This window comes from Vibrio sp. S234-5 (genome assembly GCF_000960595.1).
Lineage (GTDB): Bacteria > Pseudomonadota > Gammaproteobacteria > Enterobacterales > Vibrionaceae > Vibrio.
In genome coordinates, this window is sequence record NZ_JZAM01000360.1 from 1 (window position 1) to 57,671 (window position 57,671).

Annotated in this window: 48 protein-coding genes, 1 pseudogene and 1 riboswitch; of the genes and pseudogenes, 14 read left to right on the forward strand and 35 right to left on the reverse strand. The window is 48.6% G+C overall.

Features of this window, described 5'->3' with window-relative positions; translation table 11 throughout:
- Window positions 1–126: pseudogene (locus UF06_RS19030) on the forward strand (IS3 family transposase); the annotation flags it as partial.
- A 178-nt stretch (window positions 127–304) separates the two neighbouring features.
- Here UF06_RS19030 and UF06_RS28215 read toward each other — a convergent pair.
- The 6 genes from UF06_RS28215 to UF06_RS19055 form a co-directional block, all read right to left on the reverse strand.
- Window positions 305–436, reverse strand: coding sequence for a hypothetical protein (locus UF06_RS28215; protein WP_264299425.1), 132 nt, complete (start codon window positions 434–436; stop codon window positions 305–307).
- Between the two features lie 238 nt (window positions 437–674).
- Window positions 675–2,123: a decarboxylating NADP(+)-dependent phosphogluconate dehydrogenase gene (gnd, locus tag UF06_RS19035; RefSeq protein ID WP_045571834.1), complete on the reverse strand. Its 1,449-nt coding sequence runs from the start codon at window positions 2,121–2,123 to the stop codon at window positions 675–677.
- 36 nt (window positions 2,124–2,159) lie between these two features.
- Window positions 2,160–2,876, reverse strand: coding sequence for a 6-phosphogluconolactonase (gene pgl / locus UF06_RS19040; RefSeq protein WP_045571835.1), 717 nt, complete (start codon window positions 2,874–2,876; stop codon window positions 2,160–2,162).
- Window positions 2,873–4,375, reverse strand: a complete 1,503-nt coding sequence (gene zwf / locus UF06_RS19045) for a glucose-6-phosphate dehydrogenase (protein ID WP_045571836.1) — start codon at window positions 4,373–4,375, stop codon at window positions 2,873–2,875. The genes pgl and zwf overlap by 4 nt, the downstream gene beginning before the upstream one ends.
- Before the next feature lie 393 nt (window positions 4,376–4,768).
- Window positions 4,769–5,455 (reverse strand): response regulator, encoded by a 687-nt coding sequence (locus UF06_RS19050; protein WP_045571837.1) that lies wholly within the window; start codon window positions 5,453–5,455, stop codon window positions 4,769–4,771.
- Window positions 5,452–7,071, reverse strand: a complete 1,620-nt coding sequence (locus tag UF06_RS19055) for a sensor histidine kinase (RefSeq protein ID WP_045571838.1) — start codon at window positions 7,069–7,071, stop codon at window positions 5,452–5,454. Before UF06_RS19055 ends, UF06_RS19050 begins: the two co-directional genes overlap by 4 nt.
- A 343-nt stretch (window positions 7,072–7,414) precedes the next feature.
- Here UF06_RS19055 and UF06_RS19060 point away from each other — a divergent pair, with 343 nt between their 5' ends.
- The 5 genes from UF06_RS19060 to UF06_RS19080 all read left to right on the forward strand — a co-directional run bounded on the left by UF06_RS19060 (window position 7,415) and on the right by UF06_RS19080 (window position 12,461).
- Window positions 7,415–7,642: a hypothetical protein gene (locus tag UF06_RS19060; protein WP_045571839.1), complete on the forward strand. Its 228-nt coding sequence runs from the start codon at window positions 7,415–7,417 to the stop codon at window positions 7,640–7,642.
- A gap of 136 nt (window positions 7,643–7,778) precedes the next feature.
- Window positions 7,779–9,197: a TolC family protein gene (locus UF06_RS19065; protein ID WP_045571840.1), complete on the forward strand. Its 1,419-nt coding sequence runs from the start codon at window positions 7,779–7,781 to the stop codon at window positions 9,195–9,197.
- A complete protein-coding gene (locus UF06_RS19070) occupies window positions 9,194–10,168 on the forward strand; it encodes an efflux RND transporter periplasmic adaptor subunit (protein ID WP_045571841.1) in 975 nt (324 codons plus the stop codon). The genes UF06_RS19065 and UF06_RS19070 overlap by 4 nt, the downstream gene beginning before the upstream one ends.
- A gap of 11 nt (window positions 10,169–10,179) precedes the next feature.
- A complete protein-coding gene (locus tag UF06_RS19075; protein WP_045572041.1) occupies window positions 10,180–11,337 on the forward strand; it encodes an ABC transporter permease in 1,158 nt (385 codons plus the stop codon).
- The gene (locus UF06_RS19080) at window positions 11,334–12,461 is read left to right on the forward strand and encodes an ABC transporter permease (protein ID WP_045571842.1); all 1,128 of its coding nucleotides are present in this window, start codon (window positions 11,334–11,336) and stop codon (window positions 12,459–12,461) included. Before UF06_RS19075 ends, UF06_RS19080 begins: the two co-directional genes overlap by 4 nt.
- Window positions 12,462–12,517: 56 nt before the next feature.
- Here UF06_RS19080 and UF06_RS19085 read toward each other — a convergent pair whose 3' ends face one another.
- A complete protein-coding gene (locus tag UF06_RS19085) occupies window positions 12,518–13,255 on the reverse strand; it encodes a chromosome partitioning protein ParA (protein WP_045571843.1) in 738 nt (245 codons plus the stop codon).
- 30 nt (window positions 13,256–13,285) lie between these two features.
- Window positions 13,286–13,444, reverse strand: coding sequence for a hypothetical protein (locus UF06_RS26975; RefSeq protein WP_039429357.1), 159 nt, complete (start codon window positions 13,442–13,444; stop codon window positions 13,286–13,288).
- Window positions 13,445–13,774: 330 nt separating this feature from the next.
- Window positions 13,775–13,874, forward strand: a riboswitch (glycine riboswitch).
- A 135-nt stretch (window positions 13,875–14,009) separates the two neighbouring features.
- Here UF06_RS26975 and UF06_RS19095 point away from each other — a divergent pair.
- Window positions 14,010–15,386, forward strand: coding sequence for a sodium:alanine symporter family protein (locus UF06_RS19095; RefSeq protein WP_045571844.1), 1,377 nt, complete (start codon window positions 14,010–14,012; stop codon window positions 15,384–15,386).
- A 64-nt stretch (window positions 15,387–15,450) separates the two neighbouring features.
- Here UF06_RS19095 and UF06_RS19100 read toward each other — a convergent pair whose 3' ends face one another.
- Together UF06_RS19100 and UF06_RS19105 are read right to left on the reverse strand one after the other, a co-directional pair.
- The gene (locus UF06_RS19100; protein ID WP_242402039.1) at window positions 15,451–16,020 is read right to left on the reverse strand and encodes a threonine transporter RhtB; all 570 of its coding nucleotides are present in this window, start codon (window positions 16,018–16,020) and stop codon (window positions 15,451–15,453) included.
- The gene (locus tag UF06_RS19105; RefSeq protein WP_045572043.1) at window positions 16,017–16,652 is read right to left on the reverse strand and encodes a LysE family translocator; all 636 of its coding nucleotides are present in this window, start codon (window positions 16,650–16,652) and stop codon (window positions 16,017–16,019) included. The genes UF06_RS19100 and UF06_RS19105 overlap by 4 nt, the downstream gene beginning before the upstream one ends.
- A gap of 238 nt (window positions 16,653–16,890) precedes the next feature.
- Between UF06_RS19105 and UF06_RS19110 the strand changes: the two genes are divergently transcribed.
- Window positions 16,891–18,366, forward strand: a complete 1,476-nt coding sequence (locus UF06_RS19110; RefSeq protein WP_045571845.1) for a carboxypeptidase M32 — start codon at window positions 16,891–16,893, stop codon at window positions 18,364–18,366.
- Window positions 18,367–18,446: 80 nt separating this feature from the next.
- Here UF06_RS19110 and UF06_RS19115 read toward each other — a convergent pair whose 3' ends face one another.
- Entirely contained in the window at window positions 18,447–19,265 is an 819-nt protein-coding gene (locus UF06_RS19115; protein ID WP_082069780.1) for a PhzF family phenazine biosynthesis protein, read from the reverse strand.
- Window positions 19,266–19,513: 248 nt separating this feature from the next.
- Between UF06_RS19115 and UF06_RS19120 the strand changes: the two genes are divergently transcribed.
- Both UF06_RS19120 and UF06_RS23220 read left to right on the forward strand, forming a co-directional pair.
- The gene (locus tag UF06_RS19120) at window positions 19,514–20,461 is read left to right on the forward strand and encodes an integron integrase (RefSeq protein ID WP_045571846.1); all 948 of its coding nucleotides are present in this window, start codon (window positions 19,514–19,516) and stop codon (window positions 20,459–20,461) included.
- 906 nt (window positions 20,462–21,367) lie between these two features.
- The gene (locus UF06_RS23220; RefSeq protein WP_052702584.1) at window positions 21,368–21,979 is read left to right on the forward strand and encodes a Rha family transcriptional regulator; all 612 of its coding nucleotides are present in this window, start codon (window positions 21,368–21,370) and stop codon (window positions 21,977–21,979) included.
- A 70-nt stretch (window positions 21,980–22,049) separates the two neighbouring features.
- Here the strand turns inward: UF06_RS23220 and UF06_RS19130 are convergent, their stop codons facing one another.
- The 5 genes from UF06_RS19130 to UF06_RS28475 form a co-directional block, all read right to left on the reverse strand.
- Window positions 22,050–22,508 (reverse strand): helix-turn-helix domain-containing protein, encoded by a 459-nt coding sequence (locus UF06_RS19130; protein ID WP_045571847.1) that lies wholly within the window; start codon window positions 22,506–22,508, stop codon window positions 22,050–22,052.
- 12 nt (window positions 22,509–22,520) lie between these two features.
- Window positions 22,521–22,868: a DUF4258 domain-containing protein gene (locus UF06_RS19135; RefSeq protein WP_045571848.1), complete on the reverse strand. Its 348-nt coding sequence runs from the start codon at window positions 22,866–22,868 to the stop codon at window positions 22,521–22,523.
- A gap of 293 nt (window positions 22,869–23,161) precedes the next feature.
- Window positions 23,162–28,885: an LPD38 domain-containing protein gene (locus UF06_RS27110; RefSeq protein WP_052702585.1), complete on the reverse strand. Its 5,724-nt coding sequence runs from the start codon at window positions 28,883–28,885 to the stop codon at window positions 23,162–23,164.
- 97 nt (window positions 28,886–28,982) lie between these two features.
- Complete coding sequence (locus UF06_RS19150) at window positions 28,983–29,579, reverse strand: BRO family protein (RefSeq protein WP_052702586.1); 597 nt, start codon at window positions 29,577–29,579, stop codon at window positions 28,983–28,985.
- A 141-nt stretch (window positions 29,580–29,720) separates the two neighbouring features.
- Window positions 29,721–30,017, reverse strand: a complete 297-nt coding sequence (locus tag UF06_RS28475) for an Arc family DNA-binding protein (RefSeq protein ID WP_082069781.1) — start codon at window positions 30,015–30,017, stop codon at window positions 29,721–29,723.
- Between UF06_RS28475 and UF06_RS19160 the strand changes: the two genes are divergently transcribed.
- From UF06_RS19160 to UF06_RS19175, 4 genes are all read left to right on the forward strand, one after another.
- Complete coding sequence (locus UF06_RS19160) at window positions 30,016–30,435, forward strand: Arc family DNA-binding protein (RefSeq protein WP_171816762.1); 420 nt, start codon at window positions 30,016–30,018, stop codon at window positions 30,433–30,435. The genes UF06_RS28475 and UF06_RS19160 overlap by 2 nt on opposite strands.
- 152 nt (window positions 30,436–30,587) lie before the next feature.
- Window positions 30,588–32,519, forward strand: coding sequence for a PKD domain-containing protein (locus UF06_RS19165; RefSeq protein ID WP_052702587.1), 1,932 nt, complete (start codon window positions 30,588–30,590; stop codon window positions 32,517–32,519).
- A 166-nt stretch (window positions 32,520–32,685) separates the two neighbouring features.
- Window positions 32,686–32,946, forward strand: a complete 261-nt coding sequence (locus tag UF06_RS19170; protein ID WP_045571851.1) for an AbrB/MazE/SpoVT family DNA-binding domain-containing protein — start codon at window positions 32,686–32,688, stop codon at window positions 32,944–32,946.
- Window positions 32,939–33,280 (forward strand): type II toxin-antitoxin system PemK/MazF family toxin, encoded by a 342-nt coding sequence (locus UF06_RS19175; protein WP_045571852.1) that lies wholly within the window; start codon window positions 32,939–32,941, stop codon window positions 33,278–33,280. Before UF06_RS19170 ends, UF06_RS19175 begins: the two co-directional genes overlap by 8 nt.
- 26 nt (window positions 33,281–33,306) lie before the next feature.
- Here UF06_RS19175 and UF06_RS19180 read toward each other — a convergent pair whose 3' ends face one another.
- The 19 genes from UF06_RS19180 to UF06_RS19275 form a co-directional block, all read right to left on the reverse strand.
- Entirely contained in the window at window positions 33,307–34,884 is a 1,578-nt protein-coding gene (locus UF06_RS19180; protein WP_045571853.1) for a hypothetical protein, read from the reverse strand.
- Window positions 34,884–35,144 (reverse strand): hypothetical protein, encoded by a 261-nt coding sequence (locus UF06_RS19185; RefSeq protein ID WP_045571854.1) that lies wholly within the window; start codon window positions 35,142–35,144, stop codon window positions 34,884–34,886. The genes UF06_RS19180 and UF06_RS19185 overlap by 1 nt, the downstream gene beginning before the upstream one ends.
- 3 nt (window positions 35,145–35,147) lie before the next feature.
- Window positions 35,148–35,468 carry a hypothetical protein gene (locus tag UF06_RS19190; RefSeq protein WP_045572050.1) on the reverse strand — a complete coding sequence of 107 codons (321 nt, stop codon included), beginning with the start codon at window positions 35,466–35,468 and terminating at the stop codon, window positions 35,148–35,150.
- A gap of 146 nt (window positions 35,469–35,614) precedes the next feature.
- Window positions 35,615–36,280: a hypothetical protein gene (locus UF06_RS19195; protein WP_045571855.1), complete on the reverse strand. Its 666-nt coding sequence runs from the start codon at window positions 36,278–36,280 to the stop codon at window positions 35,615–35,617.
- Window positions 36,280–36,513 carry a hypothetical protein gene (locus tag UF06_RS28055; protein WP_242402040.1) on the reverse strand — a complete coding sequence of 78 codons (234 nt, stop codon included), beginning with the start codon at window positions 36,511–36,513 and terminating at the stop codon, window positions 36,280–36,282. The genes UF06_RS19195 and UF06_RS28055 overlap by 1 nt, the downstream gene beginning before the upstream one ends.
- Window positions 36,514–36,748: 235 nt before the next feature.
- Window positions 36,749–41,458, reverse strand: coding sequence for a DUF1983 domain-containing protein (locus tag UF06_RS23230; RefSeq protein ID WP_052702588.1), 4,710 nt, complete (start codon window positions 41,456–41,458; stop codon window positions 36,749–36,751).
- Window positions 41,458–43,062, reverse strand: a complete 1,605-nt coding sequence (locus UF06_RS19210; RefSeq protein ID WP_045571857.1) for a hypothetical protein — start codon at window positions 43,060–43,062, stop codon at window positions 41,458–41,460. Before UF06_RS19210 ends, UF06_RS23230 begins: the two co-directional genes overlap by 1 nt.
- Window positions 43,063–43,130: 68 nt before the next feature.
- Window positions 43,131–43,928 (reverse strand): hypothetical protein, encoded by a 798-nt coding sequence (locus UF06_RS19215; protein WP_045571858.1) that lies wholly within the window; start codon window positions 43,926–43,928, stop codon window positions 43,131–43,133.
- The gene (locus UF06_RS19220; RefSeq protein ID WP_045571859.1) at window positions 43,925–47,185 is read right to left on the reverse strand and encodes a hypothetical protein; all 3,261 of its coding nucleotides are present in this window, start codon (window positions 47,183–47,185) and stop codon (window positions 43,925–43,927) included. The genes UF06_RS19215 and UF06_RS19220 overlap by 4 nt, the downstream gene beginning before the upstream one ends.
- Window positions 47,185–47,814 (reverse strand): DUF6682 family protein, encoded by a 630-nt coding sequence (locus UF06_RS19225; protein WP_045571860.1) that lies wholly within the window; start codon window positions 47,812–47,814, stop codon window positions 47,185–47,187. The genes UF06_RS19220 and UF06_RS19225 overlap by 1 nt, the downstream gene beginning before the upstream one ends.
- Window positions 47,814–48,410, reverse strand: coding sequence for a hypothetical protein (locus UF06_RS19230; protein ID WP_045571861.1), 597 nt, complete (start codon window positions 48,408–48,410; stop codon window positions 47,814–47,816). The genes UF06_RS19225 and UF06_RS19230 overlap by 1 nt, the downstream gene beginning before the upstream one ends.
- A 3-nt stretch (window positions 48,411–48,413) precedes the next feature.
- Window positions 48,414–48,839 (reverse strand): hypothetical protein, encoded by a 426-nt coding sequence (locus tag UF06_RS19235; protein WP_045571862.1) that lies wholly within the window; start codon window positions 48,837–48,839, stop codon window positions 48,414–48,416.
- Between the two features lie 56 nt (window positions 48,840–48,895).
- Window positions 48,896–49,276, reverse strand: coding sequence for a hypothetical protein (locus UF06_RS19240; protein ID WP_045571863.1), 381 nt, complete (start codon window positions 49,274–49,276; stop codon window positions 48,896–48,898).
- A 35-nt stretch (window positions 49,277–49,311) separates the two neighbouring features.
- On the reverse strand, window positions 49,312–50,532 hold the full coding sequence (locus tag UF06_RS19245) for a N4-gp56 family major capsid protein (protein WP_045571864.1): 1,221 nt from the start codon (window positions 50,530–50,532) through the stop codon (window positions 49,312–49,314).
- Between the two features lie 65 nt (window positions 50,533–50,597).
- A complete protein-coding gene (locus UF06_RS19250) occupies window positions 50,598–51,605 on the reverse strand; it encodes a hypothetical protein (protein WP_045571865.1) in 1,008 nt (335 codons plus the stop codon).
- Window positions 51,606–51,864: 259 nt separating this feature from the next.
- On the reverse strand, window positions 51,865–52,455 hold the full coding sequence (locus UF06_RS19260; RefSeq protein ID WP_045571867.1) for a Gp49 family protein: 591 nt from the start codon (window positions 52,453–52,455) through the stop codon (window positions 51,865–51,867).
- Window positions 52,456–52,555: 100 nt separating this feature from the next.
- Window positions 52,556–54,628 carry a hypothetical protein gene (locus UF06_RS19265; RefSeq protein ID WP_045571868.1) on the reverse strand — a complete coding sequence of 691 codons (2,073 nt, stop codon included), beginning with the start codon at window positions 54,626–54,628 and terminating at the stop codon, window positions 52,556–52,558.
- Window positions 54,628–56,304, reverse strand: coding sequence for a terminase (locus tag UF06_RS19270; RefSeq protein ID WP_045571869.1), 1,677 nt, complete (start codon window positions 56,302–56,304; stop codon window positions 54,628–54,630). Before UF06_RS19270 ends, UF06_RS19265 begins: the two co-directional genes overlap by 1 nt.
- On the reverse strand, window positions 56,301–57,188 hold the full coding sequence (locus tag UF06_RS19275; protein ID WP_045571870.1) for a hypothetical protein: 888 nt from the start codon (window positions 57,186–57,188) through the stop codon (window positions 56,301–56,303). The genes UF06_RS19270 and UF06_RS19275 overlap by 4 nt, the downstream gene beginning before the upstream one ends.
- Between the last annotated feature and the right edge of the window lie 483 nt (window positions 57,189–57,671).

The window sequence follows — 57,671 nt, forward strand, 5'->3', positions numbered from 1 at the left end:
CCACGTGAAGCCGAGCTTGAAATCGGCAACTACATGGTGTTTTATAATGAAGAGCGTAACCATCAAGGACTCAATAACCTCACTCCTGATGAGGCCTACTTCGGTAGGCAAAGATACGCAGCATGAGTTGGGTCAACCACTTAAGAAATGAGCTTATGTGTCCAACCGTTGGGGTCCACTTCTTACTAATCTTTGGGCTATGAAGACTAACAAGATTGTGGCTTTATCAAAGGCCTAGCTTGGGTGCTAGACCTTTGTCAGCAGAGTGAGTGCATCTATGCACTCTTTGCAATGGAACCTAGCGTTACAAGCCGCCTTCCTGCTGGGCCTGTTTGACTAATGCCTGACGTTGAGCTTCCTGATCTGATACCAATTGATTTTCTATTTCTTGTTCAACCTCTTGTGGAACAAAAACAAAGTATTTATTAATAGTCATCTTAAGAACCTCGAACTGTTAAATTCACCTTCCCGGTAGCTAATTGTTAATACCACATGAAAAACCATTGATCCCTGTGGCAGCATAAAAATAGTGGATGCCCAATACACCGTCATCCTCCATGGAATAAAATTTATAGGATGAGATGAAGGGCGTAGAATTTTTGTTCAACTCTGCTTAGATACGAAAACAAAGAGATGCCACTAAGGCATCTCTTTTAGCGTATTACAGATCTGGATTATACGTCGTAAGTGGTTGACGCAGTATCACCACCTGTACCTGTCCAGTTGGTGTGGAAGAACTCACCACGTGCACGATCAGTACGCTCATACGTGTGCGCGCCGAAGTAGTCACGTTGTGCCTGCAGCAGGTTCGCTGGCAGACGAGCAGTGGTATAACCGTCTAGGAAGGTCAGAGCAGATGTGGTACATGGCATTGGAATCCCCGCTTCCAGAGATTTCGCTGCCACTTTACGCCATGCTGCTAGGCTACCCGTCAGGATGTTTTTGAAGTAATCGTCAGAACCCAGGAATGCTAGGTCTGGGTTCGCTTCGAACGCGTCACGGATGTTGCCCAAGAATGCAGAACGGATGATACAACCACCGCGCCACATCAGCGCTACGTTGCCGTAGTTCAGATCCCAGCCGTTTTCGTTTGACGCTTCACGCATCAGCATAAAGCCTTGTGCGTAAGAGATGATTTTTGAAGCCAGCAGCGCTTGACGCAGTTCATCAACCCACTCTTGTTTGTCACCTTCAACCGGAGTGATGGTTTTGCCAAACAGTTTTTCCGCTTCAACACGCTGCTCTTTCAGTGCAGACAGGCAGCGAGCAAAGACAGATTCAGAGATCAGCGTCAGTGGAATACCCAGGTCCAGTGCGTTGATACCTGTCCATTTACCAGTACCTTTTTGACCTGCCGTGTCGAGGATCTTCTCAACCAGCGCTTCACCGTCTTCATCTTTGTAGCCAAGGATGTCAGCCGTGATTTCTACTAGGTAGCTGTTCAGCTCAGTTTCGTTCCAGTCAGCGAACACTGCCTGCATTTCGTCAGCAGTCATGCCCAGGCCATCTTTCATGAACTGGTAAGCTTCAGTGATCAACTGCATGTCGCCGTATTCGATACCGTTGTGAACCATTTTCACGAAGTGGCCAGCACCGTCGTTACCAACCCAGTCACAGCAAGGCTCGCCAGCATCCGTTTTTGCCGAGATCGCTTGGAAGATAGGTTTCACAGCTGCCCAAGCTTCTGGAGCGCCACCTGGCATGATAGACGGTCCGAAACGAGCGCCTTCTTCACCGCCTGATACACCAGTACCGATGAAGTGGATGCCTTTTTCGCGCAGTGCTGCAACGCGGCGGTTAGTGTCTGGGTAGTTGGTGTTACCACCGTCGATGATGATGTCGCCTTTGTCCAACAGAGGAACCAGTTGATCGATGAACGCGTCAACCACCGCGCCAGCACGAACCATCAGCATCACTTTACGTGGTGCTTCCAGTTTGTCCACCAGCTCTTGCAGCGTGTAAGCACCAACGATGTTGGTACCTTTGGCCGGGCCTTCTAGGAACTCGTCAACTTTTGCCGCAGTACGGTTGTGCGCCACCACTTTAAAACCGTGGTCATTCATGTTGAGGATAAGGTTTTGACCCATAACTGCTAGGCCAATTACACCGATATCACCTTTCATTTTTTCTCTCCAATAAATTTTACTTGGCTATCGCGATTACACGATTTTCGCCGCTGCGTCTAAATCTAAATACCATTCCGTTAGCCCCTGATGAGACTGAATCTTGGCTGCCGGATATGGAAGAATTTCTGCGGGTGAGCGGTTAATCTCATCCACGATATCTGCTTTACCAGCGCCCAAAACGAGGTAACTGATACGTTTCGCTGCCTCAACCACGCGTGCACTTTTGGATACACGAATCTGACCCGATTCAGGATGGCTTGCTAAAATGGCGAGTTTTTCTTCGTCGTAGTTTGTTTGACCAGGAAAGAGCGAAGCGGTGTGGCCATCGGCGCCAACACCGAGCAAGACCCAATCAAACACGGGGGTACCATTTTCGGTCGGGATCAACGCCAGCATTTCTCTCGCGAAACGTTCCGCTTCCATTTGAGGCTCATCTTCACCACAAATACGGTGGATGTTCTCGGCTGGCAAAGCAACTTGGCTAAACAAAAGCGCATTGGCTTCGCCGTAGTTGCTTTGTGCATCATCCGGCGCTACACATCGCTCGTCCCCCCACCAAAAGTGCAGATTCTGCCATTGGATTGCCGTTGCATACGCATCGGACGCTAATAGCTTGAACAACATTTTGGGCGTGCTGCCACCTGAAAGAGAAATATGAACAGGTCGGCCCATTTCGCTAAACGCTTTCATATCGTTCGCGAGGCTTTCAACTACCTGCTCTGCGGTATTAAAAATCTTATGATTGATCATAGTTCGCAGTAATCCGTGTCAGTTAGGTTTTTGCATGGGAAGCGCCATGCGCGATCATCGCGCTGGAGCAGATCATCCGATTCTTTTGGACCCCAAGTGCCACAGGCGTAGCCAAACAAGGCTTGCGGATCTTGTTTGAAATCAAGGATCGGCTGGACATATTTCCAACACGCTTCCACTGCATCACTACGCGCAAACAGTGTCGCGTCGCCATTGAGCGCATCTAATAGTAGACGTTCATACGCGGTCAACATTTGGGTTTCTTGAAGTGAAGTGTAATGGAAATTCATTTTCACTTCTTTGGCATGGAAACCGGCACCTGGCTGCTTCAAGCCAAAACTCATCTGGATGCCTTCATCGGGCTGAATACGAATGATCAGCTTGTTTTCAGGTGCATTTTGCCCAAACACAGGATGCGGTGTGCGTTTAAAGTGGATGACCACTTCTGTGACGCGCGTTGGTAGACGTTTACCGGTACGCACATAAAAAGGCACACCATTCCAACGCCAGTTGTTGATATAAGCTTTGAGGCCAACATAAGTTTCGGTACGCGAATCTTCGGCAACACCGTGCTCTTCTCGGTAACCGGGAAGGTGTTGTCCACGCACATCGGACGCGGTGTACTGACCTAGCACAAGGTTGTTACGCAGATCGTGCTCATCCAACGGTTTGAGGCATTGCAGTACTTTTACCACTTCATCACGCATAGAGTCCGCGTTGATCTGCGCAGGTGGTTCCATGCCGACCATTGCCAACACTTGCAGAAGATGATTTTGGAACATATCGCGCACCGCACCAGAACCATCGTAGTAACCGCCACGTTCTTCGACGCCAAGAAACTCTGCGCCAGTGATTTCTACGTAATCGATGAAATTGCGATTCCATAGCGGTTCAAACATCGCGTTGGAGAAACGAAACACCAGTAAGTTCTGCACCGTTTCTTTGCCCAGATAATGGTCAATACGGTAGATTTGATGCTCTTGGAAACACTCGTGAATGTCTTTATCCAGCTGTTTGGCAGAGGCCAGATCGTAACCAAAAGGTTTTTCGATGATCAGTCGCTTCCAGCCATCGTCTTCGTTGTTCAAACGATGGTGAGCTAGGCTCGCTGGAATCACACTGTAAAGGCTCGGTGGCGTTGCCATGTAGAACAAGGTATTGCGCTGTTCAAACTGATACTGCAGCGCCAACTCGTTCAAGCGAGTCACTAACTTGGCATAATCTGCAGTATCTGAGGTATTGATTGCTTGATAATGCAAATGGTTAATGAAGGCATCCAGCGCTGCTGGCTCTGTTTTTTCCATTTCCTGAAGCGAATTCTTGAGCTTTTCGCGGTAGGACTCATCACTGTACTCTGTGCGGCTGACACCCAGAATAGCGAAGTTTTCTGGAAGCTGCTTACTTGCATAGAGGTGGTATAAGGCAGGAATCAACTTGCGGTAGGTCAAGTCACCCGAAGCACCAAAAATCACGATGCTACTGTTTTCTGGTATTACCATCATCTTTCCCTTAAAAACGAGGTACTTATTTGTGCCTGGATACGGCTTAAAGGATGAGCCAACCATATCAATGACACTAAAAAATCGATAGTTGATCTTACCTATATCAGCGATAGGCAAAACCTAGAGTGTGTGGGTTGGTAATAAGAATGATTTGCCCGACACGGGGGCGTATTGTCTACGACTCTTTGACATACATCAATAGTTGAAAGTGCAATCGTTTAAATAATGACGCGATTTCAAGATAACTATTTGTATCAGAAGTGATATTTGATTTTTTACTGATTAGACCAGTTAGCCCTGTTTTTTGTGGCTGCATCACGCTATTTTTGCGCAAATTTCGCCACAAAATCGCCCACCATCTGTGCTCGCAATGGGACAAATCGAGCGATTTTATCTCAGCACTTTTTTATAACAACGCTCTGGCCGACCCACTGTGCCGTAGCTGAGATCGGCTTGCAGCTCGCCCGCAGCAATCAAATATTCCAAGTAGCGCCTCGCGGTGGTGCGGCTGGCACCCATCTTCTCCCCCGCTTCATCGGCAGTATACGTTTCTTCTTGCTGAAAGAGTGCGCGTATTTTATCGAGCGTGACACCATCAATTCCTTTGGGCAAATGGCCTGCTTTTTCCTGTCCACTGCCTGACTGTAACATCTTGTCCACCAGCCCTTGATTGAGATCCGCAGATACATGACCAAGTTGCTCTAGCTGCGCGCGATATTTGTTGAGCGCGGCTTCAAGGCGCACAAACATCACGGGTTTGAGCAAATAATCGACCACCCCACCACGCATCGCCGTTTGCAGCGTTTCTACATCGCGCGCGGCGGTGATCAGAATCACATCACAATGGCGGTTACTGCCACGGATTTGGTTTAAAATATTCAGCCCACTGCCATCGGGCAGATAGACATCGAGCAAAACCAAGTCCGGTTCCAACAGTGTCAACTGCAGTTGCGCTTCCGCCGATGTCGTGGCGATGGCTATCACCTCAAAACCATTCAACTGCTGCAAATAGTTATGATGTAATTGCGCAATTGCTAGGTCATCTTCAATGATCATCACTCGGCTATTGGTACTCATTGCTGCTCTTCCTTGGGAATGTAAACGGTCATTCGTGTTCCGTGTAACTTATTTGGGCTCATTTCAATGTGGCCACCGTAACGCTGGGCTAATTGGCTGACTAAATAAAGCCCGACACCACGGTTGGCTTTTGCTTTGCTTGACACCCCTTTTTCGACCAGTTGCTGTGGTAAATAACCTTCGGGTAGCCCGCAACCTTGATCGATCACTTCCAAGATGATTTCAGTGCCGTAATCGCTCACTGAGACTTCAATATTCCTTCTCGATTTGGCAAACGGTTGTTGATGAGCAATACCACTCATGGTGGCGTCAAAGGCATTATCAATCAAATTGCCTAATATGGTGGTAATGTCTTCCGCGTTGACCCCGTCCGGTAGTGGCTCCAAGCGAGTGCCCTCTTCCACAATGAGTTCAAGGCCAAGTTCTCTTGCACGTTCCGTTTTACCAAGCAGCATACCCGCGACCAACGGATCTTTAATCGTGTCACGCAAAAATTCAATGAGAGCTTGATAATGTTCCGTTTCCTTACCAATCAGTTGCTGCACCGCGTCCAGCTCCCCCATTTGCACCAAACCGCTAATGGTATTGAGTTTATTGCGATGTTCATGCGTCTGAGAGCGCAGTAGATCCGCGTACTCCTTGGTTTGCGATAGCTGCTCTGTCAGTTCACTGATCTCATCGCGCAGACGAAAACTCGATACCGCGCCAACGACCTTTCCATCAACCAAAACGGGCGTGCGGTTAGCGATCAAATGTTTGTGATTCAGATAGAGCTCAATATCGTGATCTTCTTGTCCGGTCTCCAGCACCCGATAGAGATCGCTGCTTGGCAAAGAATCGGCCAGAGGGCGGTTGAGTGCCAAGGCGGGATCAAGCCCCAAAATCTGCGCTGCACTGCGGTTAATCGAACGCAGCACACCGTTGGCATCAATACTGAGAATCCCCTCTTTGATGGTGCTCATAGTCACATCCAACTCGCTGTATAAACGGCCAATCTCCTCCGGTTCAAAACCCAAGATCGCTTTTTGGAACTTACGCGCAGCGTAATTGGACACCAGTGCGTTAGCGGCAACCACTAAAACCGTCATCGCGATCAAAAACCAGATAAATGGCTCGATGCGATCTTGCAACCTTTCAAGCAGATAGCCGACGGAAACGACGCCGATCACTTTTCCTTGCGCATTAAACACGGCGGCTTTGCCACGCACCGAATAGCCAAGCGAGCCTTTTGCTGTGGAGATATAAGCTTCACCCTCTTTGAGCGCTCGCTCGTTGTCGCCACCGCTCATTGGCAAACCTAGGCGAGAATCGAGCGGATGGATGAGACGCAAACCTTGCTCATCGCCAACAACAATAAAAGCGGCTCCAAGTGCACCGGTAAGTTCACGAAAGCGGGTTTGATGGGTCACGTTATCGCGCTGTTCTATCAGCTCAATAACGATAGAAGAGTTGGCCAAAAATCGTGCAACGCCTAACGCTTTTTGTCCCATTTCCTCCTCTTGGGAGTGTTTAAGATAGGCAAAACCAGCGGCGACCAGAATCAGCAGTTCAATCAACCCTGACAACGTCATAATCACCAACATTCGCTGCCGAAAACTGACACTCTGCCACTTCATCTCACTCTCCAATCACTATCTCTTTCGCGGTAAGTTAACACTTAATTAACACTCAAGTGCAGAGTAGCGTTTGGAACTGTGAGACAGGAATGGAAAATACCGACAGATTTTTGAGCATGCTTTTGCGTCTGTTTCACTCAAACTAAAACTACATAAAAATAAATAATCAACAAGTTACATATAAAGTTTGATTTTAGTTGATCTAGATCATCTCAATTTTAGGAATTTTTGAGGATTTTTTAACCAACAGAACGTATACTTTTTCGAGTCTAGAGTGACAATCTACCTAACATAACGACAATAATAAGCACAAGGTGGTATCAATTGATAAGGAACGATCAATATGGAAAGAGATACCTTTGGAATTTGCCTTAACAAGGCAATGCTGTCGAAGAACATGCATTCAACCTTTACACACGTCAGAGCTTACGAGAAAAACGGTCATACAGAGAGTGACCTTCGCGTTCTTCTCGCTTTCCCTCAAATGAGCGGGCGCGATCTTCTGCAAACCATGCAAGGCTCCAAGCAGCTTGAATGGCGAGCCGAGTTTTTCTGCCCTTCATTAAAATAGTCAGCTCATTCTTCATGAGGAAGCACAGCCGACGCGCTGTGCTTTTTTATTTCCTCCCACTTAATCAACGTTGTGCTTAACAGAAAACGACAATTCCTATATATTAGAGTCATTGCTCTATTTTGATGCGACTATCATGAAACGAACTCATCAGTTACTAATGATTGGGCTGCTTTCAAGCTCCATATCATTGGCTTGTCAGGCCGCGCCGATCACTTTTCAGCAAGCCTGGCAACTGTTACAAGACAATAACCACTCGCTCGCAGCGCAGCGAGCTAACGTGGCCAGCCAAGAACACATGCAAAGTGCCACCCGCAGTTTGGACTGGCCTTCCGTGAGCATCGGTGCCAATTACACCCGCCTTGATACTGATGTCACGCTCAGTGGCGAGCAGTTAATGTCCAATACCACAATGCCCGCGCTCAACGCGTCAACAGGACCAATACTGCAAGCGCTTCTGCCAGTATTAAGCGGGATAGAAACCACCATCGCAGAAAAAGATCTCTTTAGCTCATCTATCCGCGCTATTTGGCCCATTTTCACTGGCGGGCGCATTAGCGCAGCACAAGCGGCGGCGCAAGGCAAAACCGAAGAAGCGCGCAGTCAGTTGAAAATGGAAACGCAGGCGCGCTACGAAGACCTCAGCAAGTACTACTTCTCCGTGGTACTCGCCAAAGAGGTTTTGCAAACGCGCCAAGCGGTCGAACAAGGGCTGACTCAACACCGCGATTTCGCCATTAAACTGGAAAAACAAGGGCAGATCGCCCATGTCGAGCGTTTACAAGCCGAAGCCTCGTTGGATAAAGCCAAGGTAGAAACGCGCAAAGCGCAAAGTAACCTTGAGATCGCGCAGTCAGCGCTAAGCAAAATTTTGGCTCAGTCAAGCTTGGTCGAACCTGCCGAAGGGTTGTTTATCAACCATCACTTGCCCCCTCTCTCTGCGTTCACTGAGCAGACTCTCGCCACTTACCCGGGCCTTGCATTATTGGACGCCAAAGAGCAGCAAGCCAGCGCGCTCATCAAAGCAGAAAAGGGCAAATACTATCCGCAAGTGTACCTCTATGGCGACTACAGTCTGTATGAAGATGATTCACTCGCCAGCGAAATGAAACCGGACTGGTTGGTCGGTGTTGGGGTAAATGTCCCGTTGATTGACACATCTGGGCGCAGCGAAAAAGTCAAAGCCGCCAGCAGCATGGTCTCGCAAGTACACTCACTCAAAGCGCAAGCGCGAGAAGATCTGTCGGTGCTGGTACAAAAAACCTATCTTGAAGCACAGCAAGCGGTGGATGAAGTGATCGGTTTAGAATCGAGTATTCGCCTTGCCAAAGAGAACCTCGATTTGCGGGAAAAAGCCTTTAATCAAGGGCTTTCGAACTCACTTGAAGTAGTCGATGCACAGTTATACTTGGCCAGTATTGAAACGCAGCAATCCGCCGCTCGCTTTCGCTATCTCATCTCACTCAATAAGCTGCTGGCACTGAGCAGTGAAATGAATAGCTTTGCTCAATACCAATCTAGCGCCTACGCACCCACTCAAAAGGAATCACTATGAAATCGCTCAAACCTATTCTGCTTTCTCTCTGCGCTGTGGGTGCGGTGAGCTGGATCGGCTACCAGTTTTACCAAGCATACCAGCCAAAGCCGGTGCGTTTACAGGGAATGATTGAAGCGCAGCAATACAGTATCTCCTCCAAAGTGCCAGGGCGCATTGACCAAGTTTTGGTCCGCAAAGGCGATAGCGTGAGCAAAGGGCAATTGGTGTTTACCTTGCATAGCCCAGAAATTGAGGCAAAACTCGAGCAAGCCAAAGCGGGAGAAAAAGCCGCGGGAGCACTGGCGCAAGAAGCAGAAAAAGGAGCTCGCACACAGCAAATTCAAGCAGCCAAAGATCAGTGGCTTAAAGCGAAAGCCGCCGCTGATTTGATGGAGAAGACTTACCAGCGCGTCAATAACCTATACAAGGATGGCGTGGTCGCTGAACAAAAGCGTGACGAAGCGATGACCCAATGGCAAGCCGCCAAGTACACGGAAAGCGCCGCATTCCAAATGTATGAACTCGCCAAAGAAGGCGCGCGCGATGAGACCAAACTCGCGGCGGCAGAAAAGGCGCGCATGGCGGCAGGAGCCGTTGCGGAAGTCGAAGCTTACGCGAGTGATACCCGTATTGAGAGTTGGTTTGACGGTGAAGTGTCTCAGGTTTTGCTACAAAGTGGCGAGTTAGCGCCTCAAGGCTTCCCTGTCGTGACGGTGATTGATACCCATGACGCTTGGGCCGTGCTTAACGTGAGAGAAGATTTGTTAAAACACTTTCAAAAAGGTGAGACCTTCAGCGCTTATTTGCCTGCTCTGGATAAAAAAGTGCAATTTCGCGTTACCCACATTGCAGTGATGGGCGATTTTGCCACTTGGCGGGCGACCGATGCCTCGCAAGGTTTCGACTTACGCACTTTTGAAGTCGAAGCTCGTCCTGTGGAGCCCATTTCTGCTCTGCGCATGGGCATGAGTTTAGTGGTTGAGCTGTAATTGGCCTTATGATGAAAGCTATCTACGCGCAACTGCATGTGCTGCGGCACGACAAATGGCTTTTGTCGTGCTTGACTTGGATCCCGCTGCTAATTGCCTTAATGATTTGGGGCGTATTTTCTGCCGGGATCGCTCGTGATTTGCCAATTGGCATTGTTGATCAGTCACACAGCACCTTATCACGCAAACTGGTGCAGATGCTGGATGCTTCGCCCACACTCAGCACAGAGAGAGCATACTCTGATGTTGCCGCCGCCAAAGACGCCCTGATTAGTGGTGAGATATACGCTTACGTGATCATCCCCGACCATTTTGATCGCGATATTTATCTCAAGCAGCCTCCGCAGATTTCTGCCTTTTACAACAGTCAATACATACTGACTGGCCGCTTAGTCAACTCTGCCATTGTGCAAACGCAAGGGCACTTTAACGCCGCGTTAGAAACGGTCAAAAGCCTCAGTCATGGTAACCAAACCACTGCGAGCGCCATGGGGAGCGCCGTGACCATTACCACGCAAATCTCGCCGCTGTTCAACCAAAATACCAACTACGCACAATTCTTGGTTTCAGCGGTGGTGCCCGCTATCTGGCAAATTATGATGGTGGTGTGCACGATTTTAATTCTGGCGGCAAATTTACGAGTCTATGCGCGCTCCCCTGAAAAACTGGGGTTCTGGCTCGGAGACAACATTCTATTTACCCTTTTCCGTACTCTGAGCTGCTATGTGCCTATTTTTATGCTGCATGGTTTGGCTTTTCTGTGCTGGTTCTACTTCATCCTTGACTGGCCTTTTCACGGCCACTTTTTGCCCATTGTGATTGCGCAGCTTTTCACCGTATTAGCATGCATGATCATGGGCGCTTTCTTTTTTTCTATGACGCTTGATGCTGCCCGTGCGATGAGTTTTGCCGGCGCATTTACCGCGCCCAGTTTTGCCTTTATGGGCATTACCTTCCCGGTTACCGACATGAGCGCGCCCGCGCAGTTTTGGCGTGGATTATTACCGGTGAGTCATTACATCGAAGTACAAGTGTCTCAAGCCAGCTATGGGGCTGAGTTCTATCAAGCATTGCAAGCTCTTGCGCCGATGGTGGGTTATCTGCTTCCTGCCCTGCTCACTCTCCTTTTGATGAAAAAGCACCTTAACAAAGCGGAGGGAAAATCATGAGCTGGCTTGATCTACTCAAAGCAGAGTTGAAAGCGCTACTAACCAATCCGGTGGTAACCCTGACTGTGTTCGGTGGTGTGCTGTTTTACTCGTTTCTCTATCCACTGCCCTACGCGCAGCAAACGCCACGAGAGCAGGCGATTTCAGTCGTCAACCTTGACAAGAGCCCAACCAGCTGGAAGCTCGAACGCATGGTGGACGCGACTTCTCAAGTGGAAATCGTACGCCGCGATGGCACGCTGGCTGAGGCCAAAGCGGCTTTTCTCGCTGGCAAGGTGAGCGGCATTTTGTTGATCCCGGAGCATTTCTACAAAGACCTGTTGCTGGGTAAAAGTCCGACACTGTCCTATGCAGGCGATGCCTCCTACTTTCTAGTGTATGGCACCGTGGTGGAAGGGCTGGCACAAACTGGTGGTACGCTGGCAGCTCAGGTCAAGGTCTCGAAACTGCTGATAGACGGTGTACCGCTCGCTTTCGCGGCCGATCAGTACAGCGCGGTGAAGCTCAACCTCAAGCCGACCTTTAACCCAACCATGGGCTACGTCGACTATGTGGTGCCTGCGGTGTTTGTCTTAATCCTGCAACAGACTTTGATCATGGCAGCGGGGCTTATCGTCGGTACACAAAAACATGGCCAAGGTTATTGGTCACTTGTGCCGCGCTGGAAGTTGCTCAGCGTGAGAACCGTGGTACTGGTGGCTATCTATTATCTGCTCAGCGCCTACTATTTCGGTGCCAGTTTTACTATGCATGGCATCAACACGCTTGCCAGCATCTCAACACTGCTCAGCTTGCTGTTGCCGTTTCTGCTTGCCTCTTGCCTACTTGGCTATTGGCTGGGTGATTTGCTTCCGCGCCGTGAACTGGTCACACTGGTGGTGCTTATCAGCTCCATGCCGCTGATTTTTCTGGCTGGTTTCATCTGGCCTGTCGAGATGATCCCAGCGCCGCTTCTATGGCTCGCCCAATTGAGTCCGAGCACTAGTGCAATAAAAGGCTTCCTTGCTCTCAATCAAATGGGGGCTAGCTGGCAACAAGTCAGCCTTCAGTGGAGCAGTTTGTGGGGGTTGGTGCTGTTTTGGCTTTGTGCCTGCTTGCTATTGTGGCGCCGCCAACGGCTGTGATTGCTAAGAGGTAAACAAAACAACAAGGGCTCAAAATTGAGCCCTTGTTGTTGTCGTTACAATCCCATCTCTTGGGTAATGGATTTAATCTGCTTCAAGTCCATTTTGTACACTTCGATCAGTTGATCCACTTGGCTTAAGCGCGAACTGGCTTCGTCTTGGTTATCGCATGCATCGGATTTAGCGTCCCAAGATTTACCGGAAAGATACACTTCACACGCTTTCTTCAATGTTTCCAACTTCGGAACCAACACTTCTCGCTCTTTTTGCAGCGCGTCCAGCTCTTGAGAAATCTCCATTTCACGACGGAAAAGTTCTCGCGAGCGCTCAAACATATTGTTTTGCATATCGGCCTGACGGCTGAGCTTATCGTTCTCGTTTTGCGTGGTTTCAATCTGCGCTTTTTGCGATTTGATCTGCCCTTCCAAGGTGATGTTCAGTTTTTCCATTTCGGTGAGCTGATTTTGCAGCTTTTCAAGCTCTGCCTGATGCTCTTTTTGTCGTAAGGCGATTTCTGCTTCGAGTTTCTTGTCCACCTCAGAGTCCAAACTCGCTTCGCGCGATTTAACACTCGCTACCAACTGAGTTTTGTCAGTCGCTAGACTTTGGTACTGCTGCTGCAGCCCTTGATAGGTTTCTTGCCACTTTTGTGCCGTAAAGTGAGCGCCGATCAAACCGCCAAACGCCATGCCTAATACGGCAGCAATCGCAATATACACGAATGTACGTTTGTCTCGTTCCTCGATGACGACCACATCATCTTGTTCATCAGTTTGATTATTTGGCGAAGTCACAACATCTCACTCCAATCTCGATTAATAGAATTATCTAAACAGCTCTGTAGCCACCAAAACCAAGGTATAAATGGCGAAGAGACCGAGTAAGGTCACCACCACCCCTTTTTGGATTTTTTCGTTCGTGCGGTATCTCAGCAAGAAATACGCCAGCACAATTAACACCGCAATCACAATCAGCCGAATCATGACCTCTCCTTGAGTCATCAACTTATGTGACTAAACGGTAGCATTCTATGCCATTTGGCGTCCAGATTAAGTCAAGGTTCGGTAGTTTTTTCTGGCGATTGAGCAATAAATATTCGATCGAAAAATATGGGGATGACATCACAAAATTATTTGGTTAGGATTCGGGTACAGATTATCTGGCATACCCAGATAATTGTTCCGATGAAGACTACAGGAGAGTGGTAATTAACCAATTATTAACATTTGGTTAGTCATACCCGCCGAAGAAGTAAATCTTTCAGGTGCAATCATCTTTCAAGAAATTGGATCGATGATGCGAGGACTGTAGTTGGAGGAACCTCTGGAGAGAACCGTTAAATCGGTCGCCGAAGGAGCAAGCCCTGCCCATGTGCAAGGTGAAACTCTCAGGCAAAAGGACAGAGGAGTGGAAAGTAACATCCCAATGATGTGAGCATTTTGCGGATCTCGCTATCTAGCAAAATCTCGCTGCTACTTGGCTATTTAAAAGATCGCTGATCTTGCCTTTCCCTCTTCTCCTTATTAGTTGTTTTATTAAGGGGAAATCATGAACGACCTGCAATCTTTGCTACAAACTATCGATAACTTTGTCTGGGGACCACCACTGCTGATCCTGCTGGTTGGTACGGGCATCTACTTCACCTTTACTCTTGGCTTAATACAGTTCAAACATTTACCGACCGCTTTAGCGATGGTCTTTAGTAAAGAGAAATCCACCGACAAACAGGGTGATGTGTCCAGTTTTGCTGCGCTGTGCACCGCACTTTCCGCCACCATTGGTACCGGTAATATCGTCGGTGTCGCCACGGCCATTAAACTCGGTGGCCCGGGTGCGCTGTTTTGGATGTGGCTTGCTGCCTTATTCGGCATGGCAACCAAATACGCGGAATGCTTACTGGCGGTGAAATATCGCAAAGTAGATGAAAAAGGACAGATGATCGGCGGTCCTATGTACTACTTGCAATACGGTGTCGGCTCAAAAGCGTTGGCAATTTTGTTTGCTGTGTTCGCTCTTGGCGTTGCGTGTTTCGGTATCGGTACCTTCCCGCAGGTAAATGCCATCCTTGATGCGAGCGAAATTTCTCTGGGTGTGTCACGAGAAATAGCCGCGTCGGTGCTCACTCTGCTGGTAGCGTTCGTCACTTTAGGCGGCATCAAATCAATTGCAAGCGTGGCAGGCAAAGTGGTTCCTGCGATGGCGCTGTTTTATGTTCTGGCTTGTCTGAGCGTCATCATCATGAATGGCGATCAACTGCTCAGCGCGCTTGAGCTGGTGCTGACTTCAGCGTTTAGCTCAACGGCGGCAACTGGTGGCTTCCTTGGCGCAAGTATCATGTTAGCTATCCAATCGGGTATAGCGCGCGGTGTGTTCTCCAACGAATCGGGCCTAGGCAGTGCGCCTATGGCGGCCGCGGCGGCCAAAACCGACTCTTGTGTAAAACAGGGGTTGATCTCCATGACTGGCACCTTCTTCGACACCATCGTTATCTGTACCATGACGGGGCTGGCACTCATCCTTACGGGCGCTTGGCAAAGTGATTTCTCTGGCGCGGCGATGACAACCCATGCGTTTGCCGTTGGGCTCAATGCGGAAACTCTGGGGCCCATTCTGGTTTCAATCGGCCTGATGTTTTTTGCCTTTACCACTATCTTGGGCTGGAACTACTACGGCGAGCGCTGTGTGGTCTTTTTGCTCGGCACCAAGGCGGTATTGCCCTACAAGGTGATTTTCTTAGCGCTGGTCGCCTCTGGCGCGTTTATGCAACTCGACATGATTTGGATTTTAGCTGACATCGTGAACGGTTTGATGGCCATTCCCAATTTGATCGGCTTGATCGCGCTACGCCACGTGGTCATCGAAGAGACCAAGCTCTTTTTTCAGTCCGCATCGCGCAATGACGAGTTGGACACGGTAAACGCATAACCAACAGCAAAAAGCCCACGATCTCACGTGGGCTTTTTAACATTCCATTACGCTCAAAACCGCTTTAATCTCTCAGCCACTGATGGGGCACTTGAGCACCTTGCTTTTTGAAGAACTCTGGATGCTGCTGCTGGAACTGATCTACCTTTATATCCTTGATAGGCCAGTCAACAAACGCTTCGGTAATAAAGGTTTCATCAATACCAAACTCCAATGTTTGTGGCCTTGGCGTAACGTATCGAAAGATTGAACTCTGGCCGGATTTTTCACAGACCATCGGAATATGGGAAAGAGATTGGTTGTTCACCGCTGCCGTTACCCACTGCTGCGTACTGGCCTCACACGCTCCCTCCTTCACCACATCGATCTCAAACTTATTATCAATCGTGGTTGAGAGATACACCACCAGAGCATCATTAAGATAGACTCGGCGCAAAACCAACTGCTTAGTATCTTGCGTACGAGTCACCTGAATGCCATTAGCAAAAGGTTGAAAATAGGACCAGTGCCAATGCCAGTCTATTCCTCGTGGAGCATAAGTAAGCTGTGGTAACGTTATCCACGCTACTACGCCACCTAAAACCGCAATCAACAAAAGTTGCAAACCAATCAAACGATAGATAACGCGAGTCACACGGGTTTCTCAATCAGCAATTTGATACCCAGAACCACCAAAACCGTTCCTGTTGCCCCTTCCATCCATTTCATGAAGCTGGCATTTTTGAGCAAATTTTTCGCCGAGTTCAACGCCCCTGCTAGTCCGCATTGCCACACCATCGCAATCACAAAATGAATCGCCGCCATAGTCATGGATTGCAGCAGCGGAGAGCCTTCTGGGTTAACAAACTGAGGCAAAAACGCCAAATAAAACACCGCCGTTTTCGGATTAAGCACGTTGGAAAGAAACCCTTCCCTGAGCGAACGCTTGGCACTGTATGACTGGTGAGCCATTTCCGCGACCGTCATGCCAGCGCCACTTTCCATCAGCGCTCTTAAGCTACTGAGTCCCAGCCAAATAAGATAGGCAGCACCAATCATTTTTACCATCTGAAAAAGCTCGGCAGACTGTGTAAGGATGGCAGAAATGCCAATCGCAGAGAAAAGAGCGTGCACAAAAAGACCAAAGCAGATACCCAGACTGGTCATACAGCCATCTTTAAGCCCTGCGCGACTGGTATTACGGATCACCAGTGCGGTATCTAACCCGGGAGTCAATGTCAGTATGGTGATGGCGAGCAGAAACGCTTCGAAGTTTAGAATGTCCATATTGTTGAATAAAAATGTGAAACAGGCGTTGATCAATACTCTGATTTTTTCATTTGCGCAAGCCGCTTTCACATTAGCGATAACAATCGCAACCGCTTGTATACAATCGTTCTCATTTGTGGAGAATAATAGGCTTGGTTTTTGTTTACCCTTGGTTAACAAAACGAATGAAGTAAAGAGGAACCCTGCACTTAAAAACAGGTGTTTACGGAAAGAACAATAAATAATGAGTAGTCACATGAACGCATTTCAACAACTGGTCGAACATTCAAAGAAAGTGGCCAATTTTCAACATCTCTCCTCCATCATTGGCTGGGACCAAGCCGCGGTGATGCCGTCAGGCGGTGCTGAAGCTCGTTCCAACGCAATGGCTGAACTTGAAGTACACATCCACTCGCTCATGACACAGCCGCACCTCGCTGATTTGTTTGACCAAGCACAAGAGCTTCCGCTCTCAGCAGAAGAACAAGCCGTGCTGCGCGAGATGAAACGCACTTGGCAGCAAGACAACCTGCTACCGGAAGCGCTGGTTAAAGCTCAATCACTTGCAGGTTCAAAATGCGAGCACGCTTGGCGCAGCCAACGTAAAAACAACGATTGGGCGGGCTTTGAGAAAAACTGGGCTGAAGTGGTTAAGCTTTCCCAAGAAGAGGCGCAAATTCGTGCTGACGCCAATGGCACATCTCCCTACGATGCTATGCTCGATCTCTATGAACCCGGCACGAGCTCTGCGTCACTCGATGCGCTTTTTGCCGATGTAAAAACTTGGCTTCCTTCGCTCATCGATAACGTTATCGAAAAGCAGAAATCACGTTCAATACTGTTGCCCAATAGCCACTATCCGGCTGAAAAGCAGAAAGCACTTGGTTTAGAGGTGATGAAGCTGCTGCAATTTGACTTCGAACACGGCCGTTTGGATGAGAGCGCCCACCCATTTTGTGGTGGAGTACCGAGCGATGTGCGCATTACTACCCGTTATAACGAAAGCGAATTTGTACAGTCCTTAATGGGCATTGTTCACGAAACGGGTCATGCACGTTATGAGCAAGGCTTACCTCAAGCCTTCGCAGGCACACCTGCTGGTGAAGCGCGCTCTATGGGCATCCACGAGTCTCAGTCCCTGTTTTTCGAAATGCAGCTTGGCCGCAGCGAAACGTTTGTGGAACACTTATCGCGTCTCGCCTCACATCATTTCCAAGGTGCGGAGTTTGCCAAAGACAACCTGTCAAAAATCTACACCCACGTTGAAAAAGGCTTTATTCGGGTTGATGCGGATGAGCTCACCTACCCCGCTCACGTTATTTTACGCTACGAAATTGAGCGCGATCTGATGAACGGTGTCATCAAACACACCGACGTACCTGAGCTGTGGCATGAAAAAATGCAAGCTTACCTTGGCCTTTCTACTGCTGGCAATTTCACCAATGGCTGCATGCAAGACATTCACTGGACCGATGGCAGCTTTGGCTATTTCCCAAGTTACACATTAGGCGCGATGTATGCGGCGCAATTTATGGCAGCAATGAGAAAGACGGTAGATGTGGACAGCGTGGTTCGTTCTGGCGACTTAACGCCAATCTTCCACTGGTTGTCGAGCAATATCTGGAGCAAAGGCAGTCTTTTAACCACCGACGAACTGGTCAAGGCGGCAACGGGCGAGACATTAAATTCCGAGCACTTTAAGAGTCATTTGGTTTCTCGCTATCTCGGATAAACAAACTTGTAAATTACCATCCTCTGAAGAATAACGTGCTCTCCTTCAGAGGATGGCAACTATGACCTACGCCAGTGTTTCTATTCATCCTCAGGCGATAACTTCACCATCATGCGCCCACGTAGAGTGGTAACCGCTTGTCCAGACAAGCGCACCATTTCTGGATCAATGAGTTCCACATCAACAAGGCCACCTCTTGGAGAAGCTTGATAGGCTTTCATTCGTGTTTTTGCTAACTTGCGCGACCAGTAAACACCAAGCGCACAATGGGCAGATCCCGTCACCGGATCTTCATTCACCCCAACCCAAGGTGCAAAGTAGCGAGAAATAAAATCTATGTCGTCGTCTGCTCTCGCGCTCACCACAATACCTCGGCCTTTAAGTGTTAAGAGCCGGCTAAAGTCGGGGGTTAGTTCCGTCACTTTCGACGCCTCGTCTAAAATCAGCAGCTGCTTAGAGTCAAAAGTTGCAAAATCGAGCACCTCCGAAGCATCAATGCCGAGAGCCTCAAGAAAATCGTCGCGAAGCTCAGTTCCCATCTCCAGCATTGGGGTAGGTAACGACAGGTGAATCGCATCACGATCAAGCTCGGCTGTTAAGATGCCTGACAAAGTATGAAACTCAATCGTCTCGCCCTGAGCATACTGCCCCTGCTCTTTGAGAATATGCGCAGTGGCGAGCGTGCCGTGACCGCACAATCGAACCTCAATCTCTGGCGTAAACCAGCGAAGATTCATCGTATCCAACGATAAAAATGCCGTTTCTGATACCGCCATTTCACGAGCAATAGCCAACATCAGCGACTCATCCAACGCCTGCGCGGTAATGCAGACTCCGGCAGGATTTCCCTTAAACAGTTCACTAGTAAACGCATCGACCTGATAAATATCTACTTCCACTTAAAATCCCTTATTACATTGCTCCCATCAGCGAGCTTTCGCTAAATTTCATTCTCCAGGTGAAATCCCGTAAGGCACCTTCCTGAAGCTTTTCGACATGCAGCTGTTTCTGCTGCAACAACATTGTCTGAGAAGGTTTACTTTTTACAGCATCGATTACAACTTCATCAATTGATCAGAAAACATCTTGCTGGTTAGGATAAGCACCAATACTGTTTATACAAACAGTTAAATGGATACCGTACGCAATGAAATCTCAGTTCTTTCTTAGCCTGCAAGAGTTTATGCATGCCAAGTACTATGCCAATAAAACAATAAAAAGCTATCTGTTCTGGATCAAACGTTATATCGTCTTTCATCAGATGCAACATCCTTCTCGCTTGAATGACGAACAGGTAGAGCAATTTTTAACTCACTTGGCAGTCAAAGAAAAAGTCGCGGCCAAAACACAAGCGCTTGCTCTCAATGCGATTCAATTTTTATACCGTGATTACTTTCGCACACCTCTAAATCAGGATTTGAAATTTAAGCGATCCTTGGTCGATAAAAAACTGCCCGTAGTACTGACCAAAGATGAAATGCGCCGCTTCATGCAGTTCATTGACCCCAAATACAAACTGCACGTAATGCTCCTCTATGGCTCAGGATTGAGAGTCATGGAGTGTGTAAGGCTCAGAGTTCAAGATATTGATTATGACTACGGCGCGATCCGTATTTGGCAAGGTAAAGGCGGAAAAAATCGAACGGTGACATTGGCTAAGGAGCTCCACCCGTTGCTCAAAGAGCAAGAAGCACTGGCACGACGATATTATCAGAAAGATATGATCACACCCGGTTATGCGGGCGTGTGGATGATGAACGCGCTACAGAAAAAACACCCAGGCGCTGAGTTTGAGTTCAACTGGCACTACCTGTTTCCATCAACCAAGCTTTCCATCGATCCTGAAACAGGCTTACAACGCCGGCAACATATCAACGAAGCCGCTTTACAGCGTGCGGTGCGAAGAACTGCTGCCGACGCTGGCATCACAAAGAGCATCACTTGCCACACCTTGCGGCACAGTTTTGCAACTCACTTACTTGAATCAGGCGCTGACATTCGTACCGTGCAAGAGCAGTTAGGACACTCAGATGTCAAAACGACGCAGCTTCACTCACTTAGAACAATTAATAATGCAAGTTACTGTAAATATTGAGCTTTCATTCTTAACTGTTCAATTAACCCACCAAAACAACTGTATATACATACATATTTTAGAGCCAAAATTACCCCATTTTTGGCCCATATCGAATATTCGTGCCCCATTTCTGGCCCATTTTAAGTTGCCCAACTTCATGTTGAGCTAAAGTGTTACTCTATAACAAGGATGACCAACTAAGGCCAAGAAGAATACGGGCAGTACTTTTCATTGCGTCCTTCAATGATTATGAGTTCTTAATTTTGTTTATCCTATAGTAAACATGAGTTATTTCTATACATTTGGCCAGTAAACCGACGACGAGATCGCCGCAACCTCAACATTCACATTTGCATTTTTTTTCAAACCAGCATATATTTCGTTTCGAGGCGTCAGAACCTCATAACATAAGCGGATCACACCAACCCCGTAAGCGTTGGCTTTTTTGTGCCTGTCGTTTGAGCACAAACCCCACCATAAGTCTATCTACAGAATTATGTTGGGAGGGCGACGAATACAATACCCTTCGGGGAAATAAGTCCGCGGTTTCTTATGTGCCGTTCTGAACCTCCCAGCACCTTAATTTCAGAAAAAATCATAAGGATATCCAGCATGTCTACACAGCTTACCTTTCAAGGCGTTTGCCTTAACCTATTGACAAAGCGCCTAGTTCGGGGCTAACCTTTAAGGGCACTGGCAAAATCCAGTGCCGGACTCCTACTCCGAATATTCAAAAGGCGCATGTCGCCAACTTCACGTTGGTTTTTTTATGCGTAAAATCCGCACATCTAAATTATGGTGAGCTGGATGAGGCTAGCTTCGGCTGGGCCGTTTCCTTTTGAGCGGTAGTAGGATCCTTGTCCAGTTCACCACCTCAAATCCTACTGTTAGTGGTGAACTCCAAACGATCAAAAGGAGCTTCACATGACCACATTAATCAGTCCAATTGCATCAGCAAAAACATCCGATCTGGTATTTGTTTCTCAGACAAATGAATTAGTTACAGATTCTTTTCATGTTGCTAAGTATTTTGGCAAGCTTCATAAAAATGTTTTGCAAAAGCTACAGCAGCTAGAGTGCTCGCCAGAATTCACAAAGCTAAATTTTCAGCTTTGCCATAAAAACAATGAGTTACAGAACGGAAAGCTTCAACCTTTCTACCAAATGACCAAAGACGGCTTTATGTTCTTGGTGATGGGTTTTACAGGCAAACGCGCCGCAGAAATCAAAGAGCGCTACATCAACGCCTTCAACGAAATGGAGCAGAAACTGGCAAACAACCAGAAGAAGCTACCAGAACCACAAACCCCAGTACCTTCAATGACACGAGTGATGCTTGTTATCGAGAACGGCCAAACTGTGGAAGCAAAACACATTCCTAATGATGCCTTCGTTGTCAGTAAAAGCAGGATTGCCAACCTCATAGCAGAGCCGGGCATATTCACCATGCAAGAAATGGCGCAAATCTCAGAGGCGGTGAACAAACAAATAGTCGAGATTGCTGTAAGCGCCAGCCGATCTATTGCAAAGCACTAATACACTTCGCTTGTTTTCTTCAGAACGAAAAGCCCTCCAGATGGAGGGCTTTAGTGCGATGCTTTAAGAATTAAGCAATTTGCAGTGACTCTGTACGATGCCACTTACCATCGCCACATTCTTGAAGTACGAGGTTTTGCTGTGAATTATCAATATCAGCATCAGCAAGAGCTTCAAGCATCAATGCGATATGACTTTCTTTGTTGATAGACTCTCTATATATAGCTCTAAGCAGTACATCTTGCGGACGCGAAATAGGCGTTTCGCCTTTTTCCCACCTTGCAATTGTCTGTCTATCACAAAATAGTAGAGTTCCAAGAGCAGATTGAGACAAATTAAGCTCTTTCCGCAGAAATTTAAATTGTTCTTTAGATAACCATGCACTTTGCTCACATATTGCGTTAGCAATTGCTTGATGGATACCTTCAAAGTCATCAAAGCTGACGAACTTTTCGCCATCTTCTTCTTCAATTGTGTATCCATTCTCAAGATAGACGTTATCTAAGCCACACTCGGTATAATGGTACATAGTGAGTTCTCTTCAAGTTACGTAGACCGTGATAGTCTTAGCCGAAGGGTCAATGTCAACAGCATTGAGCCGGAGAATTACCGTTATGGATTCACCTGCACTGACACCTCTAAGCTGGCAAGTATAATCACCTTGCTTAGCTTCTTCGTTTGGCCCTTCGACCATAGCTGTTCTTGGGCTCTTCAACACATTAAAAATATCTCGCGTTGAAATGCGTCTCTCCAGCATTCTTTCTTTTGTATGCTGACCTATCCTAATCTTTGATGGATGTGAGGTAGCCAGTTCATTAATAAGTTTCAATGCAGTTTTAGACGTTAATGGGCGCTCTAAAACTGGTGAGATTTTTTTACTATTTGGCATATAGACCATTCCTAAATATGCCGTGTTTTCTTCTTATGTCACGGCAATGGTAAGTAAGTTGGGTTGGGTAGCATAGTTCATACACATTTCCTTCAATTCAATCTCGGTATTTTCAATTACTATTTCAATTACTATTTCAATTACTATTTTCAACTACAAGCATGTGCCATCGTTCCAAGTTCAAAAAAACACTTTCTCCGAGAACACTGTATCAGCATGATACAATCGTGCACGACTGTCAAGCATGTATCATGATGATACCAGTAAACTTACTTAAACTGCCGAATGATAACTCAATCAAAATAAGGATTTACCCTCTTAACCGCCGCTGCAACGATGGCGTTTCTCTGCTCAATTTTACGGTCGATACGCTTTCGCTTTTCTTCTGCAGTCAGTTCTTTTGAACGCATAATGAGATCGATTTGGCTATTTAGCTGCCTAACCTGTTTTTGAGTTTCCTTCAGTGGCTTCCTTGCATTGAGAATTTTCCCTCGATCTTCCATCAATTCCCTAGCCCGCTCAAAACGGCCGTCCTTTCTGTACTCGTTCACCGTTCGATACAACTCTTCTGCTTCTCGCATCATCTTATACATATCATCGAGATACTTTGTTGAGCGAGCACGATCACTTCCTTGATAAACGGATTTAATCACGAGCAAATCCTGAGCTTTTAGGGCAGGTTTTGCACCGTAATCCCCCATCTGTCTCGCTACATAATCACTCATCCATAAAGCGTAGCTACCTACCGTTCCTAAATATCCATTGAAAATGTGTTCCAGTTTTTTCGGTGACATTCCGGTAAGCTCACCAATCTCGCGCATGGTGATCGACGTCCGCTCGTTATACCTCGCCTCTGGCATCATGCTCAAATCGGCCATATTCTCAATGGGCTGACCTCTGAACATGGAATAATTAAAGTATGCTTCAACCAGTGGGTTTACTACCTGAGGAACAGGGTTAAGCGCGAATGTGCTCACTAGGTTTCGACCAAATGCATTGCGCAAATCTTCCATGCTATCTTCATAGAATGCTGCATTGACTATGCGCTCAGGGAAAGTGCCAAATAGCACACCAATTTCGAACGGCTTGGGAACGCGCCAATGTTGATCGCCAAACCAGAAATGCCAGTTCATGTCCTTGTCCCAATCAGGCAGCTCTTGGTAGCGCTCATCGTTACCGTTGATAAGTACGAGAGCAACGGACGCTGCCGCAATCATACCTCCGCGCTGTGCAATCTGGACTGAGTTCGCTTTGGCCTCTCTGGCCAGTTTGCCTAGGCCCTGCAACCGCGCGTTAAAAAACGGCAGCACATCACCTAAGAACATGGCAACTTTGCTATTCCCATGCAAAGAGAAATCCATCAAGTCTTTTGCTTCAAATACCGCTTGAGCTTTTGTTTTGCCTGCTTTAATTGCGGCTTCATAAACGGCCTCACGGCTAGCATTTTCAAGTCCTTCTCCGAACTCAATGTATTTATCCCAGCCCTTACTCAACGCTCCCATCAACTGAGATTTATCGGTGATCAACGAGTTTTGGTATTTGCGAATGTCAGCCTCACTCAACCCTTTGCGTTTTAGGGCTTTCCTTACGCTGTCTGCCATCGCCTGCGGGTCATTTCCGTTGACATAGCCGCCAAGAAATGAAGCCCCAGAGAACATCATATCTAAGGTTCCACCCTCTTTTTTAAGGGTCTTCCCTACCCCCCTGAACGAATCAACAATTGGCGTGAAGCCATCTTTGCTGATGGCCCAAGAGGATAGCGAGTCTCGCAGGAAGTTCCTGAGCATAAAATCAGGTGACACCGTCACTGTTGAGGTTAACAACCTTTTTGCACCTCTAGCCACCTTCATGAATGGATGATTGGTCCTCTCCATGTCGATTTGAGTCATCGCTCTGAAAAGATCGGCATCTGCAACTTTAACCAAGTAGTCCTCTCCCTCTACTTTTACGTGCACAGCATCTGCCGCTTTAAACTGCATCAAGTTCGGCTTCGGTACCACTTCGATAAGATCGGTGTCAGCAAGGTTATAAACCACTTTCTGCATTGCCATATTCTTCATTGAGGCATCAACCAACTTACCTGTGTTAATGAAGATGTTTTCCAGAATGTCGTTTACGTTCTTATCAGAACCCTTGAGCTTTTTGATTTGAGCACTTTGGTTTGCAATCCCTCGCCCTTTCCATGGGCCGATAACGGAATCCAGACCTTTTTCATTGGCTTTATCATCTTGTCGATAGAAAGGAACGTACCACTCACTTTCCCATTCATTGCGGCTGTCTTTATCAATCAATCCCGCGTCTTGAGCTAAATCGAGCAACGCCTTGTTCATAGCATTGTATTTTGCTTTCGCCCGCTTGAACTCATCTTGCTTACCCTCACCGAGCAGGAGTAGTTCATTGATTTCATCCTCACTGAGAAGGTTCTCCCTACCCTGTGTTTTTAACTGCTTCGCTCGATTACCTGCCATCCATGCAAGCCAATTGTGTAAATCCTTGCCTAATTCATCAAAAATACCGAGCAGACTATCTGCCTCTCCGGTATTGTCTCGTTTCTGAATGATGCCATCTTTCCATTCTGGGATCCCGTAGAGCATCACGGCTTGCATAACCGATGACGATCCCGCGGCCAAACGCGCAGCTACATAACCACTATCTTCCGCGTTAGTAATTCCCGCCTTATCTTCCGCGTACTTAATAGGGGCTAACCCATCAAACCAGCCAGTATTGACGCGCTTCATTCTCTCTTGAAAGAGTTCAAACCACTCCGCTTTGCTTTTGCCTACCAGTTCCTTGGTGAATTCTTTCGCAAGTTCTGCTTTGGATTTTTTTGGGCCAAGGCCAAGTTTTTCAGCGAGTTCAGGGGTCAACGTTTGCTCTTTGACTTTTCTGGAGAACTTAAGATCTTCACCTTTGGTATTGTTCGAAACGCCTTTGACGGCTTTGTCCTCTATGGATACACTTTTATTGGCTTCCGCAACTCTGCTAGTATTGTTATCGGGTTCTAGGGGAAGTAGGCGCGGCCCTGAATCGTTGCCACCGGAAGCGATAACCTCTTCTTTACTCGGCTGTTCATTTTTTGAAAATAAAGTCTGAGAAAGTTTTGTCTCAACATTCTGCGCCTCTGGGCGAGTTCGGTCTTTCCATTGATTAACAGATTTAATGCGGTCGCTCAGCGTTTGTACAATGTTGTACATTTCTGCCTTAGTCATATCACTATGGTTCATTAAACCAACGCGACGCAAGGCGTGAGCTATCAATTCAACAATACTATCAAACCAACGCTTAATTGCTGGACGCTCAATTTCCGCAGCGTGAGCAAGCACCTCTTCGACTTGGTATAGTGGCTCAAAACCTTTGTAATTTCTTTCAACGGTATCCCACAGCTCTTTGAGATATGGTGAATTTTTACCACGTGCGATACGCTCCATGATCTTCATGTATTCCATATCGCCAACCACCGCGCGAAGCCCGTGATGTACCAGTACTTCATGACGAAGTTTATGACGCAGATCTTTGGGGCTTTCGATGTTGTCAGCAACGACCACCGCAAGCCGTTTGGCATCACTGTAAAGCGCGCCAACCAACGCCCCTTCGAACCTTGCCCCCATGATTGCCTCTGCCTCTGCTTGAGTTTTTACCACTTTGATATCCACACCCGCGCCGCCTTTGTAGGTTTTTAACCATTGATCGGCGGCTAGCTCCGCTTCTTTTATGGCCATTCCTTTGGCTGGCACATGAGATAAAACACTTTCTCGACTAAATGAAATGGCTTTTTCTCTAACTCCAAATTCTTCCTGCAATTGCTGGTGAGCTTGTCGGTTTATTGACTCAGGCGTATCACTGTTGAGCTGTTGATACTGTTCAAATGGTAACTGTGCCAAGGCAAGGTCGTAGTTGCTTTCATACTCGGTTTCAAGATCACTCATCGCCTTAGCGTAACCAGGCGAGCTCTCTTTTAAGCCCTTCGCTTTCGCCATCTTCTTTAAATGTTGTTTTTTTGAGGCTCTGAGTATTTCCGGCAGTTCTACTTTTTGCTCTACGGCTGGCAGGTTCTCCACATCGGATTGTAGGCTTTGCTGTAATTGAGGCTCGGTTGGTTCCAATGGTTCTGGCGGTACTGCTAGGTTTGCGTTTTCTGACTCACTTTTACCTTTTGGTTGAAGCGGTTTCGTTAATTCAGGCGTAGTCGTTTCCTCAGCATAACTATAAGCGGGCTCTCCATTTTCAATCTGATCGCCTGCTGAGGAGGCTACTGCATTCTCTCCAGCCTCCTTAGCTTGAAAAGTGGGCACATCCTCTTGCGGCAAAGCGACTTCGATTGACGAAAGGTCTGACCCTTTAGGTTCTTGCTCAGGCTGAATAGATGCCGGTTGAGGAATATCTTGGCTCATTTCATTTGGGGATTGACTGGATGCCAATGCCCGAAATTCCTTAAGCAACTCTATTTTTTCTGTCGTTGTTGTATTTTTGCTTTTAAGGGCCTTAATGATCTGATGGCTCCGATTGGGATCGGCTTGCTCGGCGGCATACATCATGGCTTTAAACTGTTCAGTAATGCCATCAGCCTGAGGCTCACTTGCTACCGTCTCTTGCGCGTTGAGAACTTGATTGCCATCATCGGGTTGTGGAACCTTTACCTCTGGTTGCTGTATCGATGGATCCTGAGACAACGGCTGGCTTACTGGCGCATCTTCATCACCACGCAGTTGCGCGCCTAAGTCAGACATCACAGGGGCGATCTCTTCAGGGATTGGAGTAGCGCCTTCTGGCATAGTTTCAGAGGCATTATTTTGGGCTTCGTTAGATGAACTTCCACGCAACTGAGAAGCAAGCTCGTTAACCACTTCGCTTTGATCGTCGGGGATAGGCATTTGTTCAGGAGCCAAATCAGAGCTCTCGTTTGCATAGTGCTTGCCTCGGTAACCACCAATAGCACCCGGTACGCCACCAACGATTGCGCCGATGGTTCCCCCCTCTGCCGCCGCCGATTTCACCCCGCTCCAAGGGTCTATATTTGTGCCAGCGACATCATTGAGAATCTGATTTTGTGAGTAAGTTTGAGTGCCGGACTCCAGTGCTTCTGTGCTTGCCTCCGTTGCCGCCCCTTTCAGTGCGCCGCCAGTGATAGATTTGCCTAGTGTGCCGGTGATTGCATTGAACAGAACCTTATCACCCAAGGCGCTCGCTGCGCTTGCTGCAATCGCTTTTGGATCACTGCTCATTTGCAAACTTGCATGGTTCGCGGTTTCTTCTTTGGCTAAATCGAATAGCTCGGTGGCACTTAAGTTTTGATTTTCTGGATGATCGGAAACTCGCATTAGTGCATCGCGAAAGAAATCAGAATTTTCGTAGAGCCAAGCAGAATCCATATTCATCACGGCGTCACGCGCATCCATACTCGCGCCGCCAAGTGAGGCACCAAACCCAGCACCAGCCGCACCAGTAGCAGCGATACGTTTAATCGCCTTATCAGCCACCGCCTGCGCAACTTCTTCCGTTAGCCCTTTTTTCATCATCGACTTGGTTATCGTACCGCGTAGAAGCGTTTTTGCTCCTGCCCCAGCGACACCACCACCTGCAAAAGTCGCAGCCCATGATCCTATAGCGTTTGCTGCCTTTATAGCCCAAACATCAATATCACCTGCGCCATTTCCCAGCCCCATCCCAAAAGGACCGTTACCATCTTCGGTGTACAGCTCTCTCGTCATGGCTTCTTGGGCGTCAGGAGTCATGTTTTCTTGTAGGTAATCCGCACCTGAGGTTGCTACATCACGCAAGCTTTCGCCAACGCCCAAGTAATTCTCGGCAAGTTCACCTACCCCAGCAATGCTTCGTAAAGCGCCGCTGCCTGCCGCTTTTACATAATCCATTCCAGACACATCGAGATCTTTTAGAGGCTCAGACGAATGTTTAAACGTGAAGCCTTCCGGCAAAAATGGCTCTTGGCTCATGTCGGTTTTTGCATTCACCGTCGCTTTTGAATTCATGTTTTGTCCAAGTAACTGCTTATCTTGCATGGTTTTCTCCGGGTATAAAAAAAGCCCCACCCGAAAGGGTGAGGCTTGGCACTATGGGTAAATCATACCCCGATTTTTGGTGAATGCTATTACTGCATCAATGTGTAGAAATAGATCGGCTAGCGCTTACAGCAATCTCGACTATTTGTTTATTCACGGCTTCGGAGATTTGCGCCATTTCTTGCATAGTAAAAATGCCCGGCTCTGCAATTAGGTTGGCAATCCGGCTTTTGCTGACAACGAAGGCATCGCTAGGGATGTGTTTGGCTTCCACGGTTTGGCCGTTCTCGATAACGAGCATGATCCGCGTCATAGAAGGAATTGGCAGTTGCGGTTCTGGTAGTGTTGGTGTGAGGGGCTGAGTTTGGCCTGATTCGGCTTCTTTATCGAGAATATCCAAAACCCACTTGCGGAATTCTTTGGCTTTTTCAGTTCTAGCGAACATGGCGATGAGATGAGCACCGCGTAGTGAGAAAATACGGGCCGTTTTCTGATAGTTTCCTGAGAGAGCCAATTTGACCTCCTCAGTCATTCCACGAGTAAACTCATCTGAATTTCTGCGGTAAATACGACTAATAGAATTCGAATTAGCATAGCCCAATGCCGTAGCTATATCTGCCGCTGCTAGCCAGATCTTGTTTTGTTTTTCGACAACATCAAAGCGAGTGTTTTGAAAAGTTAGTGCTGAAGTCATACCCACCCCCAAGCAGTGATTTCGATGGTTGATTTAAATCTAGATTGACCTATAATTACGTTGTCTTTCATAAACATTTCACTTCTGTTAGTTGAATGGTGAGACACATAAACCTCAGTGTTGCTGCGCTGGGGTTTTTTCTTATCCAAGATCTTCACTTTCCGCATAGTACTTCCTTAAACTGACCAGTATTTCCGAATTAAGAGAGCGTCCGTTCTCTTCCGCTTTCTGTCGGATCACTTCAACAAATTCCGCTGACATTCGTAAATGTACCTGTTTTGCATTCTTTCCTCTCTGACCTCTAAGTTGATCAATTCGCATATTTTCTAACATTTTCACCTCTATCATGATGATGCATTGGAACCAATTTGGTTCCATTGATAATTTAGGACCAATATGGTTCCATGTCAACACTAATTTCAATTTTGGTCGCGACATGAACAAAACACTACAATTCAAACTACGTATTGATGAGGATCTTCACGCAAAGGTTAAAGCGTCAGCAGAAGAGAACAAATGTTCCGTTAACTCTGAGCTTTTACGCCGAATTAGTGAGTCATTTTCTGAATCAATAGATATCGACTTACCAACTTCATCAAAGGCTCTAGACGAGTCCAAACAGTGTGCAAAGAATGTCTACAAATATTTCCGAGGTAAGGTCATCGAAGAAATCGACCGAAGAATCAAGCTCGGGAAAACGGATGCTTACATCAGCTTTGAAGAACTAGAAATTGAATTTGAAGATGACCCTTTGTTAGACACCGTTATCGAGCCCATCATTAAAGAATTGACCGACAGTGGCTATTCAACCAACGATTGGGATTTAAGTGGCGTTCTTGTCATGTGGGCTGAATAGAAGCTCAGAAGGCGACAAGTGTTCGATTTTTGAATTTATTTATATTTATCCGCTGTATACATAGTTGAATACCAATTGGTTGATTATGTAATCTATGCCTTATGCCAAAACGAATTGGACGGCTTGGCTAGGTTTATAAGAAAGGATAAAAAATGCGAAATTCAATAAAATTAGGTGTATTAGTAGCGTCTCTTGCTGGATTGGTGGCTTGCGGTGGAGGTGGTGGCGGTGATTCTTCATCCCCTGCTAATCCAGGTGCAGATCCAACCCCAACGCCAAACACTGCGCCAGTTGCCAAGGCGGGCTTGGATAAAAACGTATCAACAGGCGCACAAGTTCAGGTTTCTGGTGCAGAAAGTACCGATGCAGACGGCGACAAACTGACCTATCAGTGGACAATGGCTTCTCGACCAGCAGGCAGTGCCGCTGCGCTGGATGATGCAACATTGACTGCGCCAAAATTTACCCCAGATGTGGACGGGAAATACGTACTGGAATTGATCGTCAGTGACGGAAAGCTACAAAGCGTTGCTGACAGTATAACCATCACCGCTGCAACGCCAAATACTGCGCCAGTGGCGAATGCAGGCACTGACCAAAACGTAGAAACGGGAACGGAAGTTAATTTGAGTGGCGCCAAGAGCTCTGACGCGAATGGGGATCCGCTAACTTATCGCTGGTCTCTGACCAGCACTCCGGCGGGTAGCTCTGCCACACTTAGCTCTGTAAACACAGTAAGCACTAAATTTACCGCTGATATGGATGGCGTTTATGTGGCAGAACTCATTGTAAACGACGGCAAGCTAGATAGCGCTTCTGATACGGTGAGCATTACGGCATCCACTTCCAATTCCGTTCCGGTGGCGAATGCTGGGGTTGATATTGTTGCCAACACAGGCAGCTTAATTACGCTGGATGGCTCAAAAAGCTCCGATGCAGATGGCGATCAACTGACTTATGCTTGGTCATGGCAAAGCAAGCCCACTAATAGTGCGGCGCAGTTCTCTGATGCCAATGTTGTTTCACCAAAGTTTACTGTTGATGTGGATGGAACCTATGTTGCGCTACTTGTGGTGAACGATGGTGAAGCAGACAGTGAGGCGGATAGCGTAACCATTACGGCTTCTACCGCTAACTCAGCACCAGTGGCTAATGCTGGCGTCGATCAAAACATCGAAACAGGAACGCTAGTTACCCTATCAGGTGTTGCCAGCTCGGATGTGGATGGCGATCAGCTTTCTTATCGTTGGTCTATGAGCAGCGTCCCTGCCGGAAGTTCAGCAGTGCTTGACTCAACAAACACGGCGGTCACTAAGTTCACCGCCGATGTCGATGGCGTGTATGTTGCACAACTGATTGTAAACGATGGCAAGTTAGACAGCGTGGCGGACACGGTGAGCGTTACCGCTTCGACCTCAAACTCTGCGCCAGTAGCGAACGCAGGTGCTGACCAAAATGTGAAGGTTGGCAACATTGTGTATCTCGATGGGAGCGGCAGTACGGATGCAGATAACGACGGCCTCTCTTACAATTGGTCATTCGTGTCTAAGCCTACCGGAAGTAGTGCCGATTTCGACGATAACACAGTGTCAAACCCAAGTTTCACCGCCGATATAGAAGGTGCTTACGTTATTAATTTGGCTGTAAATGATGGCTTGGAAGACAGCACAGTCGATACCGTGAAAGTGGATGCCATTCAACCACGAGTGAGGCTGTATAAAGCGCCTGATTTGTGGGGTGGCTCTTACACTGAAATTCAATTCCCATACAGCACTAACGGGGCGGTTAATGCGAGAGTAAATGGAGTACCAACACCAACTACCTACTCTTTAGGTAAGTTTAAGCTGCTGGCCGAGGGTGAGGCATTTACAATTCAAAATGTTTCCGCCACAGACAGCACAGGAACAGTAGTTCCATTCTTTAAGGGGCTGGCTGAAAACGATGAAATTGCCGATGGTTCAGAAATCATTTTTGAACTGATCTCTCCGCTCACAAGAGGGGCAACGGTTAACGTCAATTTCACCTTTGAAATCAAAGAAACTGCGGAAGTTTTCTCTGCTTCATATTCTTTTAAGAGCAATTAAGCTCATCGGTGACCAATCACGAACAACAAACCCCGCGATGCGGGGTTTGCTTTTTATGGCCAGCCAATAGAACAGAATAGCGGACTACATACGCAGTATGGACACTGGCGGAAACCCCAAAGATGTTATAACATTGTTCGTACACAACCTAAGCAAGGTGAACCCAATGCTCAAAACGTTAACCTCTGTCGGTAACTCAACCGCACTCACGCTGCCGCAAGCGTATTTGCAGCAACTTGGGCTACACAAAGGCTCAAAAGTCAATATTACCCTCAACGAAGGGAAAATCACGATTGAGCCAGTGAAACCCAAACCACGCTTTTCAATCAAAGAGCTCATGGCTAACACCGATTTTGACGCCATGCGAGAAGATGCAGAGCTTCAGGCTTGGCACAACAAGCCGTCTGTAGGACGTGAGCATGGCTAAGTTTGTTTTCCATCAAGCGTCCATTGTCCATCTAGACTTTGACCCACAAGCAGGCAGAGAAATGTCCGGCCCCCATTTCGCACTGGTGATCTCCAATGATGAGTTTAACCAGTCCGAAATGGCAATGGTTTGCCCCATCACGCAAGGAACCTATCACCGCGAAGGCGGCTTTACCACCTCCCTTATGGGAACCGGCACACAAACCCAAGGCGTTGTTGTCGCCAATGCAGCGCAAGTGCTCGACATGAAAGCAAGGAACGCACGCTTTGTCGAATACGTTGATAGCGATACGCTAGATATCGTGATTGCCAAAGTGCAAGCCATCATAGAGTGAGGCATGCGCCTCACTCTTATCTGCTTTTAAAATGGCCTCGGAATATTACGCAAAGTTTGCGGCTGTATGGGCTTTAGGCCATCAGCAAGGTCGCTTAGGCCTTGGCTTACTTTCTCTGGGATCTCTTTGAGAAAATCCGGCGTTGCCGCATCGTATTGATTATCTCTAATTTGCCCTAGAATACTGCGTTGCTGATCGGGGGTTAGCCCTGCCTGTTCTACTTCTTGCTTGGCTTTAGCATAGTTGGTCTCATCCTTCAGTTTTGTCAGAAGCATTTGATAGGTCCGTTCTTTTTCGGCCGCTTCCCTCATTTTTACAGCTCTCTGAAACTCAGATTCCAACAGCTCAGGCGAAACATTTGCAATATCCTTAGGGTTGAGTTCATTAATAAACTGCTGCTTTTGCGGATCATTGCCAGCCCACTGGCTCGCAGCGTTCATGGCTTGGTTGTTGGCTCCACCTGATTCACCGCCAAGCTTGCCGTAAATCTGGTCAATCGCTGTACCACGTTTATTGTACAGATCGTTTAGTGCCTCAATTTGTTCCGGCGCAGCGCCATTGAGCTGGTTGAGCGCCTCAGTACGGTCTTTTTCAAGTTCCGTTCGGGCAGTTCGCCACTGTTTATCTATTTCAGCGCTACTCTTATCTTTTCCCTTATTGGCATAACGCTTTTGGTAAGCCTTGGCATAGCTGGCTTTTTTGGCCTGTTTAATCTGTCCAATCAGATCTTTCATCGCGTAATCCACAGGGATGATTCTTACCGCATCATCTGGTAGACCAGTGCGATTCTCGGTAACGGGCACGCGCACCCATTGTCCATCTCCGTAATCGACATCCAGTGACAAGACAACGCCCGGCTGATCGCCCGGTATATCTGGGTTAATATCCTGCGCAAGATTAATCCCCCCAACCTTTGCCCGCTCGATGATCCGCCCATCTGCTGATCGGGTCCCAACGGCTTTATCCGCATTTCTCTGATACAAAGTCGCCATTGCCGAGATGACTTCGTTGTCGTTTAAAAAGTCTCTGATGCCTGCCCCCGTTTGCATCTTACGCTCAATCACAGCCGCGGCATCTTGGATATCTGGGCTTGACATATGTCTTATGTCGTAAGAGGTGCCTTTAATCATAGGGTGATCATAGAACGACTCATCTTCATTGCCGCTCGCGCTCGCTTCCCAAGCAAGGTCGATTTTGTCCTGATTATTCTGGATGAAGATGGCCCTCTTTTGCTCCTCCGCCTGTCTTTTTAGAGCATCATTTTTTTCCTTCTCATTAGTTATCCGAAGGTCGTTCAGGGTCTTGTTCTGGTCATGATTTTCCTTCTCTTGCGCAGCTTTAGTCTGCTTATAGCCTCCTGATCTGGCTCCGTCTTCACCTTTTGTACCGAACATAAAATCGGTCTCCAGTTCACCGCGTTCAACGTCCAGATTCGCTTTTTGAAGGTTTAAGTCGCTTAACTTTGCTTGCTGTTCAAAAGCCTGCTGCCGTCGCTGTTCTTCGGCATCGCGTAACGACATAACCTGTTTCTGTTCATAATATCGGTTGCCTGTTTCAAAACCACGTAGCGCCCCATCCACAAACCCGCGTGTATCTAAAGCCATCAGAATAACTCCCCAATCACAAAACCTGCTGCTGCACCGATTGCCATGCCCGCTGGGCCGCCAGCACTACCCGCTTGCATACCAGCCATCATCCCCATAGCTGCACCCGTACCAACGGCTGACATCTTCTTCTGTTTTTCCGCTTGTTTCAGGTTTTCATTCGCTTGTTCACGCTGCTCTTCACGCGCCGCTGACTGTTGCAGCCCCGACAAAGCACGGCGGCGTGTGTCCGAACCCAATTGCAATAAGCTGTAACTCATGGTTTACCCCACATTCATTTGTGACAATTTGCCGCGAGCGCCACCACTTAGCACGCTCAACGCTCTGTCTTGTTCGTTCTCTCGCAAGCTGTTTTTGGCGGTGACTGACGCGAGCGACATCTTTGCTTGGTCATTGCTGCTTGCATCAGCCTGAACGCCAAACCTCGCCATTTTGTTGGTGTTGGCCAACGTTGAGCTTTGCTGTGCGCTGGCAAAGTTTTCGTCCACTCGACCTAGTTGCTGTGTGAGCAATTCACCGTTTTGCGTTTGCTCCAAAAGCTGCTTTTGATGCGGATAAAAACGCTCTAACCAGTCTTGGTACATTGAACGAGTAATGTTGGCGTAATTGGTCGCCGCCGAACCACTGGCAGAGATTGAACCTGCGGGTAACGGCCCAACAGGTTCGATTATCTGCGGAGTTTGCGTATTGGACGTTTCGCCACGATCTGGGCGTCCCTCACCTCTTGGCATTAGCGCTCTCCTCTGTTTAATACCCAGTCTTGGTTAATCCCTGCATGGCCCTTCAACGTGTTCGCATTAGGGTTCACAAATGCAGTATTGGGCGTTTGAGTGGGTTCTCGATTCATATACATACTGGCCCCCACACCCGCCAGCGTCCCGACTGCTTGCGCGTTGGCACTGCGGCGATTGAAATCCGCATAGGCGTCATTTGTCGCGTTTTGTAGCGAAAGACGCGCCGTGTCTTCCATGCCCGCCAGCCCCTCGGCTTTTTGACCTGCGCCAATCGCGACGATATCTTGCTTGCCCACCACATACTTATCTTGCTCGTTCACTTGAGCTCGATTCACCGTGTCGCCTTGCGCGACCGCCTGGTCACTCGATAGGTTACTTAGCGTTTGCTTAAATTTGCCTGAGCTTGGGTCCACACCGGACGCAAGCAGGTTTTTCGTCACTCCGGTCCGCGCTTTGCTGTATTCTCGGTTGTAACTCAAATCAGCCGCGTTTTTGACGTCAGCCATATTCGCATCGGAATTGATACTATCGACGCGCTGCATGAATTTGTCTTCAAACGGCTTGAGTTCTTTGTCGTAGAGCTTCCACTCTTCCAGCGCCACTTGTGAAGCCGCAATCTCTGCGGCTGTTTCTTTCACTTCGTTTTTGCCACCACCACCCATTAGTCGAGCTCCTTTTGCCAGGTACTAACATGTTCTTGCTGCGCGATTTTCCGGTAGCCAAGCCTCTTCACGAGCTTGGTAAACGCGCCATTCAGTGCGGTATGAAAAACAATCGACTTCGCGCCAATTTTTCTACTGAGCACTTCAATTTCCGGTTGATACTTTGCGGTCGCGCCTTGAGTAAACGAGTACGCAAACAGCACACACACTTTGTCGCCATCGAATGGCTGCAAAGCTACAAATCCATCCTCAGACAGAAACAAAAACGCCTTACTTCTCAGTAAGGCGCGATCAACGTTCTCTGCGAACGGATGCCGATTCTTCTCGGCGGTTTTCATTATGATGGGGAGCAGCTTGTCTCTCCACTTGGTATAAGGTTGATTTATCATCTTCTAACTATATCAGCTATCAAAAACTAATTTAATTGCTTACCGGACGCATGAACTAGATTGACATCTACAATTGGGCTTAATCAAAGGCCGCTCCATTTCGAAATAATTGAGCAACTGCATCAGAAGATGCCCAGATTGTTCCGGTGGCATTTACCGAACTTGTCCTAACTTGGATAGAAACGCTAAATGATTGCCCAATAGGTAGCGGAACGACTGCCCCAACACCAGCGAATGAAATTGTTTCACTCGCACCCGAAGAATCGCTCGTAGATTCTGCTTTTGCCGTTGACATGCACTCAGAAACAACACTGCCATTTACAATAACCCTAACACTCCCTTCGGCAGATCCTTTTTGCCTTGGGTTTACAGCACATCTGAGAGTTACTGTTGCACCACCGACAAATAAGCTGGCCTCATGCTTTGTGTTGTTAATCCCAGAGAAAGAGCCAATAGTGGTCCAGTTGGCACCAATTTGATTCCTAGAAAGCACTACGGCCTTTGCTGCAACCAAGTCACCAATGATATTTTTTGCTTCGACGGTGCCAGCAAAAGTGCCTGTTGCTCCATCTAGGTGCCCTTTAATTGTGCAGGTTTCCTTAATGGTGACATTCTCCATTTCACCACTAGTTGCACGAACGTGTCCCTCAATCCACGCGTTGCGCATTGAGGCATTGCCTTGAGGATCAACATAGAAGTTATAACCGGCATAAGGCCCGCCAGCGCCAATGCGAATAATGGAACCGGTTATATCTCCCCCCTGAATCGAAGGCGAAACAATCTGAATACTCGCTCGCACAAAATCGGCGGTAATTTGCTGCGAGGTAAGAATTTGAATGGTCGCCTTCTCGATCATCGCCGTTGGGATAACCACCTTGCCTTGGTCAATCGCAAAGGTCGGAGTAATCACTTCGGGGTTGTTCGGATCGAACACAAAAAACTGACTCGCGCTCACAGCCACTTGGCTTGTGCCGTCGGATTTTGCCACGATACCAATGCCCGCTGTAATGTCGCCCGCTTGTACTTTTGTGCTCCATAGCGCTTTGAATGCTTCACTGCCATCCTGATTTATGGTCGCAATGGCCTGCGAGTTGGTTTGAGAGGCGGCTTTTGCCTCGTCGCCCTTTTGATTCGCCGTGTTCGCCGTTGCTTCCACGGTATCCACACGCTGGCTCATGGACGAGTTGTTGCTGGCGACTGTCTGCTGCAAAGAGGTCAAGCTGGCGTTTGTCGCCGCATCTGCCGCTTTGTAGGCAGAATCTATCCCTGTGATTTGCTGCGAGAGCGCTTGCGTCTCATCAGCCACCGTTTGCTCTAATGCCGTGATCGACGCATTGGTTTGCGCGTCTGCCGCTTTATAAGCGCTGTCTATCGAATCCACACGCTGGCTCATCGCCTGTTCATTGTCACTGACCGTTTGTGCCAAGGAGGATAAGTTCGCGTTGGTTTGGCTGTCTGCCGCCTTGTACTCGGCGCTCATGGTGTCGAGACGCTGAGACATTGCACTGTCACCACTTGCGACGGTTTGCTCTAAGGTAGACAGGTTCGAGTTCGTTGCTGCATCCGCTGCTTTGTAGGCCGAGTCCATATTATCTAAGCGCTGGCTTAACGCTTGCCCTGCAACCGTGACCACTTGTTCAAGCGAGCTCAAATTTGCATTAGTTTGGCTGTCTGCCGCTTTATAAGCCGCGTCTATCTGCGTGAGCTGCTGCGCGAGCGCTTGCGTCTCATCAGCGACCGTCTGTTCCAGGCTAGATAAGTTCGCATTGGTTTGCCCCAATTGGCTGTTAAACGTCGATTCAAGCGCGGTGATTTGCTCGACCAACGCTTGTTCAGCGTCAGCAAGCGCCTTGCGAGACTCAGTAAACTTCGCTTCACTGACCGCCGTTTCCCCTTCGCTCACCGCACCATACGCCGCGTTTAGCTGCTGGATCTGCATGGCCATCACCTTGGCCGCATTTGCCACGGTTTGATTGAGCGCTTGCAGCATAGCCAAGTTCTTGGCATCCCCTGCTTCAACGCTCGATTCCATATCAGTGATCTGCTGCGAAAGAGCTTCATCTGCGTTGCTGGTCACTTGTTCAAGCTCGGACAGGGCTGCATTGGTAGCGACATCGGCGGCTTTATAGGCCGCATCGAGATTGGTGATCTGCTGTGCGAGCGCTTGTGTCTCATCAGCGACCGTTTGTTCCAGGCTGGATAAGTTCGCATTGGTCGCAGCATCTGCAGCTTTGTAAGCGACATCGAGCGAATCTATCCGCTCACTCAGTGCCGAATCGCCATCACTCACGCTCTTAGCCAAAGTGGTTACGGTCGCGTTGGTCGCGGCGTCTGCCGCTTTGTATGCTGTATCGAGCGAGCTGATCTGCTCGGCAAGCGCACTGTTGTTATCCGACACCGTTTTACTAAGCGTCGTTAACGTGGCGTTGGTTTCGGCGTCTGCGGCCTTATAAGCCGTATCGAGATTGTTGATCTGCTGCGCTAGGGCGCTATCGCCATCGGAGACAGTTTGCGACAACGTATCGATCGACGCATTAGTCGCCGCGTCCGCCGCTTTGTAAGCGCTATCGAGGCTGTTGATTTGCTGCGCAAGCGCCTGTGTTTCATCAGCGACTGTTTGTTCCAGGCTGGATAAGTTCGCATTGGTCGCGGCATCGGCGGCTTTGTAAGCGACGTCGAGCGAATCTATCCGCTCGCTGAGTGCCGAATCGCCATCACTCACGCTCTTGGCCAAGTTAGTTACGGTCGCGTTCGTCGCGGCATCTGCCGCTTTGTATGCCGTATCGAGCGAGCTGATCTGCTCGGCAAGCGCACTGTTGTTATCCGACACCGTTTTACTGAGCGTCGTTAACGTGGCGTTGGTTTCGGCGTCTGCGGCCTTATAAGCCGTATCGAGATTGTTGATCTGCTGCGCCAGTGCGCTGTCGCCATCAGAGACAGTTTGCGACAACGTATCGAGAGACGCATTCGTGGCCGCGTCTGCCGCTTTATATGCAGTATCAAGACTGCTGATCTGTTGCGCGAGCGCTTGTGTCTCGTCAATCACAACTTGTTCTAGGTTGGCAATACTGCCCGTTAGCAGCGCATCGGCGGCTTGATAATCCGCCTCTAGGCTGTCGGCCCTCTGCGCTAAAGCTCCGGTTTCCGTCGCTAAGGTCTGCTCAAGGGCGCTAACTTTGGCGTTGGTTTGGCTGTCTGCCGCTTTGTAGTCCGACTCTAAACCGTCTACACGCTGGCTCATGGCCTGATTTGCATCGGCAACGGTTTGGCTCAATGCCGTTAAGCTGGCGTTGGTTTCGGTATCTGCGGCCTTATAAGCACTGTCTAACGCATCGACGCGTTGACTCATCGCCTGATTACTGTCGCTGACCGTTTGTTCCAGAGACGACAAGCTGGCGTTTGTCGCTGAGTCTGCCGCTTTATACGCGGTATCGAGCTCGGTGACTCGTTGTGACAACGCCTCGTTTTCACTGACTACCGTTTGTTCAAGCGTCGTCAGCTTGGCGTTAATCTCGATGTCGCTCGCTTTCATCGACGCTTCAAGGCCCGTGACGATCTCCGCTAAAGCGTGATCGGCTTCGGCCAGTACACGTTTGGCCTCGGTAATTTGTGCGGACGTTTCGGCGGCTTGCGCGGCGTTTTGCGTCGTGTATGCGGCGTTAAGCTGTGACACTTGCATCGCGAGCACTTTGCTTGTGTCTGCCAGTACCTTTTCAAGCTGCTTTACGTTGGCATACGCGCTGGCATCTGCCGATTGGTACTCGGCCTCAATTCGTGCCAGCTCGCCATCGATGGCGGCTTTGGCATTAGTGAGCGCCTGATCTAAATCGACATCAGCTTGAGATAGTGCTGCTTTCGCCTCTGACAGAGCGCTGTTCGTCGCGTCTATCGCTTGCGATAAAGTGGCGTCGGCTTGTTCCAGATCACTTTTGGCCGTTTCTATCTCTTGACGTGCCTGGTCGATACCGGCTTGCAGTGTCGCGTCCGCTTGAGATAACTCCGCCTTCGCCGTACTGAGCTCTTGCTGAGTCTGGCCAAGGCTCGTTTGCAACGCATCATTTGCCAATTCCAGATCGGCTTTGGCTTGGACCAATGCTAGATTCGCGTCATCGATACCAGCTTGCAGCGTCGCGTCTACTTGTTCGAGGTCAGACTTTGCTTGCGCTAAATCCTGCTGCGCTTTGGCAATGTCGGCGTTTGCCTGGTCGAGCTGCGCCTTGGTTGCTTTGGTGTCGATATCGCTTTGCAGCGCCTTAAACACCTCAGAGTTACTAAGCTGCTCCGCCAGTTCATCAATGATGTCGCCAATGTCCGGCGAAGTCTGCGCTAGAACGCCGTTCACATCCTGATACGGTCCCGCGATGTTGTTCTTATTGATAAAGCGGATCCAGTAGTAAAACGTACTACCGGTATTCACCACATCGGAAAACACGTTGGCGGGCGTGGTGGCAATCTGCACCGCTTGAGACAAGTTATTTTCCGTCGCTCGCCACACCTCGGCATAGGCATAGCCTTTGAACGTTGGGTTATCCCATTGCACTAAGATGGCCGAAAAGCCCCCGAACGCTTGCACGTTTTGCGGGGCGTGAGGCACTTCAACAATGTCACCACCACTGCCGCCGGAGTTACTGCCAACGACAATTTTATTCACTGTGCCCTTAATCGCGGCGACGTCTTTCTCGGTCACGGCTTTATACAGCCCGTTCCCGCGTTGTCCTGTGAGAATTTCTACGTTTTCATATAAGACATCGAGCGAGCGTCCCGCCCGAAAAGGAGATTTCTTAGCCATTAGTACAGCTCCGACAAAGAATCGGCTAACAAGATCCGCTCTACTTTGCTCGGCCCCTCAATGCGCACTTGCCATTTGGCAGCGCGTACCGGCGGCAAGCGAAAAGGATCATGGTTAAGTTCGCCAGCCGCCAAAGTGAAAATCACTTCACCGTCAGCAATAAACGTCACACTCAACTCCTGCGGGAATTCCGCTTGGATGCGAGCGCAAGTTAACGACGCGTTTTGCGCGATAAGAAAGGTTTTGCTTTGCCAAGTCATCGGCACCAGTGCTGCGCCGCGACGCCAAGCTTTTAACGCGGTGCCATTGGCAATAAACAGGGTGTCTTCGTTCAGGTAGTGATAAGCCGCATCCCAAGAGGCAGACAAGCGGGTAAAGCTTTGTGTGCTTGGGTCAAAGATGAACGCGCCGCCGTCATACTGCGCGATATACTGCCCTTCATTGGCCCATGCTTTGATGGTTTCTGGCTTGAAGCTTTGCCAGCTATCACGGTCGATGAGCCCTTCCGTCACCACCACTGCGCTCGATGTCGAGATAGCAACCAAGCCATCCGGTGAGGCATAAAGCGCCATGCCATTAATCACAACAAGCGATTGTGCACTGACACACGCTTGCTCGACGTTGAGGCGCATGCCGGTGATCATTTCCGGTGTCACACCAGAAAACAGATACGGCTTCCCTTTGGTTGCCACAACCAACGAAGTTTCAATCGGGGCGATGGCCACAATGTCATCATCCGTGGTGCCACGGTTCGCTTTGTTCCAGGCATACGGCAGATACGCTTCGGAAAACATCACCTCGTTACCGGCGAACCCTGCACAAATGCCGTTCGCCATCGCGCATAGCCCCTGCATGGTCGCGTCCGGCATGTCGTAGTCCCACGTTTCTAGCGCCGGACCGTTCACCTCTCGCGCTGAATCGATGTATTGCGTTTGGCTAATTGGCAATTCCGCGACAAGCAAATAATCCCCTTCACCGCTGGATGTCACCGAGCGATATAAGCGGGTATGGGTGATGTTGTGCGTGTTCACGCCTGGCGCGGCAAGTCGGACCGTCACCGTTGAACCAGGCTTTTCAATCAAGGTGGGTTCACTGGCCTCCCCTGGTGCGCCTTCTTCCCCAAAGCGCGTGACATAGGTTTGGATGTACAGTCGGTCTTCATCGTCGTAAGCGGGCAGCTCGCCTTCTGGCGGTTCTTCACCCGTCGCAACGCTCACGCTGGTCACAATCGGCTTGCTGCTTGGTCTGGGTACGCCGAGGTCATACCAAGCGGCAGGCATAGTGCCCGCGCCAGTGGCGATGTCTTGCGCGGTGACTTTAGGCTTGTCTTGCCCCGTCCAGTACACGCGTTGATATGGGTCTTGCGCCATCGGATTGGCAATCACACTAACGGGCTGACTGAACGTAAACCAATGCGTATGCGCGTAGAGAAACAGCGAGTCGGGCGAGTTTGGCAGCGTCGCTTTGTCTAAATCCGAACGAATTGGCGCAACAATGCCGCGTGTAAAGGTGCAATCTTGCGCGAATGTCGCGGTGTCATCGGGGAGTAAATGAGGCTCAAGGCGAGGCACCTCGCCCTTCATTGTGGAGATATCAATTCGCATTTGTCTCATCCTGCAAAGACAAAAAAAGCGGCCAACTGGCCGCTTGATGAGTTGGGGTTAGTGTGTGGCTAGATAGTCACTTTAAAAGGGGTGAGCCGGTCGCCACTGCGCCACTGGTTGTAAGCAGTGAAGATGGCTTGTTCGCGGTCATAAAAAGCGTTAACGATGGCGCGAACGTCTTCATAAGTTAGAGAAACTATCTCGTTAGATTTGGCAATCCAGCCGATAGACTCCTGCGCTTTATCTGGATTCGCCGCCACCGCCGCAATGCGTTTGTTGAAATTATCAATGCCAAACAAACCATCTTTGCCTTGGCCCATCTGATACAACTTACCGTGGTACTCGATATCACTGAACGTTGCAGACTTGCGAGTTTGAATCGCTAAGTCAGCATGATAGGCCGCAATGTCACGCATCAAATCGTCGGTAAAAGCTTCCTGCTTGGCCACATCCACCACCGGACGATCTGGCGCGGGGATAATTGTCTCGATGTATTCTTGCTGTTCTTCATCCCAAACTGGCTCTGTAGGTTGCTCTTTCTCCCACAATGATAGGGCGTACAACCAGTCGAGGTACTGGTTGTGATTTACGCTGAACGCTTCCCAAGCAATGGCTCTTTCAAGCTCCGGCTTGATAACGCTATCCCAAGGCTTACGCTCACTCTTACGAAGCTGCACATCTTGGTAAGTGACTTTATCCGGCTGGTTAAGGACCACCACAATGTAAGGCTCTACGATAGGAGAGCTTTCGCCCTCCTCGTTCGGTTCCGTATACCCAACCACACGTTCGCGAGTATCTTCTGCGTAATAGTGACGTATGTTTTCATCCACCTCAGCAAGCGAGGCGTAGTTTGTATCAATCATCATAAATCCACTCCTGGCACTTGCGCCCCAAACCTTGCGTGGTTGTCTACCCAGCCGATTGGCAAGGCCAACACAGCGTAGCCGTACAAGCATGATTGCTCGTTGAGGTTGTTGTAGATTCCGGTACCACCAATGACACGCATAGAGCTATCATCCCCCCAACCAGCACCATTGTGTTTCAGCTCGTTCCAGACAAAACCAAGGGTGGCTTGGCCATTTTCTGACGTAGCATGAGGCAAAATTTTAATCGAGGGGGAGGAGTTGGCTGGCTGACTCATCGTTATTGGTTGGTGCTCTGGGAGATACCCAGCTACGTTGTATAGCAGGCCGTCGTGCCCAACCAAATCACTAGTGAGCGGACAACTGCCGTAACGTTTACCGGACGCATTGGACGTAAGCACTTGACCCATTAGAGACTCAGCCAGTAGTGACCCCTTCTCAGTACGGTAATCTTGGGTTGTGATGACAGAACCTAACCCTTTTTTGTAGCCATACACTTTTGACGCAGATGACGGTTTGGTCACTTTCGCGGCAGCGGTGTATTGGTAAAGATTTACTACATCTGCCCCCCACGTAGTGATAGTGGTATTAGTCTCAGGATAGAATGTTGAGGGGCTTTGTGTCCAAGATACCCCGAGGTCAGAAGTAAACAATCGCGTTATATTTCCTGATTGCAAGTTCTTTCTCGTAAGCTGCCAAGTACCTTTAACCCCATCTGGAATACCCAACCAACTTCCCGCCCAACCGCCTTTCAACGCATCGACTTTCAGTATATTGGCAGGGTGGCCAGAGACGTCGGTTTGCAGGAAGTTCCCGGAGACTGAGAGGTTTATTGGTCGTTTAGGCACAACAAAGCATTTACCTGTTATATCAACGCTAGTTGATGAAACACCATAAGCTCTGGTGAGATACACATAGTCATTACTTGAATCCCCAGCCACCTTAGAAATAGGGTAGATAGTTCCACTTGCATCAATAAAATGTCCGCCAACAGTCGTAGAGGCGCGATCTTCTGTATAGGCATTGAAAAACTTAGAGTGAACTGTGCCTTTTGGTAAGTTGATGTGTACAAAATCAGGTTGTATCCCCTTGCTTAATGGCACACCGCAGTCAAATACGGCTGTTTCTGATAGTGACTCCATCCCCCGCATAGTCCCATTCTCAGCTTTTGCCATCGCTTTGAAATAGTCTTCCATTGTGATTGGGAATGCCGACAGTCTGCGGTCAATCACGCCGCCTTCGCCGTCGGGGTAGATTGCGTCGTAGAACTTGCCATCGGGTCGGCCTAGAGCGGTGTCAGAAGCAATCGATCCCCCAAGATTAGTGTTGAATGGTGTACCAACTCCATCAATAGTGGTCGCTTTTTTGAACGCGTCAGCTTTTGTAGTCGGCTTAACAACTCCTGGCATCCAATACTTCTCTCCCCAACCATCCGTTTTATTCCATGGCTGAGCACCAAGGGGGTTCCATTCGTGATACGCCCCCTGATTGAGCCGCAAAACAGTGGCTAAGACGTAGAAGTAGCATTCGCCGTTGTAAGCTCTTCCTGTAGGGATATATCCGTAACCTGCGCTAGCTTTATAAACGCCTTTGTCTCTAAAATTTGGATCACCCCACATTGTAGAAGACGTTTGTCTAGGGCAGTACAGCACACTACCAACACTGGAAGATCTTAATGGCTCAACTGTATCTTGGTTTCCTTGGGCATTAACGTACATTGGACTCTCGCCAGCGCCATCCCTGAAAGTCAGGTATAAGTTTTCAGCGCTATTTATTCGCTCCCAATCCCCATTCCCAGCCCCAGCAATCGTTCTTGGGCGAACTCTGAACTGCACCAACTTCCCATCAATGACATAAACATGATGGTACGGGTTCTGCAAAATCGTCAGCAGTTGCGCATCGGTTAAGTCGTTCAAATTCCAACCACGGCCACGCGAGGTTGTATCACCAGTGAAGTTGGCAAAATAGGTGATTGGTCGAACGTTATCGACCGTTGTAGCAATGCCGTCAACACTGGTTGCTTGGTTGTTAATGCCGCCGTAAGGGTAGATGTACGGTTTGGCTGGCGTAATTTCTTCTAAGTAGCCTTCGAGACCAGAGAGGTCTACGCGTTCAGTGACGACTTCTTCTGTGATTGGGCGGATGTAGATATACTCTATTTCAATTTGTGCGTTCGCCCCGCCACCAGATATATTAAATACTGAGCCATTTTTCCCACTTATGACTTTCCTGACTTCTGAACCATTCCCAGTAGGGAACACCTCTGACCCTACGTAATTCTGGTTTAACCTTACTGTTATTCCTTGGTTTGACCAATATTTAATAACGACTTCATACTGATTAGTTTCAGAGAAGAACAGATTATTTTGGTATAGCAGAGTGTTGCTTGTAGATGGGCTTACCGCTCTTAATTTTCCGTCAACTAGGGTAACAGTACTGCCAGATATAGTTGACCAGCCACTAGTACCATTTCTTAGATCCCCATTCTTAACCATCCCCTCAAACGCCCTCGCCACCGCCTCATTCACGTTCGGCGCGACATCCCCATACTTAGGGTCAACTTCGGTTAGCAGGTTCAGCGTAGGCTTGCCCGTACCACGACAGTTGCCAGAGCTGTCGTAGATATCGGTGCCGTCTGGGGCTTGGGGGAATTTCAGCTGGCACTGGGCTGTGAGTGTGATGTTGACTGCCCTAAGTGAGATGGGAAACCCAGCGATGTTAAACACAGGGTAGTCTGTCTCTGAACTGCCTAAGTGCCCTGATGAAATTCCAGATTTACCGACAATAAGTAGGTTAGGCGTTGCTCTATCTGACCACATACCTTCATTGACATTATTGGTGCTATGCCCAATACCCGCATGAATCATCCCACTCGCCGCGCACTGACGATTAACCGACGCTCTCATTGCGTCCATGTCTGCTTTAGTACGTGCGAACGCGAGTGCAGTAAGCCAGCCTGAACTAATCTTACCCTGTGAATTCGCCAGCGGAATTTTGCCCGGTGAAGGGTCAATGGTTGCGGTCCCTCCGGTGACGATAGCAGCAGCGTTTTGTTCGGATACCTTGGCTTCGGCGGCTTTTTGGGTGGCAATATTCGCCTGGTTGACTGAATTTGTTTCCGACGCTTTGGCAGCGGCGGCAGAGCTGGCCGCATCACTGGCGCTGTTTTGCAGCACGGTGTTGCCCTTCACATACTCTTGGAGTAGTGCCGACGTCTCATCTGTCAGCTTGTTAACGCTATTTACCAGCTCTTGACTCATTACCGCGCCCCTTCACTTTGGTTAATCATTTGTGCTTTGGCGTTATCCGTGGCGGTTTTATCACCAAGCGCCGTGGCAAACGCTTGCAAGTGAAGCTGTGCCTTCTGCCCTTCTGCCGGATTTAACGAATCTTTGTTGTAGGCGCGATACATCACAAAGTCAGCGACAACGCCCTCATAGACTTCTGAGAGCGGAAACGCCGCACTTTCATCTGTGACTTTTAGTGTGCGGGAGTAGACCACCTCCACATTCACTTGCTCTTGTGGCGCTGGATATAGAAACAGTGTGGTTTCATCGAGCTCATTGCGCGTCCAGCACACCGGTGCGCCTACCGTCGTGCGCCATTCTGGATAGAGCTGATTAAGCTTGTTGATGCTAACAAACGTCGCGGCAACGTTATCGATGTGGTTCACAGCAAGGATTTGATACGCATCGGCGGGCAACGCCACCGTATTCGATGACGTCGCGACAGCCGCCGTAGCACGGCTCAAATCAGGACGACGAATGACAATCGCGGCAATGGCGTCGTTCATAAAGTCGATCAGTTCAGGGCGCGACCAACGCACATTGCGAAGATCGATTAAGTCCCGCGAAATGCGGTCAATCAGGTTTTTAACGGTGATGGGCATTAGAAGAACTCCCGTTTGCGGATCGGGTTAGAAAAGGCTTGCGGCTCGCCAGATTCCAAAGCAAAGCGCTTCGCGCTACGCATCGCTTCAACAAACCATTGACGGTACTCATTACCGAGCGATGGGTTATGCCAATCGCTGTCGGGTTGAAGCATCAGGCGATGGGCAGCACCGTAACAAATGGCTTGCGCGTACTCATCGAGCAACAGCTTCGGCAAGGTTTTAGAGTTGACACCAGGCTCGACACTGCAATGCACGTAGACAACCGGATTCGAAACGATAAACGACATCACATCGCGGCTCATTTGGCGGTAGTGTTCACCTTTAGTCAGTGCCGCGTGTTCTGCGTCAGTCACGCTAATCATTTCGCTGGCAATGTAACTGCCTGAGTCGCTGTTCAGGTCCGAGCTTCCCACCACGGCAATCACATCGCCCGCCGCCACGTTTTCCAGCGTTCGTGAGTAACGAACCACACCGCTCTCGCGGCAAAACTCCTGCGCTGCTTGAACCAGTGCCGAGTGCATAAGCGGCGGCAAAGTCACATTGACGAGCTGGCGAAGCTTAGGCGTAAACAAATCGACTGAGACAGTTTCCATGGTTTACCCTTTTAACTCGGAGCGAACACGCTTGCGGTAATCATCCGCACTTTCACCAGATTGCTGGCCTTTGATATCCAGACCAGCAGCAACGATATACGTATGAATTTTCGCAGCGGCTAACTTAGAAATATCAACTTCTTCACCGCCAATGCTGACCAAGAACGAAGCTTGTTCTGCTTCTAGCTCAGCTTGCTTTTTACGTTCTTCTTCTAACGCTGCTTTATGGGCTTCGGCTTCTTTCTGCTCTTTGATTTTGCTTTCAAGCTTATCAACATGAACAAATGTATTTTCAAAACGAAGTAGGATTGCCGCTGCCTCTTCGGTCACTTCAATTGGCTTTAAACGTGGGAACACCTGACGACTTCCAGTGATGGTGTCACGCTTACGCTCTTTAGGTCCGATGTAAACAATTTGGACTTTTGACATGTCTTTTCTCCAAATAAAAAAGGCGGACCATGCCGCCTTTCCTTTGACTGGGTTGGTTAGTAGCCTTCGGCTAGATATTCCACGCCAAGGGTTACCGTGCCGTTTGCTTCAGCACCTTTGATAACGAGTGCCAGTGGCTGCTTGCTTTCTGTGTATTCAGTAGGGATCAGAATGCTTTCTGCCTTAGCACCAGAGAGTGCAATACCAGCTTTAACGACTTTTTCACCAACTTTGATGTCAGCAGTAACGCCAGCGCCAATACCAGTGGTGATTACACGAAATCCGGTGATCTTCATGCCGATTTCAAGTTCAATTACTTGAATCTCATCATTGGCGGCAATGGCAGATAACTGGACATTAACCAGTGCCAATGCAACGTTACCGTGGGTGCCTACATAAATCCGGTCTCGCATGGATGGTGCTTCATGAATTGCCATGTTTGTTTCTCCAAGGGGCACTTAGCCCCCTCTAATTAAAAGCCGAGCTTCACCGCCGTATCGAGAACGATGATGCCGTGATCGTTGACGCGTCCAGTTTTGTCAGCGAAACGGATTTTCTTAACGCCATTCATCCAGCCGATAGTGATTTCGGTTCGGTTCCCGGCGTCCGTTTTTTCTTCGACGATGGAGAAAGAGTTACCCGATTGAGTTTTGCCCCACGCTGTAGCTAGAGCTTGACCGCCCATCAACATAGCGCGATCAATAGTCGTCCCCGCGGTTTTCTGTGAAACCGTAGCCAACTTATCGTTGTTCGATACCTTGACTGTGGAACCGGCATTGAAGCGAATCGGCATCCCTTTGTACTTACGCACAAGAATGTTGCCCATCATCGCGCACTCACCAGAGAACACCGGATGCTTGAAATTGCGGCCTCGGTTCAATGCTGATGCGACCAACATCTGCCAATCTTTGTAGCTAGAAGTTTTTTTCCAGCTATCCCACTGACGAGGCGTTACGTTTAATAGATAGAACGGTTCATCACCTGCCAGTTCGTCTCCATTAAAGCGGATTGGCTGAATCGGGTTCGCCATCTCTTCAATGAACAAGTTCAAATTGTCCACCGACTCCATAGAGAAAACATCAGCTTCGTCCAGCTCTTCGAAGCTATTGGCATCACCGCCGAAGAAATGGCGATCATGAGTTGGCGGCAACACATCGTTTACCATGATCTCTGCGTACTCTTCGTGAGACTCTTGCGGCACGATGCTGTCTATCGCGAAATGGTCGCCACGCGCACCAGCAGCATGGATAATCGACACTTGATCTTGAAGATTGTTGAAGTACGGGCCAAGCAGCGTTCGTGCGGTCTTGCGTAGATCATGAGTCGTACGCTGTTGCGTCATTTTACCGCCAGCATCGACTTGGTGACGGCCTTGGTTGATACCAAGCTCGAAGCTGGTGAAATCGATTGATTCACCACGCCCCGCAATTTTCTTATCACCCATTGTCGGACGTTTGTTCAAGTGATGGACAATCTGCATATCCACCGTATCGCCGCCGCCTTTAGAAAGGTCAGTCACACGCACAATAGGAGCGTGGGAGCTGGTTTGACGCTCCATGCCTTTCTTATCTGGCATGGCTTCTTTGGGGAGTTCTTCGGTCAACATATTGACAAGAGAACGGGCACGAAGCGTAGAGGTAAATAAGCCAACCTCTTGAATTTTCCGTGCTTGTTGTTTGGTAATGGTAGTCATTTGTCAAACTCCAGACATAAAAAAACCCCGCTCTTTCGAACGGGGTTGGTTATTTGCTGCGGCGTCTACACGCCTGCCATTTCAAGTAGTGCTTCAATTTCTGCTGTGCTCTTACCTTGCATCATCGCCATCAAGCCTTCGGCATCTGCGTTTGCCATCTTTTCCAGCTCAGAGGGCTGATGCTTACTAGTAGAGCCAACAGCGCTAGGCGAAGAAGGCAGAGAGTTTTTCACTTGGCTCTCCACCTCTTCAGCTTTAGCTTTTATGTCTTGCTCAGTGATCTGCGACGCAGGCGCAGGTTCTGGCACCGACATTTCGGCTTTGGTCAGATTAACCACTTCGGCAAAGCGCTCTGCCAGTGGCTTGTTTGCCCAATTTGGATCGGCACTTAAACGGTCATCAATCTCACACGCCTTTTGCCATTGCTCTCCACCTTTCTCGCGCCAAGAAGATAGATCAGCATTCCCTTGAAGCGCTTCAAAGATGGGGTCAACGTTAGGTTTCTGTGTTTCCTGTGGCGATGTATCGGCTTGCTTCGCCGCACCATTGGTTTTCGCAACGACGACCTTCAAGATTTTACCAATCTCTGGATAGTCATCCATTAGAGCGTCAAGCTGTTCATCGGAAATTGACAAGTTCTCTGGTAAGTCCTCAGGTTCAACGCCGAGCTTTTCCAACTGCTTATTGCGAATTTCAAGTAAGCGCTCATTCTGGCTAAGCTTTTCACGATCTTTTTCAAGCTCTTCGAGCTTAGCTTTCAGTTGCTTGTTAGTCTCACGTTCACGCTCAAGCGTTTCGTAAGGGATAACGTGCTCACCATCTTTCGCTACAATGCCAATTGGCTTTTGTTCCGCTACCTGCTGCTCTTTAACTTGTGCGGGTGCCGAGTCCGCAGCATCACTATCGGCAATGTCAGTATCCGAGCTACCATCCAGAGTCGTGTCACCAAGCTCAATGGGTTCATCGTCGTCATGCTCTGGATCGTCATCCAACACGCCATCAATGCTATCAAGCAAGGCTTCAAGCTCTTCGGGGGTTTCACTACCAGTTAAATTGTCTAGATTGATTCCCATTTGTACTTCTCCTGTGTAGACGTATCGCTGTCTGTGCGCGTAAGCACTCTGTTAAAAAATGCTTACGAGCTCAGGCAAGCAATATCAAATTCGGTGGGTTGAGCGGTTTTAATGCAAGCGCATGTAAGAAGTTGGGCGTCTTGCTCTGGGTAGTCGGTGATCACAGCCTTGCCAATAGGCACTGAGCGAAAACCTTGGTCGCATAAAAAAACCGATAGCCCTTGAGCCATCGGTTCTGTGTAGCATTCGAGTTTGAGCATTAGATGTAGTTTCGCTGTTCGAAAACACTGCGGCGAACGTGGTAGATATCTTTCTCATCCAAGAAGCAAACGAAGTCGCCAGCATTAACAGGCTCGAAATGGGCAAACTGGTAGCACTCACCACCAATCGCAATCTCACTCAAGCATGGACCACCTGATTCTGCTTGTTTGAGTGGGATAATTACTTCATCTGGTTTCACTTCATAGGCAATGCGCTCTATGGCCTTGCCCTGATAAACCTTGAATTCATTCAAAACGGCATGAGGTTTTGGTTTGTTAGTATTTGCACAGGCATTTCCGGTACTTGGATCGCCAAAGCGATCACTCGTTTTGCCCGTCACTTTCAGCAAGTAGCCTTCAAGCTCCCATAGTTTGTTAACTGCCGACTGTACGCAACGCTCTTTCGCGTACTTGCAGCCGTCTTCCCATTTGTAGTTTTCCGGATCGACACAAGCTGATTCGCCGTAAGCCACTTGAAAACCATTGGGCAGAAAAGCCCAACATCCTGTTACCGTTGTGTTCTCAACTCGAGCAAACTTGAATTCAAGCTGGTCAACCAAGTTAAGGATGTGTTCCTTTTGCACTTTCATCTTTTGCACCCAAATTTCGCCAAATAAAAAAGCCCCGACCAGTTAAGGGCGAGGCTTTGCATGATGGGAGAAATGTACCCCACATTTTGGCGCCGTTCAATTACAACGTCAGAGCTTCCAATTGCTGCTCAATCATATTGGCCCATTGAGCTCGGATTTGCTGCAACTCTTGATTCATTCGCTCTACTTCCTGCAGAAGCTTGCCCGTTTCAGCTTGTGTCTTGGCATCGTTGTATCGCGCTGAATTTGCGGCCGCTCTCTCTTTCTCTGCAGCAGCAATGGCCCTCTCAACTTCGGCTTCGAGTTTCTTCACTTTCGCTTCCATCTCACGCATCGCCAATTGCATCTGAGCTTCCTGCTGTTGCTGCTGAGCCTGAATAGCCGCTAACTCTTCCTCGCTCATCTCCTCTTGAGGCTTCTGAATACCAATCGCATCGCGAACCCGATCAATAAACTCGGCTTTGTTTGGAATATCGGTCAGTTCAGCCACAAGGTCTATTACGGCAACTTGAACCTCTGGCGGCATCTGGGCGGTAATTTGCATCATGCGATCTGCAAGCTGCTGTTTATAAGCCGCGGTCTGTTGGACTGGTGCCAACGCAATGTGTGCTCGTAGCTTCGTGATGTCGTTGCTTAAACCTTCATCCGTTTCTTGGTTAATCATCACATGCTTGCGCTTACGTCTGTCTTCACGATTAATCGTTACTGGTACGTTTCTGCGTCCCTTGAGGTCCGTAATTAAGTAACCAAGGATCAACTCTCCGAGTAGCTGGCAAGAGTAGCGATAGTTATCATTGATTTCAGCGAGTGTCGTGGCTCCTTGTTCGACCAGATTTGCGATTGCAACACCACTCGCTGCATTGGACTCTTGACCTAGAAAAGCCCCATATACGCCCATGGTATCTTGAATCAACTTCATTGATTCTTGCATGACCGCAAATTGCTGTTGAGCAATGGCAAAATCCTGCTCAACTTTGAACGCATCTGATACCGATTTTTTGTTGCGCCGTTCCGGGTTGAGCTCAATGTAGCCATCAGCGCGCTCTATCTCTGTCAACACACTCTCACGGCTCATGTTTGTCGCATCTTGGTCGGCGATGACACGTTTGGCTTGCAGTAACCAAGTCAGCTTGATACGTCTAAAGTTCACTTCATCCTGTGCAGGAATTGCTCGAGCAATCAACCCATACGGTTCACCGTTCGCATCTTTGCGGTAACCAAAGAAAGGAACAAGCGGAAACAACCCCTGAGGCGCATCACACTCTTTATCGCCGAGATGGTGCGGCCCTGCGTACCAACTCTCAATGATTCGGCTGACTTGAGCCATTCGCACATTTGCCTTACCGAGTGCTGCTGCAGTCGCATGCACCAAGTTATTTTTATCGAACTCAATCACTCGTCCATTTTGCAACTCGATTACCGGCTTTCTCTCCATCGTCCGGTAGTAAATCACCTGCAGACGAATACGTTTTCGGTTTTGGGATAGCCACTCGGTTTGCTTACGACTGTAGCCTTTGTACTCTTCATAGGCATTGACCAGATTAGATTCCATGCCCTCAACCAGTTCTGTTTCAACAAACCCATGCCAACCATTGGCCGCGTTCTCTAAGATGTCAGCCTTGTGCGGCACCAATGTCATCAGCTCATCAACGTCAATCCAGCGACAGCGCATTACCCATCTTGCATCGGACCAGTCAGGTTCTTTTGATAACCAGTCCCAATACACTTCATCGCGAGGAACACTTTGAATCTTATACTTAGGACCAAAGAGGTTTTCATTTCGAAAGACTTCGACGACACCAAAGCCGCATTTTATTTGAGATGAGTAAGCATCAGAGCGGGCTTTATCCAACTTACTAAGACGACAAATGTCCTTGAACTGCTCGTTGATTGCCTCTGCGAGTTCATCAAACTCTTTGCTTGGGTCATCGGCCATCACAACTAGGTCAGTGCGAGTCTTTGCCTCCATGCCAAGCACACCGTCAACGGTTGGCGCAATCAGGTTGTGCATTGTCATCGGTTGATCGCGTTCTTTAAGCACTTCAATGACTTTCGGTGCAAGCTGGTCGCCGTCGTAGTAAGCGCAGGCCTTGTTCGCGTTGGTTCTCCATCCGGGTTGTCCGTCGATATCAGACATGATCTCTAGGAGTTTTTGTTGCTCGATTTTTTTCATTAGTGCGCCATCCAGTGCTTGGGTTCGCGTTTAATTGGAGAGGATTTGTGTGTGATTGGCATTCTTGCCCGCATTTCTTGGGCGATGGCGTAGCTCATGACTTGATCGTCAAAGCAGCCCTCTTGAGCGTTCATTGAGCCGTTTTTTTGATAGACGTAAGTGGTTATTTCGCTAATCGTGCCAATCCAGCGGATGCCAGATTGCCTATTGCGAAGCAGGGTCTTTAATCCCTCGGTTAAAATTGGCTTGCTGTATTTATTGGTGAGCCAGCCAAGTTTCACCGTTTCATCTTCATCGGCCCTATCAATATATTGCTCAGAGTAAATTCGGCTGAGTTTGTAATGCTTTTTAAACTCAAGAATGAAAGCGTGGCCATGGTTATTGCGCTCTGGCCCTGCATAAGCCCAGTTGTAAAGCTTGCCGATGTGCGCTGCCAACTGAGCAAAAAGCTCTACATCCAAATGCCCGTACCAATGAGCCACTTGCTCGCCAGTGCTTCGCTTAACGACATCAAGACTGCAGCGGTCACCGTGTTCAAGTCCTTCTGCAATATCGATACCCATCGCATAATCTTCATCTTTCTCGGGCAGTTCCCAAACCAGCAGCATGTTCATCACTGAGTTCTGCCCCTGCTCATCCATTGTTTCTGGTTTATTAGCTCTGGCCATGTTCCCGGTTACGGGTTCAACGTCATAGACAATGAGCGGATTCATCGTTTCGCCTTCAGCTTGCATGGTACTGAGCGAGTCAAAGACGCGACGGCCAGAAGTAAGAAATGCTTCAAGCGGCGTAGACGGAAACTCCTGCTTCATCTCATCGCGTTGTTCCGCTTCTTTCAACACGTACCATTGGCGCTGCTCATCATCGATTTCGCAATTCATCGCATCCTCGATAGCGTCAAAGTACTCTCTCTGGGTTTTACTTATCACAAGCCCAGTTTCAGGCACTTTGGCGCGATACTTCGGATCTTGCCACCACGCGAAAAAATGAAACTTCCAGTCGAGCTGAGTTAGCGGCTTTTCAATGCGACTCATCTCTAGCGACTTCATCGTCATGTTGTAGAAATCACCGCCAACGCCCTCGGCAGTGGATTCGATGAATGCAATACATCCAGGATGGACGGCGTTAAGCGTCCCTGTTCGAACCTCTTTCGCTTTCGCAGGATACTTAGCGCAGATTTTGCCATGCTCTGAAACGTGCAAGCGGTGAACGGTACCAGAACGAAACGACGTCGCTACTTGAATGCTTGAACCATGTTCAAAAACAATGTAGCCGCCAGTTGAACCAGAGCGCCTGCTTTTAACTTTAAATCGCGTCTTGAGCCAAGCTGGCAAGTTATCAAACGGTACCTCAATCTTGGTTCGATAAATTTCACCTGACGCGGATTGGTCTTGTGCGATAATCCCGCACTTTAAGTTATTGTTAAAAAGCGCTTCATCGAGCAGGTAGATATCAATAGCCGTTGAGAAACCAAGCTGCCGCGCTTTTAAGATAATGTTGAGATACCACATCATCTCAAAGAGCAAACGCTGAGCGGGTCGAAGCCGGAAGCGAACTAACTGCCCCTGCTCGTTCTCGATCATGTAGAGATTATCGAGACGCCACCATTTATCGCTGAGTTTGTCCTCAATCTCGAGGAGTTCAGCATCGGAGATTTCTTCAAACTGATGTGTCATTGCGTCTTGCTCATCAAGCCATCGCCGCCCATGGCGCGAATATCATCAAGAATCTTGGAAACTGGCGTGTCGTCGCCTTTGCCCTCTTTACTGATTTTGTCAGCTTCTAGGCCAAGTTTGCGCGCTGCGTTTTCAACTCGCTTAGTATCAGCAACGATGTGTGGCACTTTGACTGTATCGATTTTCAAAGCGGAAAGCGTTCGAGTAATCGACTCAATACGGCTAGTCAACGAGCCCAATCCATTTTCAATTCGATAGTAGGATTCATACAGCGAAACGCGGTCCTCGATGCTATTTGCGTTTTTAATGTCGTCCATGCATTGAGAAAGCGCCTCCGCGCCAGATTGAAGACGAACACGACAAAGCTCCAATTCATCTTGCAAGTCTGCAATGGCCGCAGCATCAAACTTCTCAAGCTCGTTTTCTTTGAAGTACCTAGCGTAGATGCCATGTTTTCTGGCCCTAGAGTTGCCTGGCTCTGCGGAATTGCTTGGATTGGGATTGCCAGCGTTGCCAACAGAGATTTTATGACCGGGAAGAAAACGCCCGCTTTCATCTCGTTCGCTTTGTCCCATGTCATGTTCGTTACTGGGCTCTAAAGCCTCTGACTGCTTGTGATTTTGTTTGTGACCATTTTTTCGTGTCACTTTTTTCTTATCTGCTTTTTGCGCACATTGCGCACTTCGACTTTGCGCAGAGTGTTTTTGCGCATTTTGCGCAGTGCGATGCGCAGATTCATCATGCGCAGTGTTACGCACTTTGATATATCGCCGAGCGGTCTGATAGTTGAGCCCTTCGCTCTCACACCACTCCTTTGCAGAAATGCCAGTTCTCGCGTGGGCAACTTCGAATTTCTTTTGTAATAGTTCCCATTTGTTCGACATGTTTTTCTCTTACTACTTTCTCATAAGCTCGTTGGAGAGTTCCCCTTCCACTACCCAATCCCCGATAACGGGGCGATGGGTAGTTGGGATGCAAATGCGTTCACCCGAAGAGAGGTAAACCCGAGCCGATTTGCCGTTATACCCGATAACGCCCTTAATCTTTCCTGTCCGATTTGGTTGACTGACTTCAGTGAGCTTTTTCATTTGGGCATTCCACTACAAACATAATTGGAGCCACTGCGGTGAGTGGCTCCTGTTATGGCTATGGTGTTATCGGTGAGAGAAGTGAGCTAACCCGGCTTGTTCTTTTGAGTACGCCATTGGAGATACTCGTCGGCTTGGGCTGCGCATTCACTAAGCGCCGCTTTCAACCGCGGGATGTCTTGAGTAACGATTTGCGGCCAGGTACCGATGACTTGAGGCTTATAACAGGGAACGATAAGCCCCTCGGGAGGGAGAATGTATTCAGTTACTACGATGGGT

Excerpts from the sequence above, each read along its gene's own strand:
- UF06_RS19175 (WP_045571852.1), top strand. The coding sequence starts at position 32,939 with ATGGCTAAGTTTGTTTTCCATCAAGCGTCCATTGTCCATCTAGACTTT.
- UF06_RS28475 (WP_082069781.1), bottom strand. The coding sequence starts at position 30,017 with ATGTCGCGACCAAAATTGAAATTAGTGTTGACATGGAACCATATTGGT.
- UF06_RS19165 (WP_052702587.1), top strand. The coding sequence starts at position 30,588 with ATGCGAAATTCAATAAAATTAGGTGTATTAGTAGCGTCTCTTGCTGGA.
- UF06_RS19235 (WP_045571862.1), bottom strand. The coding sequence starts at position 48,839 with ATGTCAAAAGTCCAAATTGTTTACATCGGACCTAAAGAGCGTAAGCGT.
- UF06_RS19225 (WP_045571860.1), bottom strand. The coding sequence starts at position 47,814 with ATGCCCATCACCGTTAAAAACCTGATTGACCGCATTTCGCGGGACTTA.
- UF06_RS19105 (WP_045572043.1), bottom strand. The coding sequence starts at position 16,652 with ATGGACATTCTAAACTTCGAAGCGTTTCTGCTCGCCATCACCATACTG.
- UF06_RS19215 (WP_045571858.1), bottom strand. The coding sequence starts at position 43,928 with ATGATGATTGATACAAACTACGCCTCGCTTGCTGAGGTGGATGAAAAC.
- UF06_RS23230 (WP_052702588.1), bottom strand. The coding sequence starts at position 41,458 with ATGGCTAAGAAATCTCCTTTTCGGGCGGGACGCTCGCTCGATGTCTTA.
- UF06_RS19220 (WP_045571859.1), bottom strand. The coding sequence starts at position 47,185 with ATGAGTCAAGAGCTGGTAAATAGCGTTAACAAGCTGACAGATGAGACG.
- gnd (WP_045571834.1), bottom strand. The coding sequence starts at position 2,123 with ATGAAAGGTGATATCGGTGTAATTGGCCTAGCAGTTATGGGTCAAAAC.
- UF06_RS19260 (WP_045571867.1), bottom strand. The coding sequence starts at position 52,455 with ATGAAAGTGCAAAAGGAACACATCCTTAACTTGGTTGACCAGCTTGAA.
- UF06_RS19120 (WP_045571846.1), top strand. The coding sequence starts at position 19,514 with ATGAAATCTCAGTTCTTTCTTAGCCTGCAAGAGTTTATGCATGCCAAG.
- UF06_RS26975 (WP_039429357.1), bottom strand. The coding sequence starts at position 13,444 with ATGATTCGGCTGATTGTGATTGCGGTGTTAATTGTGCTGGCGTATTTC.
- UF06_RS19180 (WP_045571853.1), bottom strand. The coding sequence starts at position 34,884 with ATGGCTTTAGATACACGCGGGTTTGTGGATGGGGCGCTACGTGGTTTT.
- UF06_RS19055 (WP_045571838.1), bottom strand. The coding sequence starts at position 7,071 with ATGAAGTGGCAGAGTGTCAGTTTTCGGCAGCGAATGTTGGTGATTATG.
- UF06_RS19270 (WP_045571869.1), bottom strand. The coding sequence starts at position 56,304 with ATGACACATCAGTTTGAAGAAATCTCCGATGCTGAACTCCTCGAGATT.
- UF06_RS19060 (WP_045571839.1), top strand. The coding sequence starts at position 7,415 with ATGGAAAGAGATACCTTTGGAATTTGCCTTAACAAGGCAATGCTGTCG.
- UF06_RS19250 (WP_045571865.1), bottom strand. The coding sequence starts at position 51,605 with ATGGGAATCAATCTAGACAATTTAACTGGTAGTGAAACCCCCGAAGAG.
- zwf (WP_045571836.1), bottom strand. The coding sequence starts at position 4,375 with ATGGTAATACCAGAAAACAGTAGCATCGTGATTTTTGGTGCTTCGGGT.
- UF06_RS19245 (WP_045571864.1), bottom strand. The coding sequence starts at position 50,532 with ATGACTACCATTACCAAACAACAAGCACGGAAAATTCAAGAGGTTGGC.
- UF06_RS19095 (WP_045571844.1), top strand. The coding sequence starts at position 14,010 with ATGAACGACCTGCAATCTTTGCTACAAACTATCGATAACTTTGTCTGG.
- pgl (WP_045571835.1), bottom strand. The coding sequence starts at position 2,876 with ATGATCAATCATAAGATTTTTAATACCGCAGAGCAGGTAGTTGAAAGC.
- UF06_RS19130 (WP_045571847.1), bottom strand. The coding sequence starts at position 22,508 with ATGTACCATTATACCGAGTGTGGCTTAGATAACGTCTATCTTGAGAAT.
- UF06_RS19185 (WP_045571854.1), bottom strand. The coding sequence starts at position 35,144 with ATGAGTTACAGCTTATTGCAATTGGGTTCGGACACACGCCGCCGTGCT.
- UF06_RS19075 (WP_045572041.1), top strand. The coding sequence starts at position 10,180 with ATGAAAGCTATCTACGCGCAACTGCATGTGCTGCGGCACGACAAATGG.
- UF06_RS19160 (WP_171816762.1), top strand. The coding sequence starts at position 30,016 with ATGAACAAAACACTACAATTCAAACTACGTATTGATGAGGATCTTCAC.
- UF06_RS19065 (WP_045571840.1), top strand. The coding sequence starts at position 7,779 with ATGAAACGAACTCATCAGTTACTAATGATTGGGCTGCTTTCAAGCTCC.
- UF06_RS19080 (WP_045571842.1), top strand. The coding sequence starts at position 11,334 with ATGAGCTGGCTTGATCTACTCAAAGCAGAGTTGAAAGCGCTACTAACC.
- UF06_RS19230 (WP_045571861.1), bottom strand. The coding sequence starts at position 48,410 with ATGGAAACTGTCTCAGTCGATTTGTTTACGCCTAAGCTTCGCCAGCTC.
- UF06_RS19070 (WP_045571841.1), top strand. The coding sequence starts at position 9,194 with ATGAAATCGCTCAAACCTATTCTGCTTTCTCTCTGCGCTGTGGGTGCG.
- UF06_RS19110 (WP_045571845.1), top strand. The coding sequence starts at position 16,891 with ATGAACGCATTTCAACAACTGGTCGAACATTCAAAGAAAGTGGCCAAT.
- UF06_RS19210 (WP_045571857.1), bottom strand. The coding sequence starts at position 43,062 with ATGCGAATTGATATCTCCACAATGAAGGGCGAGGTGCCTCGCCTTGAG.
- UF06_RS19240 (WP_045571863.1), bottom strand. The coding sequence starts at position 49,276 with ATGGCAATTCATGAAGCACCATCCATGCGAGACCGGATTTATGTAGGC.
- UF06_RS19050 (WP_045571837.1), bottom strand. The coding sequence starts at position 5,455 with ATGAGTACCAATAGCCGAGTGATGATCATTGAAGATGACCTAGCAATT.
- UF06_RS19275 (WP_045571870.1), bottom strand. The coding sequence starts at position 57,188 with ATGTCGAACAAATGGGAACTATTACAAAAGAAATTCGAAGTTGCCCAC.
- UF06_RS28215 (WP_264299425.1), bottom strand. The coding sequence starts at position 436 with ATGACTATTAATAAATACTTTGTTTTTGTTCCACAAGAGGTTGAACAA.
- UF06_RS19195 (WP_045571855.1), bottom strand. The coding sequence starts at position 36,280 with ATGGGTGGTGGTGGCAAAAACGAAGTGAAAGAAACAGCCGCAGAGATT.
- UF06_RS19265 (WP_045571868.1), bottom strand. The coding sequence starts at position 54,628 with ATGAAAAAAATCGAGCAACAAAAACTCCTAGAGATCATGTCTGATATC.
- UF06_RS19150 (WP_052702586.1), bottom strand. The coding sequence starts at position 29,579 with ATGACTTCAGCACTAACTTTTCAAAACACTCGCTTTGATGTTGTCGAA.
- UF06_RS27110 (WP_052702585.1), bottom strand. The coding sequence starts at position 28,885 with ATGCAAGATAAGCAGTTACTTGGACAAAACATGAATTCAAAAGCGACG.
- UF06_RS23220 (WP_052702584.1), top strand. The coding sequence starts at position 21,368 with ATGACCACATTAATCAGTCCAATTGCATCAGCAAAAACATCCGATCTG.
- UF06_RS19170 (WP_045571851.1), top strand. The coding sequence starts at position 32,686 with ATGCTCAAAACGTTAACCTCTGTCGGTAACTCAACCGCACTCACGCTG.
- UF06_RS19135 (WP_045571848.1), bottom strand. The coding sequence starts at position 22,868 with ATGCCAAATAGTAAAAAAATCTCACCAGTTTTAGAGCGCCCATTAACG.
- UF06_RS19190 (WP_045572050.1), bottom strand. The coding sequence starts at position 35,468 with ATGTACCAAGACTGGTTAGAGCGTTTTTATCCGCATCAAAAGCAGCTT.